The organism is Bradyrhizobium sp. 179 (genome assembly GCF_023073535.1).
Classification (GTDB): Bacteria; Pseudomonadota; Alphaproteobacteria; order Rhizobiales; family Xanthobacteraceae; genus Bradyrhizobium.
Genome location: NZ_JADPJR010000058.1, coordinates 113,650 through 169,307, shown reverse-complemented (window position 1 = coordinate 169,307; position 55,658 = coordinate 113,650). Strand labels below are relative to the sequence as shown.

The window sequence follows — 55,658 nt, the reverse complement described above, 5'->3', positions numbered from 1 at the left end:
CGCTTCGCGTGACGACGGCGCCGCGAATCCGTCGCCACATTCCGCTGTCATGCCCCGGCTTGCCGCCTTCGCGGGCTATGACAGTGAATATGTGGAGATGACACCGGATATGAGGCGAGCAGCTACCGCGCTTCGTGCACGCTCTTGCGGAAGCGCTGGATCAGGCGGAGCGTGCGGGAGGACCATCCCTCGCCGTTGCCGGTGATCAGCTCGCGGATCCGCCGCTTGACCGGGTCGACCAGCGCGGCGGCCTTGGCGCGCACCTTCAGCACCAGCTCGTAGAGCCGCTCGAACCAGTGCATCTCCAACAGTTTGGCGCGCGTCACGTCGAACACGAAAGCGGTGACGCCGAGGCCAAGCATCTTCGCGAACACGATGGTGAACACCGCGCTGGTCCAGTATTCGTGCGCGAGCAGCCACAGCCCGACCAGCTTGAGCGGAAACAGCGGGATGATCGGGACCGCAAACACGATCAGCGTCATGGCCGGCGATAGCGCATCGACGCGCTCCGTCAGCCATTGCTTGAAGCGCGCGAGCGGGATCGCCGCGACGATTTTTGCAACGATCGGCTCGAGATGGTCCCACAGCCAGGCTTCGATCAGGAAGACGATCGCAAGCAGGACCCAGACCGGTTGAAGAAGGCGGCGCAGCATGTGTTGTCCCGCCCGATTCGGTTCGGGCCTTGGACTACATATGGATGGCCCGCTTGCCGACCGCAAGCGCGGCTTCCTTGACCGCTTCCGAGCGGGTCGGGTGGGCGTGGCAGGTGCGGGCGAGATCCTCCGCACTGCCACCAAACTCCATGAGAACGCAGGCTTCATGGATCATTTCGCCGGCTTCGCGGCCGATAATGTGCACGCCGAGCACGCGATCGGTCTTCGCATCTGCGAGAATCTTCACAAAGCCGTCAGTGGTCTGGTTGACCTTGGAGCGGCCGTTGGCGGTAAAGGGAAACTTGCCGACGGTATAGGCGACGCCGGCCTGCTTCAGCTCCTCCTCGGTCTTGCCGACGGAGGATACTTCCGGCGTGGTATACACGACGCCCGGAATGACGTCGTAGTTCACGTGGCCGGCCTGGCCCGCAATGATCTCTGCGACCGCGACGCCTTCATCCTCGGCCTTGTGCGCGAGCATCGGGCCTGCCACCACGTCGCCGATGGCGTAGACGCCCCTCAGGCTGGTGGCGAAATGCGGATCGATCTGGACGCGGCCGCGTGCGTCGAGCGCGACACCGGCTTCCTTCAGGCCGAGCCCGTCGGTGTAGGGCGTGCGGCCGATGCAGACCAGAACGACATCGGCCTCGATGGTCTCGGCGGCACCGCCGCCAGCCGGTTCGATTTTCGCGAGCAATGCCTTGCTGTTGGCTTCGACGCCGGTGACCTTCGAACCCAGCTTGAATGCAAATCCCTGCTTTTCAAGGATCCGCTGGAATTGCCGGGCGACCTCGCCGTCCATGCCGGGCAGAATGCGATCGAGGAATTCGACCACCATGACTTCGGACCCAAGCCGGCGCCACACAGAGCCAAGTTCGAGCCCGATCACGCCCGCGCCAATAACCAGCAATCTGCCGGGTACCTTGTCCAGCGACAGCGCGCCGGTCGAGGACACGATGCGCTTCTCGTCGATCTCGATGCCCTTGAGACGCGCGATGTCCGAGCCGGTGGCGATCACGATGTTCTTGGTCTCGACCACTTGCGACTTGCCGTCGGCGGAGACTTCGACCTTGCCGGTGCCGAGGATCTTGCCGGCGCCTTTGAGCACGTCGATCTTGTTCTTCTTCATCAGGAACTCGACGCCCTTGACGTTGCCGTCGATGCCCTGCTGCTTGAAGTTCATCATCGCCGGCAAATCGAGCTTCGGCGCGGGAACGCTCACGCCCATTTTCGCGAAGGAATGGCCGGCTTCCTCGAACATCTCGGACGCGTGCAGCAGCGCCTTCGAGGGCATGCAGCCGACATTGAGGCAGGTGCCGCCGAGGGTAGCGTTCTTTTCGACCACGGCGACTTTCATGCCGAGCTGGGCTGCGCGCACCGCGCAGACATATCCGCCCGGTCCGGTGCCGATGACGACGAGATCGTAGGTAGCCATGAGAGAAAGTCCCGTAGGTTTAGCGTGATGAGGATGTGTCAGCGCCCGCCGGACACATCGAGAATGGCGGAGGTGACGTAGGAGGCCTCGTCCGAGATCAGCCAGACGATGGCGTTGGCGATTTCCTCGGCGGTGCCGACGCGCTTCATCGGCACCAGATGGGCCAGGCGATGGGCGCGGTCGGGCTCGCCGCCGGCAGCGTGGATTTCGGTGTCGATCAGGCCGGGGCGGATCGCGGCGACGCGGATGCCTTCGCCTGCGACCTCATAGCCGAGGCCGACGGTGAAGGAATCGACCGCGCCCTTGGACGCGGCGTAATCGACATAGGTGTTGGGTGCGCCGAGCTTGGCAGCCACCGATGACAGGTTGACGATGACGCCGCCCTTGCCGCCGTGCCTGGTCGACATCCGCTTCACCGCCTCGCGCGCGCAGAGAATGGAGCCGGTGACGTTCACGGCCATCACGCGCTGGATGCGTTCGGCCGACATCTCGTCGACGCGCACGCCGCTCTTGCCGACGATGCCGCCATTGTTGACGAGCGCGCCCAGCGCGCCGAACTTGTCGGCTTGCTTGAACAGTTCGAGGATGTCGCTTTCCTCCGCGACATCGCATTTCACGGCGATGGCACTGCCGTTACCAGCCTCGATCTGCGCGACCACCTCGTCCGCGGCAATCTTGTTGCTGGCATAGCCGACCACGACGCGAAAGCCGCGCGCGGCCGCCGCAAGCGCGGTCGCCCGCCCGATGCCGCGGCTGCCGCCGGTAATGACAACGACTTTATCCGTCACGCGCGCCTCCATGGTTCGACACGCGCCGCCGCGAATGGCGACGGCGCTCGCAGAGCAACGGCAATCAGAGATCGAGCACCAGGCGTGCCGGATCTTCCAGGCTCTCCTTGACGCGGACCAGGAAGGTCACGGCTTCCTTGCCGTCGATGACGCGGTGATCGTAGGACAGCGCCAGATACATCATCGGGCGGACCTCGATCTTGCCGCCGACGACCATCGGTCGCTCCTGGATCTTGTGCATGCCCAAGATGCCGGATTGCGGCGCGTTCAGGATCGGGGTCGACATCAGCGAGCCGTAGATGCCGCCATTGGTGATGGTGAAGGTGCCGCCCTGCATCTCGTCGATCTTGAGCTGGCCGTCGCGGGCACGGCGGCCGAAATCGGCGATGCTCTTCTCGATATCGGAGATCGACTTGTGGTCGCAGTCGCGCACCACGGGCACGACGAGACCCTTGTCGGTGCCGACGGCGACGCCGATGTGGTAGTAGTTCTTGTAGATCAGGTCGGTGCCGTCGATCTCGGCGTTGACGGCCGGAATGTCCTTCAGCGCCTGCACGACGGCTTTGGTGAAGAAGCCCATGAAGCCGAGCTTGGCACCATGCTTCTTCTCGAACGCATCCTTGTAATGGGCACGCAGCGCCATGACGTTGGTCATGTCGACCTCGTTGAAGGTCGTGAGCATGGCGGCGGTGTTCTGCACGTCCTTGAGGCGGCGCGCGATGGTCTGACGCAGGCGGGTCATCTTGACGCGCTCTTCGCGGGCGGCGTCATCGGCCGGCGACGGTGCGCGCACCTGCACGGCAGCGGCGGGCTGGTTGACCGGGGTCGGCGCGGACGCCGCACGCTCGATCGCGGCGAGCATATCGCCCTTGGTGACGCGGCCGTCCTTGCCGGAGCCCGGAACGGTCGAGGCATCGATGCCGGTCTCGGCCGACAGCTTGCGCACCGAGGGGGCGAGCGGCGCATCGGCCGGCGGCGCTTTCGCGGCCGAGGCTGCTGCAGGAGCGGCGGCAGCGGCCGCAGGAGCAGCAGCGGCGGGCTTGGCGGCAGCAGCAGCCGGCTTTGCAGCGGCTGCGCCTTCCGTGATCTGGCCGAGCAGCGCGCCGACCGCAACAGTCGCGCCATCGGCGGCAATGATCTCGCTCAGCGTGCCGGCGGACGGCGCCGGGACCTCGATGGTGACCTTGTCGGTCTCGAGCTCCACCAAGGGCTCGTCCACGGCGACGGGGTCGCCGGCCTTCTTGAACCAGCGGCCGATGGTGGCCTCGGTGACGGATTCGCCGAGCGTCGGCACACGAATTTCAGTCATGGTCTTTTCCTTAAGGAGATCGCCAATGCGGTCATAAGTGCGGATGTCATCGCCTGCGAAAAGCAAGCCATCCAGCAAACCGGGCGTACGTATGCTGCACGGACGACACGGCGTACTGGATGCCCCACCCCAGTACGCGGTCGCGCACGAGGCGGGGCATGACACAGTTCAAGAAGTTCAGCTCAGTGCTTCGTCCAGGAACGCCTTCAGCTGCGCCTGATGTTTGGACATCAGACCCGTGGCGGTCGCAGCCGAGGCGGCGCGACCGACATAACGCGGACGCCGGCTCGCGCCGTTCACCTGGTTCAGCACCCATTCCAGATAGGGCTCGATGAAGTGCCAGGCACCCATGTTGCGGGGCTCTTCCTGGCACCAGATCACTTCGGCCTTCTTGAAGCGGGACAGCTCGGCCACCAGCGCCTTCAGCGGCACCGGATAGAGCTGCTCGACGCGCATCAGATAGATGTCGTCGATGCCGCGCTTCTCGCGCTCCTCATAGAGGTCGTAATAGACCTTGCCGGAGCAGAGCACGATGCGGCGGATCTTCTCGTCAGGGACGAGCTTGATCGCCTCGTTGGGCAGCATCTGGGCGTCATCATAAAGGATACGGTGGAAGGTCGTGCCTTTCGCCAGCTCCTCGAGACGCGACACCGCCCGCTTGTGGCGCAGCAGCGATTTCGGCGTCATCATGATCAGCGGCTTGCGGATCTCGCGGTGGAGCTGGCGCCGCAGCACGTGGAAGTAGTTCGCCGGCGTGGTCGGGTAGACCACCTGCATGTTGTCTTCGGCGCACATCTGCAAATAACGCTCGAGACGTGCCGAGGAGTGCTCCGGTCCCTGGCCCTCATAGCCGTGCGGCAAGAGGCAGACGAGACCGGACATGCGCAGCCATTTGCGCTCGCCCGAGGAGATGAACTGGTCGAATACGACCTGCGCGCCGTTGGCGAAGTCGCCGAACTGGGCTTCCCACAGCGTCAGCGTGTTCGGCTCGGCGAGCGAATAGCCGTATTCGAAGCCGAGCACGGCCTCTTCAGACAGCAGCGAGTTGATGACCTCGTAATGGCCCTGCTCGCTGCCGAGATGGTTGAACGGCGTGTAGCGGCTCTCGTCTTCCTGGTCGATCAGGACGGAGTGACGCTGCGAGAACGTGCCGCGCTCGGAATCCTGTCCGGACAGGCGGACGTGATGGTTTTCCTGAAGCAGCGTGCAGAACGCCAGCGCCTCGCCGGTCGCCCAGTCGATACCGACGCCGTTCTCGATCGCCTTGGCGCGATTTTCCAGAAAACGCTGGATGGTGCGGTGGACCCGGAAGCCGTCCGGCACCTTGGTGATCTTCCGGCCGATGTCTTTGAGGATCGGCAGGTCGACGCCGGTGACGCCGCGGCGCGCATCCTCTTCCTGGTCGGCGATCTTGAAGCCTGCCCATTTGCCGTCGAGCCAGTCGGCCTTGTTCGGCTTGTAGGAGGTGCCCGCCTCGAACTCGGCATCAAGCCGGGCGCGCCAGTCGGCCTTGGCCTTGTCGACCTCGCCCTCGGTGATCACGCCTTCGCTGATCAGACGCCGCGAGTAGAGCTCCAGCGTCGAGGGATGGGCGGCAATCCTCTTGTACATCACCGGCTGGGTGAAGGCTGGCTCATCGCCCTCGTTATGGCCATGCCTGCGGTAGCAGAACATGTCGATAACGACGGGCTTGTGGAATTTCTGCCGGAACTCGGTAGCAACTTTAGCCGCGAACACGACGGCTTCGGGATCGTCGCCGTTCACGTGGAAGATCGGCGCGTCGATCATCTTCGCCACATCGGACGGATAGGGCGACGAGCGCGAGTAACGCGGATAGGTGGTGAAGCCGATCTGGTTGTTGACGATGAAGTGCACGGAGCCGCCGGTGCGGTAGCCCTTCAGGTCCGACAGACCGAAGCATTCGGCAACGACACCTTGGCCAGCGAACGCCGCGTCGCCGTGCATCAGCAGCGGCATGACGGAAATGCGCATATCCGGCGGATCGCCGTGCTGGTCCTGCTTGGCGCGGACCTTGCCGAGTACGACGGGATCGACGATCTCGAGATGCGAGGGGTTCGCTGTCAGCGACAGGTGGATACGGTTGCCGTCGAACTCGCGGTCCGAGGAGGCGCCGAGGTGATACTTGACGTCCCCGGAGCCTTCGACTGCATCGGGATTGGCCGAGCCGCCCTTGAATTCGTGGAACAGTGCCCGGTGCGGCTTGCCCATGACCTGGGTCAGCACGTTGAGGCGGCCGCGATGCGGCATGCCCAGCACGATCTCCTTCACGCCAAGATTGCCGCCACGCTTGATGATCTGCTCCAGTGCGGGAATCAGCGATTCACCGCCGTCGAGGCCGAAGCGCTTGGTGCCGGTGAACTTGGTGTCACAGAATTTCTCGAAGCCTTCGGCTTCGATCAGCTTCATCAGGATGGCGCGACGACCTTCGCGGGTGAACGAGATCTCCTTGTCCGGCCCCTCGATGCGCTCCTGGATCCAGGCCTTCTGCGCGGCATTGCTGATGTGCATGAACTCGACACCGAGGGTCTGGCAGTAGGTGCGCTCGCAGATCGCGGTGATCTCGCGCAGCGTGCCGTATTCGAGACCGAGCACGTGATCGAGGAAGATCTTGCGGTCGAAATCGGCTTCGCTGAAGCCGTAGGTGCGCGGGTCGAGCTCTTCGCGGTTGCGCGGGGCTTCGATGCCGAGCGGATCGAGCTTGGCATGGAAGTGGCCGCGCATGCGGTAGGAGCGGATCAGCATCAGGGCGCGGACGGAGTCGCGCGTGGCCTGGAGCAGGTCGGCGGAAGACAGGCCGCCCCCCTTGGCCTGCGCCTTGGCGGCGATCTTGTTGCCGACCGACTTCTCGACCTCGGCCCAGTTGCCGTCGAGAGCGGAGGTCAGCTCGTCCTGCGGGGTCAGCGGCCAGTTGGCGCGCTCCCAGGAAGGACCTTCGGCGTTCTTGCTGATGTCGCCGGGCTGGTCATTCAGGCTCTTGAAGAACTCCTGCCACTCGGGGTCGACCGAGGACGGATCCTTCTGGTAGCGGGCGTAGATTTCGTCGATGTAGGTGGCGTTGGTGCCCTGCAAAAAGGATGAGAGGGCAAAGGCTGCGTTCGCGTCCTGGCGAGACATACTGGAGTTCCTGGCGATTTCGGTTCGCGCATAACAAACGGCGCTGGCGCCGAGCTCCCGGCAGAGGCTCGGCGCGACAGGCACCCTTTACCCTATTTGCTGCGAAACTTCGCCCGGAAAAATACGAAGAAGTGAATTAGCCCTTCAACTTTTCGGCAAGCGTATGACCGAGACGTGCGGGCGAGGGAGAGACCACGATTCCGGCCGATTTCATCGCTTCGGTCTTGGAACCGGCGTCGCCCTTGCCGCCCGAGATGATCGCGCCGGCGTGACCCATCCGGCGGCCGGGAGGTGCGGTGACACCGGCAATGAAGCCGACCATCGGCTTCTTGCGCCCGCGCTTGGCCTCGTCCTTGAGGAACTGGGCGGCGTCCTCCTCGGCGGAACCGCCGATCTCGCCGATCATGATGATCGACTCGGTCTTGGGATCGGCGAGCAGCATTTCCAGCACGTCGATGAACTCGGTTCCCTTGACCGGGTCGCCGCCGATGCCGACAGCAGTGGTCTGGCCGAGGCCTTCCTGGGAGGTCTGGAACACGGCTTCATAGGTCAAGGTGCCGGAGCGGGAGACGATGCCGACGCTGCCGGTCTTGAAGATGTTGGCCGGCATGATGCCGATCTTGCACTCGCCCGCGGTCATGACGCCCGGGCAGTTCGGCCCGATCAGGCGCGACTTGGAACCGATCAGCGAGCGCTTCACCCGCACCATGTCCACGACCGGAATGCCTTCGGTGATGCAGACGATCAGCGGAATCTCGGCATCGATAGCTTCGCAGATCGCGTCGGCCGCGCCCGGCGGGGGCACGTAGATCACCGACGCGTCGGCGCCGGTCTTCTCACGCGCCTCGCGCACGGTGTCGAACACCGGCAGGCCCAGATGCGTCGCGCCGCCTTTACCCGGCGAGGTGCCGCCGACCATCTTGGTGCCATAGGCAATCGCGGCCTCGGAATGGAAGGTGCCGTTCTTGCCGGTAAAGCCCTGGCAGATGACCTTGGTGTTCTTGTCGATCATGATGGACATGAGGTCTGCTTTCGCGAACTAACGAGTGAGAGGTCAGTGGATGCGGCGGTAGACGCCGGTGAGCACGTCGGCCCAGCCTTCCGCGTCCGGCGAGAACTGGATCTTCAACGAATAGGAATTGTCGTCGATGATCTCGTAGACGTGGCGCGCATTGCCGCGGAGCGAGCCGCGTACCAGCGTCAGGGTCTTGCCGACCCAACCGCCGGAGGCGGGCGAGGGCGGCGTGTAGCCGAGCGAGTCGTACCAGAACAGTTTGTAGGTCCGATCGTCGCGGTCGTAGGTGAAGATGCCGTGAGTGGCGAAGATCTGCTTGCCGTCGCGCATCTGGACCGAGTCCTGGATCAGATAGAACCCGTTGAGCTCCAAGCGCGCGACAACGTGAGAGGTGGCCGGTCCGCCCTCCGTCCAGCGCGACGGGAAGACCATCTCTTCACCATCCCATTCGCCGGCAAACGCGGCGAGGCGCGCGTGCTCGGGGAGCGGAGATGATGCGGCGAGATGGTCCTGGGCCATGGCCTTAGCCTCCCTTGACGGCCTTCACGATCTTCTGCGCGGCGTCGTCGAGATTGTCGGCCGGCACCACGTTCAGGCCGGATTCACGGATGATCTTCTTGCCGAGCTCGACATTGGTGCCTTCGAGGCGCACCACCAGCGGCACGCTGAGACCGACCTCGCGGACGGCGGCCGTGACGCCCTCGGCGATCACGTCGCACTTCATGATGCCGCCGAAGATGTTGACCAGGATGCCCTTCACGTTGGGATCCGCAGTGATGATCTTGAAGGCGGCGGCGACCTTCTCTTTGCTGGCGCTGCCGCCGACGTCGAGGAAGTTGGCCGGCGACATGCCGTAAAGCTTGATGATGTCCATCGTCGCCATGGCGAGACCGGCGCCGTTGACCATGCAGCCGATGTTGCCGTCGAGGGTGACGTAGTTCAGGTCGTATTTCGACGCCTCGATTTCCTTGGCATCTTCCTCGGTCTCGTCGCGCAGGGCGAGCACCTCAGGATGACGGAACAGCGCGTTGTCGTCGAACGAGACCTTGGCGTCGAGCACACGGAGCTGGCCCTGCTTGGTCACGACCAGCGGGTTGATCTCCAGCATCGACATGTCCTTGGCGACGAAGGCGGCGTAGAGCTGCGCGGTGAGCTTTTCGGCCTGCTTGGCGAGATCGCCGGAGAGCTTCAGCGCCTTCGCCACCGTGCGGCCGTGATGGCCCATGACGCCGGTCGCAGGATCGACCGAGAAGGTGACGATCTTCTCAGGGCTGTTGTGCGCGACCTCCTCGATGTTGACGCCGCCCTCGGTCGAGACGACGAAGGAGACGCGCGAGGTCTCGCGATCGACCAGGATCGAGAGGTAGAATTCCTTGTCGATGTCGGAGCCGTCCTCGATGTAGAGGCGGTTGACCTGCTTGCCGGCGGGACCGGTCTGCACGGTCACCAGCGTCGCGCCCAGCATCTGCTTGGCGAATTCGGAGACCTCGGCGGCCGACTTGGCGATGCGGACGCCGCCCTTGTCGCCGGCGCTGGCTTCCTTGAATTTGCCTTTACCGCGGCCGCCGGCATGGATCTGGCTCTTCACGACCCAGACCGGACCCGGCAGCGCCTTGGCGGCGACTTCCGCGTCGGCCGGCTTGAGGACGGGCACGCCCTTGGAAATCGGCACGCCGAACTCATTCAGCAGCGCTTTGGCCTGGTACTCATGGATATTCATATGGTCGCTCCCTGAACCCGAGGGCGGTGACCTCAAGGGCCCACCTCAGTCTTGTGGCTGGCATACCATATACCACAGGAACTGCAACCCGGATTCTTTAGACTTCGAGATCTCTGGACTGCCGAACCGGAAAGCGCGGCACGATGCGCGGGCCCCGGAAATGAAACCGCCGAAGACCGGTTTTCGGACTTCGGCGGGAATTGCCGGCGCTTAGCGGCCGAGAAGATCGGGGGCGATCTTCTTGCAGGCGTCGACCAGGCCCTGCACCGCGCCGACCGACTTGTCGAAGGCCTCGCGGTCCTTGCCGGCGAGCTCGATCTCGACCACGCGCTCGACGCCCTTGGAGCCGATCACGACGGGCACGCCGACATACATGTCCTTCACACTGTACTCGCCGTTCAGGTAGGCGGCGCAGGGCAGCACACGCTTCTTGTCCTTCAGATAGCTCTCGGCCATGGCGATCGCGGACGCCGCCGGCGCGTAGAAGGCCGAACCGGTCTTGAGCAGATTGACGATCTCGGCACCGCCGTTGCGAGTGCGGTCGACGATCTCGTCGAGACGCGCCTGCGAGGTCCAGCCCATCTTGACGAGGTCGGGCAGCGGGATGCCGGCGACGGTGGAGTACTTCACCAGCGGCACCATGGTGTCGCCATGGCCGCCGAGCACGAAGGCGGTGACGTCCTCGACGGAGACGTTGAACTCGTCGGCCAGGAAGTAGCGGAAGCGCGCCGAATCCAGCACGCCGGCCATGCCGACGACCTTCTTGTGCGGCAAGCCCGAGGCCTTCTGCAGCGCCCAGACCATCGCGTCGAGCGGGTTGGTGATGCAGATGACGAAGGCGTCGGGGGCGTACTTCTTGATGCCGGCGCCGACCTGCTCCATGACCTTGAGGTTGATGGAGAGGAGGTCGTCGCGGCTCATGCCGGGCTTGCGCGGCACGCCGGCGGTGACGATGCAGACCTTTGCGTTGTCGAGCGCCTCGTAGGAGTTCGTACCGGTATAATGCGCATCAAAACCGTCGACCGGCGAGGACTGCGCGATGTCGAGCGCCTTGCCCTGCGGCACACCCTCGGCGATGTCGAACATCACGACGTCGCCCAGTTCTTTCAGGCCGATGAGGTGAGCCAGCGTTCCGCCGATCTGACCGGAGCCAATCAAAGCAATCTTGTCGCGCGCCATGTGAGCCTGTCCTTTAGACACGTAAGGAGGGAAAACTGAGACGGGTGGTTATCCCTTTCGCCTCCCCCGTTCAAGTCGGTGGATGCCCAATTGTCGGGCTTGCCGCGATTCCGGCCAGCAGCCTCTAAGCCGTCATTCCGGGGCGCCTGCGCCATTGCGCGGGCGAACCCGGAATCTCGAAATTTGTAGCGCGAGATTCCGGGTTCACGCTGGCGCGCGCCCCGGAATGACCGGAGGATAGAAATAGGACTATAAAAATAGGACTTAAGTCTCTACCAGACCCTTGGTCGAGCCGCTGGCGGTGGAATCCTTGCGGCCGTGAGGCAACGCCAGATAGGATTCCGAGCTCATCTCGATCAGGCGTGACGCGGTCCGCTTGAACTCGTTGGCCTCGTTGCCTTCGGTCGCAAGGTACAGCGCGATCGGGTTGGCATCGGCCGAGGCCATCAGCTTCACCGCATTGTCATAGAGCGTGTCGATCAGCGTGATGAAGCGCTTGGCGGCGTTGCGCTGAGAGACGTCCATCACTGGAATATGGTCGACCAGGATGGTGTGATAGTCCTGCGCCAGCCTGAGGTAGTCCGATGCCCCAAGCGGCTTCTCGCAGAGATCGGCGAACGAGAACCGCGCGACGCCATGGGCCGAGCACGGCACGTGCAGGATGCGTCCCTTGATCGAGATGTCGCGCGGCTTGCATCTGGCGCCGCCGCTCATCTTCGACCAGGCGCGGTCGAGCGCAGCATCCGCATCGGCATCTGCCGGTGTCAGCCACATCGGCACGCCCTGAAGCTTCTCCAGGCGGAAATCGGTGCGCGCGTCGAGCCGCGCAACGTCCATGTGATCGGTGATCTGCTTGATGAAGGGCAGGAACAGCGACCGGTTCAGGCCGCCCTTGTAGAGATCGTCGGGCGCGACGTTCGAGGTCGCGACCACGACGGTGCCGAGCTCGAACAATTTTGCGAACAGACGGCCGAGGATCATGGCGTCGGCGATGTCGGTGACGTGGAATTCGTCGAAGCAGAGCAGCCAGCTCTCCTCGAAGATCGCACTCGCGGTCAGCGCGATGACGTCGCCGTCGGCGATCTCGCCGCGCGCGATGCTCTGGCGATAATCGTAGATGCGCTCATGCGCCTCCGCCATGAACTCGTGGAAATGCGCGCGGCGCTTGTGCTCGACCGAGGAATGCTGAAAGAACAGATCCATCAGCATGGTCTTGCCGCGGCCGACCTCGCCATGGATGTAGAGTCCGCGCGGCGCCTCGTCCTTGTCGCTGCTGAACAGGCGGCTGAGCAGACCCTGCTTGCGCGCGGGCTTGTAAGCCGCGAGCCGTTGGTCGAGCGCTGCATAGGCTTCCGCGATTTCGGCCTGCGCGGCATCAGGCTCGATCGCGCCGGAGGCGATCTGGGCTTGATAGGCTTCGCGGAATGAGGAACTGGGGGGCGAGAGCATGGCCCTTTCCGCCAGAGAAGGACGGAAATTGCAACTGCGTATTGCCGCAACGGCTCATGCATTTCCTTCTTTGGCGCAGAGAGCAGTTGCCCGCCCCACGGTCACCGATCGACCCGTCGCAAAGCTCCAATCTTGCCTTCCGTCGAGGTAGAATGTACCTATTCAGGAACCAAGGAACCTCGACATGGCCCTCAGCATCAAGGACCCCGAAACGGAGCAATTGGCGCGGAGTCTCGCGCAATTGACCGGCGAGAACATCACGACCGCGACCAAGCGCGCGATCGAGGAGCGCCTCCGCCGGCTCGGCGGCCAAACTCGCAAGCACGCGCTGCTGGAAGACATGGCGGAGATCAGGCGGCGCTGGCGCGAGATGCGAGTCTTGGACGACCGCACACCTGAGGACATTCTCGGCTACGACGAGCATGGATTGCCACGCTGATGGTAATCGACACATCGGCGATCGTGGCAATCGCACTCGATGAACCCGATGCAGCAGAGATCGAGCAGCAGATCGCAGATGATCCGGTCCGGCTGGTCTCTACCGCAACTGTGCTCGAAACCATGATGGTGATCGAAACGCGGCTGGGTGACGCTGGCGGTCGCGAGTTCGACCTTTGGCTGCTCAAGATCGGCGCCGAGATCGTGCCTGTCGAGGCAGAACAAACCGATGCGGCGCGGCGTGCCTGGCGGCGCTACGGAAAGGGGCGTCACGCTGCAGCGCTGAACTATGGTGATTGCTTTTCCTACGCGCTCGCGGTGACCCGCAGCGAGCCGCTACTGTTCAAGGGCGAGGACTTCGCGAAGACCGACGTCGCCCGAGCGGGCGTAGTGCCGCTGCGATAGTGTAATTCCTACGCGCGAACCTCTATCCGACCTACGCACACAGCTCGTAGGCGTCCTCGACGACATACGGGCCGCCGCCGGTGGAGGCGCGGGATGAGAAGAGAACAAAACGCTCAGCCATGAACGCCTTGCTCGGGAAGTAGCCGCGCAGCGAGAGATAGTCGGCAACGTCGCGATCGGAGGCATCGTGCAGCCGGGCCAGCGTGACATGCGGGATGAACTTGCGGCCTTCAGGGTCGAGACCGATCCGCTGCATCATCCGTTCGAGCTCGGCCTGCAATTCCATCAGCGGCTTGCTCGGCGCGATCGTCGCAACGACTGCCCGCGGTTTGCGGCCGCCAAAACTCGTGAGGCCCTGCACCTTCACCTCGAACGGCTTGCGGTCGACGCGAAACAGCATCGAGGCGATCTCGTTGGCGGAGACACCGTCGATATCGCCGATGAAGCGCAAGGTGACGTGATAATTTTCGGGATCGATCCAGCGGGCGCCGGGAAGGCCGCCCCTCAAGTTGGAAAGCGACTGGCCGATCTCGGCCGGAATTTCCAGACCCGTGAACAAACGCGGCATCGTTTCGCACTCCCGATGCTTGGGTACAGCCCTCAAGGCAAGGACGGTATCCAAATTAGAGCCGGCGACGAATCACCGGTACCCTGATTCCTATCGCAGTTGTGTGACTCTGCGAAGCTTGGCCAACCTCACCCCGGTAAAACCCTGGGAATTACGGTTAGCATTGCCTGCTTTTCAACGCCGTTGCTCAGCGATCGTGCCAATGAATGCCTCCACCGTAGGCATGATCCTGTCGACGATGATGTCGACGCCGCCCGCGGTCGGATGGATGCCGTCGGCTTGGTTGAGCTTGGCGTCGGCGGCGACGGCGTCGAGAAAGAACGGATAGAGCGGCACGTCGAATTTCTTCGCCAGATCCGGATAAATCGAATTGAAGCGCGCGGTATAATCGGCGCCGTAATTAGGCGGCGCCAGCATGCCGCACAGCATCACCGCGATCTTGCGTGCCTTGAGCCGCTGGATGATGTCGCTGAGCGCGGCGCGCGTCAAATCCGGATCGATGCCCCGCAACGCGTCGTTGGCGCCGAGTTCGACGATGACGCCCTCGGTTCCTTCAGGCACCGACCAGTCCAGCCGATCGCGGCCGCCGGAGGAGGTGTCGCCGGACACCCCGGCATTGACCATGTCGACACTTATGCCTTTGGCCTGTAAGGCTTTTTGGAGTTTCGTCGGGAATGCCTCCTGGGCCGGAAGTCCGAGACCAGCGCTCAAGGAATCGCCCAGCACGACGAGCTTGATCGGCTTCTGCCCCTCGGCCGAAGCCGTCGTGACCACCGTCATCAAAGCGAGCACCAACACGGCTATGTGCATGAACAATCCGTAACGCCTCTCGACCGCGCCAGCGGAGTTGCCATATGACCGGACCATGGACACTCGCATCGAAACCTCTTCGCTCGCCGGCACCGCGCCGGACACCATCGCCATCTCCAACGTCAATCTCTCATTGGGCACGGGTGCGGCACGCGTTCACATCCTCAAGGATATCAGCCTGCGTGTGGGCCGCAGCGAAACGATCGGCCTGATCGGCCCGTCAGGCTCGGGCAAATCCACGCTGCTGATGGTGATGGCGGGGCTGGAGCGTCCTGATAGCGGAGAGGTGGTGGTCAATGGTACGCCTTTCAATGCCCTCGACGAGGACGCGCTGGCCCGCTTCCGCGGCCGCCAGGTCGGCATCGTCTTCCAATCCTTCCATCTGATCCCGACCATGACGGCGCTGGAGAACGTTGCGGTGCCGCTCGAGCTCGCCGGCAATCCGGACGCCGCCAGGCGTGCGGCGCAGGAGCTGCAATCGGTCGGGCTCGGCGATCGATTGCATCATTATCCGACGCAGCTTTCCGGCGGCGAGCAGCAGCGCGTTGCGCTCGCGCGCGCGCTGGCGCCCGATCCCGCCATTCTCGTCGCCGACGAGCCGACCGGCAATCTGGATGAGACCACCGGACAGCAGATCGTCGATCTCCTGTTCAGCAAGCATGCCGACCGCGGCATGACGCTGGTGCTGGTCACGCACGATTCCTCGCTCGCGCACCGCTGCGATCGCGTGATCCGCCTGCGCTCCGGGCGCATCGACACGCAGACTGCGCCGGCATGAGCACGGCTGCCGAACCGTTGGCGAGGCCTCATGGCATCGCGCTCTCGCTGCGCTACGCACTGCGCGAATTGCGCGGCGGCCTGCGCGGCTTCTACGTCTTCATCGCCTGCATCGCGCTCGGCGTGATGGCGATCGCCGGCGTCGGCTCGGTCTCGGCGAGCCTCTCCGACGGTCTTGCCCGCGAAGGCCGCACCCTGCTCGGCGGCGACGTTTCGTTCGTGCTGTTCCAGCGCGCGGCCAAGCCGGAAGAAGTCGCCTTCCTGCGCTCGCGCGGCACCGTGTCGACCGCCGCGACCTTGCGCGGCATGGCGCGCTCGACTGACGGCAAGCTGGCGCTGGTCGAGATGAAGGCGGTCGACGACAGCTATCCGATGCTCGGCCAGCTGAAACTTGCGCCGCCGCTGCCGATGTCCGAGCTGCTGGCGATGCGCGACGGCGCGTTCGGCGCTGCCGCCGATCCGACGCTGCTGGCGCGGCTGTCGCTCAAGACCGGCGACCGCGTCACCATCGGCTCGGCGACGTTCGAGATCCGCAGCACCGTTGAGGCGGAGCCGGACAAGCTCGCCGGCGGCATCGGCTTCGGCCCGCGCTTCCTGATCAGCGAGGCGGGCCTGCACGCCACCGGCCTGATCCAGCCGGGCAGCCTGGTTCGCTGGGTCTACCGGGTGAAGCTGCCTGACGCCGCCAACAGCGAACGCGCCACTGAGACTTTCATCACCGACGCGCGCAATGCCGCGCCGCAGGCCGGCTGGGAGATCCGCAGCCGCTCCAACGCCTCGCCGCAGCTCGAGCGCAACATCAATCGTTTCACCCAATTCCTAACGCTGGTCGGGCTCGCCGCGCTGCTGGTCGGCGGCGTCGGGGTTGCCAATGCCGTGAAGAGTCATGTCGACCGGAAACTCGAGGTGATCGCGGCCTTCAAGGCCGTCGGCGCCACGGGCCGCGACGTGTTCGGCATCTATCTCGCGCAGGTGATCCTGCTCGCTGCGATCGGCTCGGCGATCGGCCTTGCGCTCGGCGCCGCGATGCCCTTCGCCATCGTCGGCCTGTTCGGCAAGCTGTTGCCGCTGCCGGTGGTGCCGGCCGTGCATGCCGACGAGCTCGCGTTGTCCTTCGTCTATGGCCTGCTCACCGCGCTGGCCTTCGGCCTCTGGCCGCTCGGCCGCGTCCACGACGTGCCCGTGGCCGCGCTGTTCCGCGACACCATCAGCTCCGAATGGCACCGGCCGCGCCTGGGCTACCTCGTGTTCATGGGCGTCGTGATCGTCCTGCTCGTTGCCGTCGTGATCGGTCTGTCATTCGACAAGCGCATCGCCGCGGTGTTCGTGGCGTCCTCCGTCGTCGTGTTCGCCCTGCTGCGCGGCATCGCCGCCCTGCTGATGGCGATCGCTCGGCGGCTGCCGCGAACGCAGCTGCCGATGCTGCGGCTCGCGATCGCCAACATCCACCGGCCGGGCGCGCTGACGCCGTCCGTCGTGCTGTCGCTGGGGCTAGGGCTCGCCGTGCTTGTCACCATCACCCAGATCGACGGCAATCTGCGTCGGCAGTTTCTGGCCGCGCTCCCCGATCAGGCGCCATCGTTCTTCTTCATCGACATCCCGAGCGCGCAAGCCGAGCAGTTCGACGGTTATCTGCGGCAGATCGCTCCCGGCGCCAAGGTCGAGGACGTGCCGATGCTACGCGGCCGCATCGTCGGCGCGCGCGGGTTGCGCGCCGAGGAGCTCAAGCCCTCCACCGATTCCGAATGGGTGCTGCAGAGCGACCGTGGCCTGACCTACACCGGCGAGTTGCCAAAGGGTTCCAAGGTGGTCGAGGGCGAATGGTGGAGCGCCGACTATTCCGGCCCGCCGCTGGTCTCGATGGAAAAGAAGATCGCTGACGGTCTTGGCCTCAAGCTCGGCGACGAGGTCGTGGTCAACGTGCTCGGCCGCGATATCCCGGCTAAAATCGGCAATTTGCGCACCATCGACTGGCAGGGGCTCGGTATCAACTTCGTCCTTGTGTTCTCGCCCAACGCCTTCAAGGGCGCGCCGCATACCCATATCGCCACGTTGACCGAAGCCGGCGGCAATGCTGCGGGCGACGGCCAGATCATCAAGCAGGTGGCGGATGCCTATCCGATGGTGACCAGCGTGCGCGTGCGCGAGGTGATGGAGACGGTCGGCTCGGTGGTGACCAACCTGGCGCTGGCGATCCGCGGCGCCAGCGCCGTGACCCTGATCTCGGCGATCCTGGTGCTCGGCGGGGCGCTCGCCGCGGGTCATCGCCACCGGGTCTATGATGCGGTGATCCTGAAGACGCTGGGCGCGACGCGGCTGCGGCTGCTCGGCGCCTATGCACTCGAATACCTCCTGATCGGGCTCGCCACCGCCTTGTTCGGCGTGATCGCCGGCAGCATCGCGGCCTGGATGATCGTGACGCGGCTGATGACGCTGAGTTTCGTCTGGCAGGCCGGCAGTGCGGCCGGCGTGGTCGTAGCCGCGCTCGTCGTCACGGTCGGGCTCGGGCTCGCCGGCACGTTGCTGGCATTGAACAAAAAGCCCGCGACGGTGTTGCGGAATTTGTGACAAAAGGTAGCGGCTGACCGCGCGGGAGCGGAATCGCACGATTCCTGCGGTTAACCACGTCCTCCCGTCAGGATTGTGGCCGAGGGCGACATTCGGCCGCGCGTGGACGGTTGCAGTGAATGTGTTAGTTTCCCACATATCGAGTGGGTTCGGAGCCCCGATTGTGAGCCAGAATTTAGTCGGCTGGCATCGGTATCCGAGATAGAACTGACGAACCGGCGGCATGGCGACCCTCGTGCCGGACCGGACCAACCAACGGGAATTCGACCATGTCGGACCTAGACCGTAACTACGCTTCTCCTTTCGGCAGGGCCGCCGGGCGTGTTGACGCCGCGACGGTCGATGCCGGCCTGCGCGCCTATATGCTGCGCATCTACAATTACATGAGCATTGGCCTGGCCATCACGGGCCTGGCGGCGCTCGGCGTCTACATGGCCGCCGTGACGGACGTCCCGACGCCGGAAGCCGTCCGCGTCGGCAAGCTGTTCCTGACGCCGTTCGGCTACGCGATGTTCGTGAGCCCCCTGAAGTGGCTGTTCATGCTGGCGCCGCTCGCGATGGTGTTCGTGATCTCGGCGGGCATCAACCGTCTGGCACCCTCGACCGCCCAGATCCTGTTCTGGGTATTCTCGGCGCTGATGGGCATCTCGCTGTCGTCGATCTTCCTGGTGTTCACGCACACCTCGATCGTGCGGGTGTTCTTCATCACCGCGGCCACCTTCGGTGCGCTGAGCCTCTACGGCTACACCACCAAGCGTGACCTGACTGGCATGGGCTCGTTCCTGTTCATGGGCCTGATCGGCATCGTCATCGCGAGCCTGGTCAACCTGTTCCTGGCGAGTTCGATGCTGCAGTTCATTGTCTCGGTGGTCGGCGTGCTGGTGTTTGCGGGCCTCACCGCCTGGGATACCCAGCGGCTGAAGAACGACTACATCTACGGCTACGCCTCGGCCGGCGGTGACATCGCGGAGCGTGCGGCCATCACCGGCGCGCTGTCGCTGTACCTGAACTTCATCAACCTGTTCACGCTGCTGTTGCAGCTCCTCGGCCAGCGCGATTAAGCGATAGGCTGAGAGAACGACATCAGCCCCGGCCGAAAGGCCGGGGTTTTTGTTTGGGGCATGATGTCGCCACATACCCGGTGTCATCGCCCGCCAATGGTCTCGCCTTCGGCGAGCCCGATGACGGGCTCCGGCGGGCGATCCAGCATTCCAAAGGGTTCGTGAGAAGCCGAGGGGCCGCGGCGTACTGGATGCCCCGCCCCCGTGCGCAATTGGCACTAGGCGGGGCATGACAGCACGGAGAAGATGGAGACTGCTGCGCCTGCATGACGGCTGGGAAGCAGCCCTGCCCTCTTCCAGCGGCCGCGGGAAGGCTCTAATCTTGCCGCCATGTCCGCACCCGAAATCAGGCCCACGCTCGAGGCCGATCTTCCCGCCATCACCGCCATTTACCAGCAGGCCGTCCGCGAGGGCACCGCGACGTTCGAGCTGGAGCCGCCCGATCTTGCCGAGATGACGCGCCGCTATCGCGCGCTGATCGACGGCGGCTATCCCTATTTCGTCGCGATCCTTGATCGTCGCGTCGCCGGCTATGCCTATGCCGGTGCCTACCGGCCGCGGCCGGCCTACCGCTTCACGGTGGAGAATTCGATCTATCTCGATCCCTCCTTCCAGCGCCGCGGTGTCGGCTCTCTGCTGCTGGAGCGGTTGATCATCGAATGCGAGGCGCGCGGCTTCCGGCAGATGATCGCGGTGATCGGCGATTCCGCCAATGCCGGCTCGATTGGCGTTCACGCCAAGAGCGGCTTCGAGATGATCGGCACGCATCCCAATGTCGGGCTGAAATTCGGCCGCTGGCTCGATACGGTGATGATGCAGCGCGCCCTCGGCGAGGGCGCAAGCACGGTGCCGGGAAAGTAGGCGCGTTGCGCCTTTGTCGTCCACCCGACGCCGCCTACACCACCGCCAGCTTGCGATCGATCACCAGCAGCACACGCTCGAGCTCGTGACCGCGGCGCAGGATCAGGCCGGTCGCCGAGATCACGCTGTACATGCCCTGCTTGCGCGCGAGCCGCGGGTCCTTCTCGATGCGATAGATCGGCACTTCCGAGGCGCGGCGATAGACCGAGAACACGGCGCGGTCCTTCAGGAAGTCGATGGCGTAGTCGCGCCACTCGCCGTCGGCGACCATGCGGCCATAGAGATTGAGGATCCGGTGCAGTTCGAGGCGGTTGAACGTCACCCGGTTCGGCTGCGTCGTCACAGCGGCGGGGCGCGCCGCCGCGCGCTGCTCGCTCGGATCGGCATCCTCCGACATCAGACTCATGGGAAGCGCCTCCTGATCGCGCGACATGACCCCGCGTCCCCGAAGACCGTCCCGGGAACTGCGCTCATGACAATTGCATGATCGCGCCAACCGTACCGGGCCGCAAGAGGCTCCCTAGCTCAACCAATGGAATCGATTGCGAATCCGAACACACGCAGCGGTGGAACTCCGTCGCGGCAAACCGTCACGGGATCGTTAGCAGGAATCATAGTATCGCCGCTTTTCCGCCTAGCGACTGCCGCCCTGCATTGCGAAAACACTTACGTGCGTTGACCCGGTCCTTCGGTTCCGGATTCCTCAGCCCCCAGCCCCCCGGGGTCGACAGGATCGGGTCTGTACGCACGGCAAGGAGGGCCAACGCAAGTTGGTCCTTTTTTGTTTGTGTCGGGATGTTTCCGATCCTGCGAACTTGTCTCTGATCCGCACTATGATCCGCACAAAGGCTGTCTCTCCTCATCCTGAGGGCCGCGCTCTTGCGCGGCGTCTTGAAGGATGGAGGCCCCATTGCATCAGCGGGGGGCCTTTCATGGTTCGAGATGCCGCGCAAGGGCGCGCTCCTCACCATGAGGATTGAAAGCAGAGTACGACGCCAAAGAATCAGTGCAGCGACGTGTACGCCGCGCCCAGCATCGGGCCCGGCTTCTCTCGGCTGCCATCCTGGACATAGACCACCGCGCCGTCGACGCCATCGCGCGTGAGATTCTCGATCGGCACCGTCCAGCTTTCCGGACGGCCGGTCCAGTCGCCGACCTTCAGCAGGTTGCGCACGACGTTGTGATAGGTGACCTGCTGTCCGCGATTTTCGCCGCGGGTGATCGTGATGGGCACCGACTTGGCGATCGAGCAGATCCAGACCTCGCCATGCGAGACCGTGGGCTCGTTGCTCCCGGCCACCGAGACGTTGATCTGCTTGCCCGCAAGCGACATCGTCACCGGCACGCTCATCACCCCCGTGCCCCTGTCGGTCTTGCCGATCGCATTCTCGATGCCGGTGCGATCGCTGCCGATGACATGGGTCGAGCCATTGACGACGACCTGCGGCGTGTAGACCTCACGGTCGCCGCGCACGCGCGAGTAAGCACGCTGCCGTGCAGAGAAGCGTGAATCCGCCAGCGTGTCCTTCCAGCCGAGATAATCCCAATAGTCGATCGGCATGCTCAACGCGATGACCGAGGGATCTTTGGAGAGATCGCCGATGATCTTGTCGGCGGGCGGACAGGACGAGCAGCCCTGCGAGGTAAACAATTCGACAACGGCGCGGGGATCAGCCTCGGCGGGGCGGATGACGGCGACGATCGCACAGATGCCGAGAGCACCCGACCAGAGGGCACTGGACCAACGTGAAATCGGATGAGAAGCCGTCATTGTTGTCATGTCTAACGCCGCACACCATTGCTTGTGAGAGGGAATCTTATCGCCTGATGGTCACCGTAGTCTTACGGGGCGCGGCACATTCGTCCTTCCAGGCAACCGTCCAGGAGGAGGTTTTCCACCGGCCGGGCCCATCCGAAACGTGCCGCAAACGCGCGAAGGCGGCCTTTTGATAGGCCGCCTTCGTTCAGGCTTCTACTCACTTCGCAGTGAGCCATCGTTCACAAATCCGCGCTTACGCCGCAAGCTTGCGCAGCACGTAGTGCAGAATGCCGCCGTTGCGGTAGTAGTCGAGCTCGTCCAGCGTATCGATGCGGCAAAGCAGCGAAACGCGCTGCAATGAACCGTCGCCGGAGACGATCTCCGCGGTCAGCTTCTGGCGCGGCTTGAGGTCGCCGACGAGGCCGCGCAGCGTGACCTTCTCGTCGCCCTTGAGACCCAGCGACTGCCAGGAGGTGCCCTCCTCGAAGGTCAGCGGCAGCACGCCCATGCCGACCAGGTTCGAGCGGTGGATGCGCTCGAAGCTCTGGCAAATCACGGCGCGAACACCGAGCAGGCGCGTGCCCTTTGCGGCCCAGTCGCGGGAGGAGCCGTTGCCATATTCGGCGCCGGCGAACACTACCAGCGGCACCTTCTCTTCCTGGTACTTCATCGCGGCGTCGTAGATCGACATCTGCTCGCCGTCGGGCCAGTGCTTGGTCAGACCGCCTTCCGGAATGTTGCCGTCGGCGCCCTTCAGCATGAAGTTCTTGATGCGGATGTTGGCGAAGGTGCCGCGCATCATGACTTCGTGGTTACCGCGGCGCGTGCCGTACTGGTTGAAGTCGGCAGGGCGCACCTGGTGCTCGCTGAGATATTTGCCCGCGGGCGAGGTGAGCTTGATCGAGCCGGCCGGCGAGATGTGGTCGGTGGTGATCTTGTCGCCGAACATGGCGAGGATGCGCGCCTCGACGATGTCGGTGACCGGCTCCGGCTCCTTCTTCATGCCGTCGAAATATGGCGGGTTCTGCACATAGGTCGAACTCATGTTCCAGCGATAGGTCTCGCTCTCGACCGTCTTGATCTTGCGCCAGTTGGTGTCGCCCTTGAACACGTCGGCATACTTCTTCTTGAAGATCGACGCGGTCACGAACTTCTTCATGAAGGCGTTGATTTCTTTCGTCGTCGGCCAGATGTCCTTCAGATATACCGGCTTGCCGTCCTTGCCCTCGCCGAGCGGCTCGGTGGCGAGGTTCTTGGTCACGCTGCCCGCGAGCGCGTAGGCGACGACCAACGGCGGCGAAGCCAGATAGTTCGCCTGCACGTCCGGCGAGACGCGGCCCTCGAAATTGCGGTTGCCGGAGAGCACGGCGGCCGCGACGATGCCGTTGTCGTTGATCGACTTTGAGATCTCCTCCGGCAGCGGACCGGAATTGCCGATGCAGGTGGTGCAGCCGAAGCCGACCAGGTTGAAGCCGACCTTGTCGAGGTCAGCCTGAAGGCCGGAATTGGCGAGATATTCCGCGACCACCTGGCTGCCCGGGGCAAGCGAGGTCTTCACCCACGGCTTCGCCTTGAGGCCCTTCGCTGCCGCATTGCGCGCGAGCAGGCCGGCCCCGATTAGCACGCTCGGATTCGAGGTGTTGGTGCACGAGGTGATCGCGGCGATCACGACGTCGCCATGGCCGAGATCGAAGTTCTTGCCTTCGACGGGGAAGCGCTTCGCAGGCTCCTCGCCCTTCTTGTACTCGCTGCTGAGCGCGAGCGAAAAGCCTTCCGCGACCGTGGGCAGCGCAATGCGGCCCTCGGGGCGCTTCGGGCCGGCCAGCGACGGCACGACGTCGCCGAGGTCGAGCGTCAGCGTTTCCGTGAACACCGGGTCGGGCGACTTGGCGGTGCGGAAGAGCCCTTGCGCCTTGGCATAGGCCTGCACCAGCGCAACGCGCGCCGCGGCCCGGCCGGAGGTCTTGAGATAATCGAGCGCGGCGGCGTCGACCGGGAAGAAGCCGCAGGTCGCGCCATACTCAGGGGCCATGTTGGCGATGGTCGCCTTGTCGGCGACGGAGAGATGGTCGAGACCGGGGCCGAAGAACTCGACGAACTTGCCGACGACGCCGAGCTTGCGCAGCATCTGCGTCACGGTCAGCACGAGGTCGGTCGCGGTGACGCCCTCCTTCAGCGCGCCCTTCAGCTTGAAGCCGACGACGTTGGGCAGCAGCATCGACAGCGGCTGGCCGAGCATGCAGGCTTCCGCCTCGATGCCGCCGACGCCCCAGCCGAGCACGGCCAGGCCGTTGACCATGGTGGTGTGGGAATCGGTACCGACCAGCGAGTCGGGATAAGCGACCTCGAAGGTGCCGGACTTCTTGCCGACCGTCATCTTTTCCTTCTTGGTCCAGACCGTCTGGGCCAGATATTCGAGATTGACCTGGTGGCAGATGCCGGTGCCGGGCGGCACGACGGAGAAGTTCGAGAACGCCTTCTGGCCCCACTTCAGGAACTCATAGCGCTCCTGATTCTGCTTGTATTCCTCGGTGACGTTCTTGCCGAAAGCCTTGTTGTCGCCGAAGAAGTTCACGATCACGGAATGGTCGATGACGAGATCGACCGGGACCAGCGGATTGATCTTCTCCGGCTCGCCGCCGAGCTTTTGCATCGCGTTGCGCATCGCGGCGAGATCGACCACCGCGGGCACGCCGGTGAAGTCCTGCATCAGGACGCGCGCCGGGCGGAATGCGATCTCATGCTCCAGCGACTTCTTGCGCAGCCATTTCGAGACGGCGACGATGTCTTCTTTCTTGACCGAGCGGCCGTCCTCGTTGCGCAGCAGGTTCTCGAGCAGGACCTTCATCGAATAGGGAAGTTTCGAAATTCCCTTCAGACCATTCTTCTCGGCTGTGGGCAGGCTGTAATAGACATAGGTCTTGGCGCCGACCTTGAGGGTCTTTTTGCATTTGAAGCTGTCGAGCGAGGTCATGTAGGAATCCCAATTGCTAGTTATACCCGGCAGGGTATTTTAACACCGTCAGCGTATCAGGCTGGGCCGCTTGCAGGGGCAGGTTGAGTTGCTGCATCAAGTAGTTCCGGGCTTATAGAAGCTTTCTAACCGCGCCGCCACAGCCACAATCGTGCCGCAGCAATTCGCGAGCCAAAAATTCCCATGCGCTACCCCAAGATTTCCTGAGGCCCGGCTTTGAGCGGGTTGAAACGAAGCGAAATGCGGCTTTCCGGTAGCGGGCTCAGATGCGTGAGGGGCGGACGCGAGGTGTTCGCCAGCCTCGATTTTGCGGCCGGCTCGGGCGAAGCCCTGGCGGTCGTCGGCCGCAACGGATCGGGCAAAACTTCGCTGCTGCGGCTGATCGCCGGCCTGCTCATTCCGGCCGGCGGGACGATCGCGCTGGACGGGGGCGATGGCGAGCTGACGCTGCCGGAGCAGTGCCATTATCTCGGCCATCGCGATGCCCTGAAGCCGGCGCTGAGCGTGGCGGAAAATCTGGCATTCTGGGCTGATTTTCTCGGCGGCGAGCGCTGCGATGCCGCCGAGAGCCTCATCAAGGTCGGCCTCGATCACGCCGCCCACCTGCCGGCCGCCTTCCTCTCCGCCGGCCAGCGCCGCCGGCTGTCACTGGCCCGGCTGCTGACCGTGCGCCGCCCGGTCTGGCTGCTGGACGAGCCGACCAACGCGCTGGACCTCGCTGGCCAGGAGATGTTCGGCGGCTTGATGCGCGAGCACCTGTCGCGCGGCGGCTTGATCATCGCAGCCACCCACGCCCCGCTGGGGATCGACTCGCGAGAGCTGCGGATCGGGGGTATGGCGTGATCGGACCTGACCCTCAGCTTTCCGAGCGGCTGGGCACGGCTCTCTCCATTCCCTCCCCCCTCTTGCCGCGGGCTCCCTCGCCTCCCCCGCTTGCGGGAGAGGCCGGCGCGCAGCGCCGGGTGAGGGTTCTCTCCTCTGGGGGAGTCTTCGTTGTCGAGACACCCTCTCCCCGACCTTCCCCCGCAAGCGGGGGAGGGAGCGCAGCGTCCCTGTGGCGCGAGATGCGAGCTCGCAGCGCCGAAAGGGCCACCCCATGACCGCCCTTGCCGCGCTCATCCGCCGGGACATCCGGATCGCGCTTCGCGTCGGGGGTGGGGCATTGATTGGCGTGCTGTTCTTCCTCACTGTGGTGGTGCTGATGCCGTTCGCGGTGGGCCCGGACCTGGCGCTGCTGTCGCGGCTCGGGCCGGCCATCCTGTGGCTCGGTGCGCTGCTGGCGAGCCTGCTCACGCTGGACCGCCTGTTCATGGCCGATCACGAGGACGGCTCGCTCGACCTGATCACGATGAGCCGGACGCCGCTGGAACTGGCCTGCGCTGCGAAAGCACTGGCGCACTGGCTGGCCGCCGGCCTGCCGCTGATTGTCGCAACCCCGGTGCTCGGCCTCTTGCTCAATCTCGACATGGTCGCAACCGGCGCGGTGGCGCTGACACTGCTGGCAGGCACCCCGGCGCTCACCTTCACCGGCATGATCGGCGCGGCGCTGGCGGTGACGCTGCACCGCGGCGGGCTTTTGATGGCCGTGCTGGTGCTGCCGCTGTCGATTCCGGTGCTGATTTTCGGGGTCGCGGCCTCGCAGGCGGTGATCGTCGGCCCCATGACGTTCGGCGCGCCGTTCTCGATCCTATGCGCACTGTCGCTGGTCAGCCTCGTCGTCGGCCCCTTCGCGGCGGCGGCGAGCCTGCGGCATGGACTCGACTGAGATGGGCTCGCCTGACCTCGACCCGGATGAACTCTCGCGACGCACTTTCGTGCTGATTGCCTGAGCGCTCCCGGATCATTATCACAATAACCATGACGCTGATCGACCTCGCCAATCCCACGCGGTTCCTCGCGCTAACAGCCCGCCTGTTGCCGTGGCTTGCGGGTGCGACCGTCATCCTGCTCGCCATCGGCCTGTACCAATCAGCGCTTGCGCCCGACGATTATCAGCAGGGCGCGACGGTAAAGATCATGTTCATCCACGTGCCCAATGCCTGGCTCTCGATGTTGGTGTGGGGTGTCATGAGCATCGCCTCGCTGGGCACGTTGGTATGGCGGCATCCGCTCGCCGATGTCGCCGCCAAAGCGGCAGCGCCGATCGGCGCCGCCTTCACCTTCCTCGCGCTGCTCACGGGCTCGCTGTGGGGACGGCCGATGTGGGGCACCTATTGGGAATGGGACGCGCGGCTGACATCGGTGCTGATCCTGTTCCTGATGTATCTCGGCCTGATGGCGCTGTGGCGCGCGGTCGACGATCCCTCGCGCGCTGCACGCGCCGCGGCGGTGCTGACGCTGGTCGGCGCCATCAACCTGCCCATCATCAAGTTTTCCGTCGACTGGTGGAACACGCTGCATCAGCCGGCCTCGGTGATGCGCATCGGCGGCTCGGCACTCGACAAATCGTTCCTGATCCCGCTGCTGGTGATGGCGATCGCCTTCACGCTGCTGTTCGTCACGTTGCACTTAGCTGCGATGCGCAACGAGATCCTGCGCCGCCGTGTCCGCTCCCTGCAGATGATGCAGGCGAGTCGCGTCGCGTTTTCGAGCGAGTTAAGCGCCGGTTCGCGTGAAGAAAACGCGTCAAAAGAAGCTGGAGCCGCGTGATGATAACGCTCGGTCCTTACGCGTCGTTCATCGTGATGTCCTATGCCGCAGCGGCCCTCGTGGTCATGCTCCTGATCGGCTGGGTGATGCTCGACTACCGCAGCCAGACCGCGCGCCTGCGCGAACTCGATCGCAGCGGCTTTACCCGCCGCTCCGGCCGCAGTGCGACGGACAGATCATGAGCGATCCATCGAGCCAGGCGACGCCGCAGCGCCGCACCTTCCTAATGGTGCTGCCGCTGATCGCCTTCATCGCGCTGGCCCTGCTGTTCTGGTTTCGGCTCGGCAGCGGCGATCCCTCGCGGATTCCGTCCGCGCTGATCGGGCGGCCTGCGCCGCAAACCCTGCTGCCGCCGCTCGAAGGATTGCAGGCTGACAATGCGCCGGTGCCGGGGCTCGATCCCGCCGCGTTCAAGGGCAAGGTCAGTCTCGTCAACGTCTGGGCGTCCTGGTGCGTGCCCTGCCATGATGAGGCGCCGCTGCTGACCGAGCTCGCCAAGGACAAGCGCTTCCAGCTCGTCGGCATCAACTACAAGGATGCGGCCGACAATGCGCGGCGCTTCCTCGGGCGCTACGGCAACCCGTTCGGCCGCGTCGGCGTGGACGCCAACGGTCGCGCCTCGATCGAATGGGGCGTCTATGGCGTGCCGGAGACCTTCGTCGTCGGCCCCGAGGGCACCATCGTCTACAAGCTGGTTGGACCGATCACGCCGGACAATCTACGCACCGTGTTATTGCCGCAGCTGGAGAAGGCGTTGAAGGCGGCGGGAAGCTAATTTAGCTCCGCTCTCGCGACACACTCAACTGTCATCGCCCGACTCGATCGGGCGATCCAGTATTCCGGAGACGTCAGTAGTATACGAAGAGGCCGCGGCGTACCGGAGTCTCCGCTTCGCGGGGAATGACAGCGATACGTGGGGCGACGTTTCGCCCTACCCCTTGCTCACATCTCCGGCCTCGGCCTCGCTCGCTTCCAGCGACGCCGGCGCAAGGTGATAGCGCTTGGTCAGCGGCAATTGGGCGACGGCGAAGATCATGGTCAGCGTCGTCACGCCGAAGACCTTGAAGTTCACCCAGAAATCCGTGCTCTGGGTGCGCCAGATGATCTCGTTCAGCACCGCCATGCCGGCAAAGAACAGCGCCCAGCGCAGCGTGAGGATGCGCCAGCCGTGCGGCGTCAGATTGAACACCTGATCGAACATCACGGCAATGAAGGAGCGGCCGAACAGCAGGCCGCCGCCGAGGATCGCGGCGAACAGGCCGTAGATGATGGTCGGCTTGACCTTGATGAAGGTCTCATCGTGTAGCACCAGGGTCAGCGTGCCGAACACCAGCACGATCACGGCCGTCACGATCGCCATGATCGGAATGTGCCGCGTCACCACATAGGAGGCGGCCATCGCCGCCACGATCGCCACCATGAAGGCGCCGGTCGCGGCGAACAGGTTGAACCTGGCATTGACGAAGAAGAACACGAGCAGCGGACCGAGCTCGGTCGCAAGCTTGAACAACGGATGTGGCTGGGTCTTGTCCATTCTCAACTTTCGATTCCGGCGATCGCGCGGGCGAAATCGCGCGCGGTGAAGGGCGCGAGATCATCGACGCCTTCGCCGACGCCGATGAAATGCACCGGCAGCTTGAATTTTTCCGCCAGCGCCACCAGGATGCCGCCGCGCGCGGTGCCGTCGAGCTTGGTCATCACGAGGCCGGTGACCCCGGCGGTGCGATGAAAGGCCTCGACCTGCGACAGCGCGTTCTGGCCGACGGTGGCATCCAGCACCAGCAGCACCGCATGCGGCGCGGTGGCATCCACCTTGCGGATGACGCGCACGACCTTCTCGAGCTCGTTCATCAGTTCGGCCTTGTTCTGAAGCCGGCCCGCGGTGTCGATCAAGAGGATGTCGGCGCTCTGCTCCCTTGCTGCCGTCAGCGCGCTGAAGGCAAGGCTCGCGGAATCCGAGCCTTGCGCGCCGGCGATGACCGGCGTCTTGGTGCGCTCGCCCCAGACCTTGAGCTGCTCGATCGCCGCCGCGCGAAAGGTGTCGCCGGCAGCCAGCATCACCTTGCGGCCTTCGGAGGCGAATTTTTGCGATAGCTTGCCGATGGTGGTGGTCTTGCCGGAGCCGTTGACGCCGACCACGAGGATGACGAACGGCTTCTTGCCCGCATCGATCTCGAGCGGCTTCGCCACCGGCGCGAGCACCTTCTCGACCTCGGTGGCGACCACGTCCTTGACCTCGTCCGCCGAGATCGCCTTGTCGTAGCGCCCCGTGCCGACGGCATCGGCGATCCGCACTGCGACTTGCGTGCCGAGATCGGCGCGCAGCAGCACGTCCTCGATGTCGTCGAGCATGGCGCGATCGAGCTTGCGCTTGGTGACGAGGTCGGCGACCGCGGTCCCGAGCGAGGACGAGGTGCGCTTCAGCCCGTCGGACAGGCGGCGCCACCAGCTCAGCTTGGGGGTCTCGGAGGTATCGTTCATGGTGGGGGTGTGTTAGCCGTTCCGACGATTAAACGAAAGTCTTGCAATTGCTCGATGTTCCCGAATTGACCGCTGATGAGATCTTGGCCCGCGTGCTCCATCGCGACGGCTTGATGCTGGTCATCGACAAGCCGGCCGGCCTGCCAGTGCATCGCGGCCCCAAGGGCGGGGCGAACCTCGAAGCCTCCTTCGACGCGCTCCGCTTCGGCCTGCCGCGGCCGCCAGTGCTGGCTCACCGGCTCGACAAGGACACCTCAGGCTGTCTCGTGCTCGGCCGCCATCGCAAAGCAACCGCTTCGCTCGGCCTGCTGTTCAAGCACGGCAAGATCGGCAAGACATACTGGACCGTGGTCGAGGGCGGCCCTGATGAAGATGAAGGCACCATCGACATGCCGCTCGGCCGCCTCAATGCCGAGCGCGGCTGGTGGCAGAAGCCGGATCCCGAAGGGCAGAAGGCGATCACCAATTGGAAGGTGATGGGCCGGGGCGCGGGCCTCGCCTGGCTCGCCATGGAACCGGTGACCGGCCGGACCCACCAATTGCGGGTGCATTCGGCCGCGACCGGCTGGCCGATCGTCGGCGATAACATTTACGGCAACGGCCCGCGCTTCGGCGAGCCGCGCCTGCACCTGCATTCCCGTGAGATCGTGGTGCCGATCTCCCGGAACAAGGAGCCGATCCGCGTCGTGGCGCCGGCCCCGCCCCACATGCACGAGCGCCTCCGCGCCTGCGGATGGAACGGGGACTAGCCCGGCAGCCAGCGCCTCATGGTGAGGAGGCGCGTCAGCGCCGTCTCGAACCATGAAAGGCCCGTGCTGTTGCAGTTGAGCCTCGATCCTTCGAGACGCCCGCTTTGCGGGCTCCTCAGGATGAAGGGCGACAAGCCCATGGTTTACGAAACGTTCAGCGCTCGCCTCTAATGATAGCGGTTGCTTAGAACAAGCTTCTGTAACCGCTCAGGACGAGCAGCGCGTGATGTCCAAGGCCGAGCTATCGATCATCGACGAGGTCGAATCCGCGATACGGATGGGCTCGCCGGAAAAAGGGCTGGAGACGGCCCGGCGCGTCACGGACCTGTTCCTGTGTTCCGCCGGCAGCTTTGACGACGAGCAGATCGCGCTGTTTGACGACGTGCTCGAGCGCCTGATCGGCACCATCGAGCTGCGCGCCGTCGCCGACATCGGCGCCCGAATTGCGCTCGCCGAGATAAGCGCGCAACTCGCGCCGATCGCGCAGGCGCCGCCATCCGTGATCCGCCGCCTCGCCAGCAATGACGAGATCCGTATCGCCGGACCCGTGCTCCAGGAATCCGCGCGCCTCGACGATGGCGAGCTGGTGAAGATCGCATCATCCAAGGGCGAGCCGCATCTGCTCGCGGTCGCCGGCCGCTGGTGGCTGAGGGAGATCGTCACCGATGCGCTGCTGGCGCGGCGCTATCCCAGCGTCAGCCGGCGGCTCGCCGCCAATCCCGGCGCCCGCGTCTCCGGCAGCGGATTTGCCATCATCGTCGGACAGGCCGAAAGCGATCCGGAGCTCGCGGTCAGCGTCGGCGTCCGCGTCGATTTGCCGTCGGAGCTGCGCCGCCGATTGCTGCGTTCGACGACGGATGCGGTGCGCACCCGCCTGTTGTCGCGTGCACCTCCGCATCTGTTCGAGGAAATCCAGAGCGCGATTGCCGCCGTCACCGTCGGCGTCGAGCGCGAGATGTCTGGCGTTCGCGATTTCGAAGGCGCCAAGCGGGCCATCGCAAATCTCAAGACGATCGGCCAGCTCAACGAAGCGACGCTGCTCGGCTTCGCCACGCAGCGGCGCTATGAGGAGACCGTCGCGGCCCTGGCGGCGCTGTCCGGATCGACCGTCGAGGTGATTCGCCCGCTGATGCAGAGCCTGCGCGACGATGGCCTGCTCGTGCCGTGCAAGGCCGCGCAGCTTAGCTGGAACACCACCGCCGCCGTGCTCGAAAGCCGTTTTGCGACGGGCGCGATGAAGCCGGCTGATCTTGCGCGCTCGCAGGGCCATTTTGCGAGAATGACGACGGAGAATGCGCGGCGCACGCTGCGGTTCTGGCAGGTGCGGGCCTTGTAGGGCACACCGTGTACCATATCGGCGGTGTCATCACCCGCGAAGGCGGTGATCCAGTATTCCAGAGACGTTTGTGAGATACGGAGAAGCGGCGGCGCACTGGGCCGCCCGGCCCCGTCTCCGCTAGGCTACGCCGGGCCCGCAGCGGTGCTCGGCCGGCGAAGCTTTAGCGAAGACGGCAAGCCGGACGACGACACCGACTATGTGATCAGCCGCTCGCCATCGCTGCCAACGATCCTGAGCGGCACGACGCTGCCCACACGTTCGCCCGCAATCGCCACCGGCAGATAATGCTCCGTGCGTCCCTGGCCTTCGCTCTCGATCAGCACCTCGCGCGCGGCGCCGATCTCGGCTTGCAGTCGCTGCCGCAATGCCGCCGCACCGGCTGCACGCAGCCGCTTCGCACGTTCCTTGATCGCGCCCCCCGCAACCTGCGGCATTCGCGCGGCCGGCGTGCCGGGGCGTGGCGAGTAGGGAAAGACGTGCAGGAACGTCAAACCACATTCCCCGACGAGATCGAGCGAGCGCAAGAACATGTCCTCGGTCTCGGTCGGAAAGCCCGCGATGATGTCGGCGCCGAAAACGACGTCCGGCCGCAGGCGGCGCACCTGGTCGCAGAACGCGATCGCATCCTGGCGCGAATGCCGCCGCTTCATGCGCTTCAAGATCAGGTCGTCGCCGGATTGCAGCGACAGGTGCAGATGCGGCATCAGTCGCGCATCGTCGGCGATAGCATCGAGCAGATCGTCATCTGCCTCGATCGAATCGATCGAGGAGATGCGCAGGCGCCTCAAGTCCGGCACGTGCCGCAAAATCTGCTTGGTCAGCATGCCGAGCTTGGGCGCGCCCGGCAGGTCAGCGCCGTAGCTGGTGAGGTCGACGCCAGTCAGCACGATCTCGCCATGACCGCGCTCCACCAGCGCCCGCACCTGATCGACCACAGCGCCCATCGGCACCGAGCGCGAGTTGCCGCGGCCGAACGGGATGATGCAGAAGGTGCAGCGATGGTCGCAGCCGTTCTGCACCTGCACGAAGACGCGCGGCAGGCCGGCGGCAAAGCCGTCGATCAGATGCGGCGCCATCGCCTTCACTGCCATGATGTCGCCAACGGCAATCTTCTGGCTGGCACCGATGTCGAATGCATCGCGCGCATCGCGCCATGCGGACGAGCGCATCTTGTCGTCATTGCCGACGACGCGATCGACCTCGGCCATGTCGGCGAACATCGCGCTTTGCGTTTGCGCGGCGCAGCCGGTGACCACGATACGCGCACCGGGCCGCTCGCGCTTCAATTTGCGGATCGACTGGCGTGCCTGCGCCACCGCCTCGTTGGTGACGGCGCAGCTGTTGATGACGATGGTGTCGAAGAGGCCGGCACCTTCAGCCTCGCGGCGGATCACCTCGGCCTCGAAGGCGTTGAGGCGGCAGCCGAAGGTGACGATGTCGACGGCCATCAGCCGACCGGCGCGAACAGCGCCGGATCGAAATTGCCTTCATATTCGAAGGTCGCGGTGCCCGTCATCAGCACATGGTCGTCGCGCTCGCGCCATTCGATGGCGAGCTTGCCGCCGGGCAATGTGATCTCGACATTGCGATTGGCGCGCTTCAGCCGCGCCGCGGCGACAGCCGTGGCGCAGGCTGCCGAACCGCAGGCCCTGGTGAGGCCGGCGCCGCGCTCCCAGGTGCGAATCGTGATGTGGTCGCGATCAACGATGTGAGCAAGCGTAATATTGGCGCGCTCGGGGAAGATCGGATGGTTTTCGAGCAGAGGACCAAACCGCTCGAGATCATAGGCGTTGACGTCCTCGACCCAGAAGATTGCGTGCGGATTGCCCATGTTCACCACCGAAGGCGAATGCAGGATCGGATTGTCGATCGGCCCGATCTGCAACTCGATGTAGCGGGTGTCGCGAAACTCTTCCGCCAGCGGAATGTCCTGCCAGCCGAACTTCGGCGCGCCCATGTCGACGGTATAGAGGTCGGGCGCCGGGCCTTGCCAGCAATTGAGCAGGCCCGCAGCCGTCTCGAACGTCGCCGTGGTCTGTCCGCTCTTCTCGAAAATGCGGCGCACGACGCAGCGCATGCCGTTGCCGCAGGCACCGGCTTCGGAGCCGTCATTGTTGTAGATGCGGATGAAGGCCTCAGTGCCGTGCAGCCGCGGCTTCTGCAGCACCATGAGCTGGTCGTAAGCCACGCCGCCATTTGCGGACGCCACCGCCCGCGCGTCGTCCGGCGTGACCTTTGCTGTGGAATCGCGCATGTCGACAACGACGATCTCGTTGCCGATGCCGTTCATCTTGGCAAATGCGTGGTTGGCCAGCGCGCTCATGAAAATTCCCGAATTTCGCCCGTCTTATATGGCGATCCTTGCCGGCTTGGCCAGCGGTTTGCTGCGGAGCGCCCAGGCCGCGGCCCGCGACGCCGCCCATGACGCATCTGTCATGGGACGAATTCGGCGCCCGCGTGTTAGAACGGCGCCATTCGCGCGAACCGGGAAGCGCGGCCGGGCGCAAAACGGGATTTAGGCCTTGGTCGGCAAGGTCTTGGAGCCCAAGGTCTTGGTGCCCAAGTTCTTGGGGAGAATAGAATGATTAGGTTTCGTCGTCTCGCTCTGGCCGCGCTGATCCCGGCGGCCATGTCGGTTGGTCTGTCTGCCGCTCGGGCACAAAGTCCGAGCCCGGCGCCCGCCGCGTCAGTAAGCCCCTCGCCGGCCCCGTCGGCTTCGCCGGCGCCTGCCGCGAGTGCTTCGCCTGCACCGGTGGCAACGCCCGCGCCGGCGGCCAGCGCCTCACCCGCCCCTGCTGCGACGCCCTCGCCCGCAGCCAGCGCCTCACCCAGCCCGGCCGCGCCCCCGCCCGCGGCGGCCGCCAGCCCCGCCCCGGTACAGACCGCCGATCCCTTTGGCCTCGAGACCGTGCTCGAGCCCAAGAAGGTCGTGATGGTCAAGGGCACTGCCAATTGGGACTCGGCCTTCGACACCCTGATCGACGCCTTCAAGGCGCTGAACACGCTCCTGGACAAGCAGGGGATCAAGCCATCAGGCAATTCGATGATCGTCTACACCTCCACCGACGACACCGGCTTCACCTTCCTCGCCGAGATCCCGGTCGAGCAGGATCCGAAGAACCTGTCCAAGGACATGAGCATTGGCAAATCGCCGGAGGGCAAGGCGCTGAAATTCGTCCATCGCGGCTCCTACGACAACATGGACAACACCTATGAGGCGATCACCAATTACCTCGACGACAAGAGGTTGGAAGCCAAGGATACCTTCATCGAGGAGTACCTCACCGATCCCCTGAAGACGGCCGAGGACAAGCTCGTGATCAACGTTTTCGTGCCGCTGAAGTGAGAATGATGAAAAAGCCTGCCGTCCTTTTTGCTCCACTCGCCGCCGTTTTCGCCACAACGCTGCTGGCGGCCCCCGCCCGCGCCGACGATTTTCCGTCAGCCATTTCGGCGAGCGGCGAAGCCACGATTTCCGCCGCCCCCGATCTCGCGCAGATCGACGCCGGGGTCGCCAACGATGCCAAAACGGCGAAGGAAGCCTCCGATGCCAACAATGCGGCGATGGGCAAGGTGCTGCTGGCGCTGAAGGGCGCCGGGATTGCCGAGAAGGATTATCAGACCTCGCGCCTGTCGCTCCAGCCGCAATACGGCCAGAACAAATCCACCGGCGCCTCGCCCGTGGTCGGCTTCCGCGCCTCCAACCGTGTCACCGTGAAAATTCGCGACGTGACCAAGGTCGCAGGCATCATCGACACGCTGGTCAGCGCCGGCGCCAACGACATCGGCAATATCTCCTTCGAGGTGACGCAGGCCTCAAAACTGCTGGATGATGCGCGCGAGCAGGCAGTCGCTGATGCCCGCCGCAAGGCGGAGATTTACGCCAAAGCCACCGGCGTCACGCTAGGGGCGCCGCTCAGCGTCACCGAGGGCGGCGGCCCGGTGCCGCTGTTCAAAGGCCGCGTCGCTGCGGCTCCGATGGCTGCACCCGCCGCCGTCGCGCCCGGCGAGGAGACGCTGTCGGTGACGGTGAATGTGAGCTGGGCGATCAAGCCGAAAGAGCAATGACTGGTGTCCCGGATGCACTGCGTCCGGGGCACGAGCAGTTTGCCAGCACGCTAAATCTCCACCACCTGTCCCGGCAGCATTGCCACGAACCGCTCTTGCGGAATCTTCGCGGCATCCAGCGCTGCGACCAGCGCCTTTGCCGGCGCATCGATTGCCTCATCCGTCAGCTGGAACGTGCCGTGATGATGCCCGAGCGCTTCCTGCGCGCCGCAATCCGCGAGCGCCTTCACGGCATCTTCCGGATTCATGTGCTGGTCACGCATGAACCAGCGCGGCTCGTAGGCACCGATGGGAAGGATCGCGAGCCGCAGCGGCCCGTGCTTCTCCGCGACGCAGCGGAAATGCCTGCCGTCACCATAACCGGAATCGCAGACGACGTAGATCTTGCCGGCCGGCGTCTCCAGCACGAAGCTCGCCCATAGCGCCTTGTTGCGATCGAACACACCGCGCGCGGTCCAGTGCCGGGTCGGAACCAGATGCACGGCGATGCCGCCACCGAGCTCGACGCGGTCGTGCCAGTCGAACGCCTCCACCTTGATCGTGGGATCCCAGCTTCGAATCGTCACGTCATTGCCGAGCGGAGTGACGACGCGCGGCGCAAAATTCTTGGCGAGCCGCGATAACGTCGTGATGTCCAGGTGATCGTAGTGGCCGTGCGAGACCAGCACGACGTCGATCTTGGGCAAATGTTCGAAGGCGATGCCGGGATCATTGTGCCGCTTCGGCCCGGCCCAGGCGACCGGCGAGACCCGCATCGACCAAACGGGATCGACCAGGATGTTGAGACCGCCGGTCTGGATCAGCCAGCTGGCGTGGCCGACGAAGGAGAGCCGCACCTTGTCGCCGTCGACCCGCACCGGCGGGGTGTCGGCATGGGGGCTGGGGACCCAATCCGGCCATTGCGCGCGCTGCCGCTTGCCGCCGAATTGCCAGCGCAGCACCTCTCGCAGCGATTTCGGCGGCGCGCCGTCGGGATCGAAGAAGTGCAGACCGTTGAAATGGTCGGAGGCCGGACCATCATAGGTTTTCATGCGAGACATCCAAAGGGACGGAATAGCGACGAGCGCGCCGGCCCCGGCAAGCAGTCCGAACAGGCGACGGCGGGTGATCGGCACGGCGGGCTCAGGGATGATAGCGGAGGTCAGTCATCGCCTTCTATATGGGCGAAGCCCTAGGAAATGGAACCGCCCGGCAAAAGGGCACTAAATTTCAGGACCTTGTCCTGGCAAAGGCGCCGCGGCACCCTAACTTTCCTTGACTTTTGGGCGTGAGCGGCGTTTAACCCCGCCACTTTCTCGGAAAGGCTTTCTTTTCGACCCGCCGACTGGCCCTGGAGGCCGGAGGTCAACGCCCGACAGCGCTGTGCGCCCTCGGGCGCAATGGTGTTTGGAACTACGTCTTGGGGCAATGCGCCAAGGCACATTCAGGGTCATCCCCCGCGAAGGCGGGGGATCCAGTATTCCAGAGACGTCTCGGCTAAGGCCGAGAAGCCGCGGCGTACTGGATGCCCCGCCTGCGCGGGGCATGACAGCGGAGAGTAACGGCGCGCCCCTCATCGGGGGACAGCAACAGGATAACGGCATTGTTCGACAATCTGTCGGAACGGCTTGGCGGCATCCTCGATCGTCTGACGGGGCGCGGGGCGCTGACCGAAAAGGACGTCGACGCCGCGATGCGCGAGGTGCGCCGCGCGCTGCTGGAGGCCGATGTCGCGTTGGAGGTGGTGCGCAGCTTCACCGAACGCGTCCGTGAGCAGGCGATCGGCGCTACCGTCGTCAAGTCGGTCACACCAGGCCAGATGGTGGTCAAGATCGTCCATGACGAGCTGATCAACACGCTCGGCGCCGAAAGCCAGACCATCGACGTCAATTCCGTGCCGCCGGTGCCGATCATGATGGTCGGCCTGCAAGGCTCCGGTAAGACCACCACCACCGCCAAGCTCGCCCGCCGCCTGGTCCAGCGCGACAAGCGCAAGGTGCTGATGGCCTCGCTCGACGTCTATCGCCCGGCGGCGATGGAGCAACTGGCCGTGCTCGGCCGCGATCTCGACATTCCAACGCTCCCCATCGTCGCAGGCCAGCAGCCGCCGCAGATCGCCAAGCGCGCGCTGGAGGCCGGCAAGCTCGGCGGCTACGACATCGTGCTGCTCGATACCGCCGGCCGCACCACACTCGACGAAGAGATGATGGCGGAGGCGGCCGCGATCAAAGCCGCGGCCAATCCGCATGAGGTGCTGCTGGTCGCCGACAGCCTCACCGGCCAGGACGCCGTGAATCTCGCGCGCTCGTTCGATCAGCGCGTCGGCCTCACCGGCATCGTGCTGACCCGCGTCGACGGCGACGGCCGCGGCGGCGCCGCGCTGTCGATGCGCGCGGTCACCGGCAAGCCGATCAAGCTGATCGGCACCGGCGAAAAGACCGATGCGCTGGAGGATTTCCATCCTGATCGTATCGCCGGCCGCATCCTCGGTATGGGCGACGTCGTCTCGCTGGTCGAGCGCGCCGCCGCCAACATCGACGCCGAGAAGGCCGCGCGCACCGCCGAACGCATGCGCAAGGGTCAGTTCGACCTCAATGACATGCGCGAGCAGCTGTTGCAGATGTCCAACATGGGCGGCATCAGCGGGCTGATGGGCATGATGCCCGGCATCTCCAAGATGAAGAACCAGATCGCGGCCGCCGGCATCGACGACAAGATCCTGAAGCGCCAGGTCGCGATCATCGATTCCATGACGCGCGAGGAGCGCCGTCACCCCGACTTGCTGAAAGCGAGCCGCAAGAAGCGCATCGCCGCAGGGAGTGGCCAGAGCGTCGAGCACGTCAACAAGCTCCTGAAGATGCACCGGAACATGGCCGACGTGATGAAGGCCATGGGCTCGGGCAAGCGCGGCCCGCTGGCCGGCATCGCGCAGGCCATGGGCTTTGGCGGCGGCATGAAGATGCCGTCTCCGGAAGAGATGAAGGCTCTTCAGGAGAAGATGCAGAGCGGCAGCGGACAGGGCCTGCCGAGCCTGCCGAAGGATTTGCCGGCTGGTCTTCGCACCGGCCTGCCCAACGTTCCCGGACTGACTGGGCTCAGCGGCAAGCCGATGCTGCCGGGCCTCGGCGGTTTCCCGGGCAAGAAGAAATGAGGAATTCGTCGCACGGGATCGCAAGCGTCCCGCGCAACGCGGAATACCAATCAACCCAACAGACTGTACTTTGAAGGAGAACTTGATGTCCGTCGTTATCCGCCTCGCCCGTGCAGGCACCAAGAAGCGTCCCGTCTATCACGTCGTCGTCGCCGATTCGCGCTTTCCACGCGATGGCCGCTTCATCGAGCGTCTCGGTTATTTCAACCCGCTGCTGCCGAAGGACAACGAGGCGCGCCTCAAGCTCGACATGGAGAAGGTGAAGGCCTGGGTCGCCAAGGGCGCGCAGCCGTCGGACCGCGTGTCTCGCTTCCTCGACGCCGCCGGCGTCAAGAAGCGCGAAGCGCGCAACAACCCGCAGAAGGCCGTGCCGCGCAAGGAGCGCAAGGCGCAGGCCGAAGCCGCCGCGAAGGGTTAAGGCCAGACCATGCCGGCGCTGGTCTGCGTCGCGCGGATCGGCGCCGCGCATGGGGTGCGCGGTGCGGTCAAATTGTGGACCTTCACCGAAGATCCCTTTGCCATCAGGCGCTACGGTCCGCTGCTGTCCAAGGACGGCAAGCGCCAGTTCGAGGTCGCAACGGCGCGCGAGGCCAAAGATCATCTGGTCGCGACCTTCACGGGGGTCACGACCCGCGATGAGGCCGAACGGCTCAACGGCATCGAGCTCTACGTCGCGCGCGACAAGCTGCCCGCGACCGACGCGGACGAATATTACCACACTGACCTGATCGGGCTCGCCGCCGTCACCACGGACGGCGACGCTCTCGGCCGCGTGCTCGCGATCCATAATTTCGGCGCCAGCGACATCATCGAGATCGCCCCGCTCAAGGGCACGACGCTGCTGTTGCCGTTCTCCAACGCGGTGGTGCCTGAGGTCGATATCGCCGGCGGGCGTGTGGTCATCGCGCTGCCGCAGGAGATTGAGGTCGAGGACCCTACCGCTAGTCGTCCCGTGGAAGGCAATTGAGATGCAATGACCAACCCCTCACCCTGGCGCGCGACGGTGCTGACGCTGTTTCCGGACATGTTTCCCGGGCCGCTCGGCGTGAGCCTGGCCGGCCGGGCGCTGGCGGGCGGGCTTTGGCAACTCGAGGCGCGGGACATCCGGGCCTCCGCTACCGACCGCCACCGCAGCGTCGACGACACTCCGGCCGGCGGCGGGCCGGGCATGGTGCTGCGCGCGGACGTTCTGGCCGCGGCCATCGATGCCGCTGAAATCAGCCCGGATCGGCCCCGTCTGCTGATGAGCCCGCGCGGTCGGCCATTGACCCAGGCCCGCGTTGTGGAACTGGCCAAGGGTCCCGGCCCCCTCATCGTCTGCGGACGGTTCGAGGGGGTGGACCAGCGGGTGATCGACGGGAGAGGTCTGGAGGAGGTCTCGATCGGCGATTACGTGCTGTCCGGGGGCGAAATCGCCGCGCTAGCCGTGATTGACGCCTGCGTCCGGCTGCTGCCGGGGGTGATGGGCAAGGAGACATCGGGAACCGAGGAAAGTTTTGCGGACGGCCTGCTCGAATACCCGCAATACACCCGCCCGCAGCTGTTCGAGGGGGCTCCGATCCCGGAGATCCTGACCTCCGGCGACCACGCCAAGGTCGCGGCCTGGCGGCGGGCGCAATCCGAGGCCCTGACGGCGGCCCGGCGGCCGGATTTGTGGGCCCAGATCCCGAGCAAGGCCCCGAATCGGGCCGGGCGCCAAAAAACGCCAAAAAACAAGACAGACGGGTGACAAACGCTCCGGCTTGCCTTATAGGAGCGGCCACATCCGCAATGGCTGGATAGACGAATTTCGCGCAGCCCCCATTGAAAAGGCTGGGCGCGCCGATGGAGATTTACCCATGAACCTGATCAAGCAGCTCGAACAAGAGCAATTCGACAAGCTGTCCGCCGGCAAGGACATCCCGGAATTCGGCCCCGGCGACACCGTGATCGTCAACGTGAAGGTCGTCGAAGGCGACCGCACCCGCGTGCAGGCCTATGAAGGCGTCTGCATCGGCCGTTCCGGCGGTGGCCTCAACGAGAGCTTCACCGTGCGCAAGATCTCCTATGGCGAGGGCGTGGAGCGTGTGTTCCCGGTGATGTCGCCGATGATCGACTCGATCAAGGTGGTGCGCCGCGGCAAGGTGCGCCGCGCCAAGCTCTATTACCTCCGCAACCTTCGCGGCAAGTCGGCCCGCATCGTCGAGAAGCAGGACCGCGCGGCTGCCGTGGGCGAGTAAGCTTCGCCACCAGGCAAGTTTCGAAAAGCGCGGGGCTCGGCTCCGCGCTTTTTTGTTTCCCCGCGCTGTCATTGCGAGGAGCCCTTGCGACGAAGAATCCAGACTGTCTCCGCGGACGCATTTCTGGATTTGCTTCGCTGCGCTCGCAATGACGGCGCCGCTAAGCTCTCGCGCTTTAACTTCCGCGTGCTATATATCTCTAGAATGTTTCCAGATCTGACCAGCCTCGCCCCGGTCAAGCGCATCGTCATTGACGATCGCTCGCGGCTGCCTGGCCGGTTCTTCGGACGCTTCGCGACCTCGGCAACGTCAGAGCTTACGCGCGCAGCTTAAACGCTGCGCCGCCGATTTTGTTGCCCGCGCCAAGTGCGCCTATCCGCTTACACAGCATTCCTTCGGAGCTGACGCTCATGTCCAAGCCGACCACATTGTACGACAAGATCTGGAACGACCATCTGGTGCACGAAGCCGAGGACGGCACCTGCCTGCTCTACATCGATCGCCACCTGGTCCACGAGGTGACCTCGCCGCAGGCGTTCGAAGGCCTGCGTGCCACGGGCCGCAAGGTGCACGCGCCCGAGAAGACGCTCGCCGTCGTCGACCACAACGTGCCGACCACCGACCGCACCAAGCCGAACCCGGACCCGGAAAGCATCGAGCAGATCAAGGCGCTGGCCGAGAACGCCAAGGAATTCGGCATCGAATATTACAACGAGTTCGATAGGCGCCAGGGCATCGTTCATGTCATCGGCCCCGAGCAGGGCTTTACGCTGCCCGGCACCACCATCGTCTGCGGTGACAGCCACACCTCGACGCACGGCGCGTTCGGCGCGCTCGCGCATGGCATCGGCACGAGCGAGGTCGAGCACGTGCTGGCGACGCAGACGCTGATCCAGAAAAAAGCGAAGAACATGCGCGTCACCGTCGATGGCAAATTGCCTGACGGCGTCACGGGCAAGGACATCATCCTGGCCATCATCGGCGAGATCGGCACCGCCGGCGGCACCGGCTACGTGCTGGAATATGCGGGCGAAGCGATCCGCGCGCTCACCATGGAAGGCCGCATGACGGTCTGCAACATGTCGATTGAAGGCGGCGCCCGCGCCGGTCTCGTCGCACCCGACCAGAAGGCCTACGACTTCCTGCGCGACCGGCCGAAGGCGCCGAAGGGCGCGGCCTGGGACGCGGCGATGCGCTATTGGGAGACACTGCGTTCCGACGAAGGCGCGCATTTCGACCACGAGCTGCGGCTCGACGCCGCAAAGCTGCCGCCGATCGTGACCTGGGGCACGAGCCCCGAGGACGTCATCTCGGTGACCGGCATCGTGCCCGACCCCGACAAGATCGAGGACGAGGCCAAGCGTATCTCCAAGCATCGCGCGCTCAAGTATATGGGCCTGACGGCGGGAACGAAGATCACCGACATCAAGCTCGACCGCGTCTTCATCGGCTCCTGCACCAATGGCCGCATCGAGGATTTGCGCGCCGCCGCCAAGATCGCGGAAGGCAAGCAGGTGTCGACCAACGTCAACGCCATGGTGGTGCCGGGCTCGGGCATCGTGAAGGAGCAGGCCGAAGCTGAAGGACTCGACAAGATCTTCATCAAGGCCGGCTTCGAGTGGCGCGAGCCGGGCTGCTCGATGTGCCTCGCCATGAACCCGGACAAGCTGAAGCCGGAAGAGCGCTGCGCCTCGACCTCGAACCGCAACTTCGAAGGCCGTCAGGGCTTCAAGGGCCGCACCCATCTGGTGTCGCCGGCGATGGCGGCAGCCGCGGCGATCGCGGGTCACTTCGTCGACGTCAGGGACTGGCGCTGAGCCCATTCCGGCAATTGTAGCGATCGCGGCAAAGCGTCGTTAATTGGCGGCGCCGACAGTGTCCTCGCGACGGTTTCGCGAGGACACGCGCCATGGCCAACAAGCCGGAATATGTCGATCTCATCAGCGAGGCGACGCGCCAGCATCGGCGGCGCGCAGCGCCATTGCGCCTCGTCGCCAAGCCGGAGGTCGAGGAGACCTCCAGGCTCAGCCGCTGGCCGCCGGCGATGTTTCGGCAATGGAAGCTCGAGAACCTGATGCGGTGGAAGGCTTCGTCATGGAAGCTGAAGGATTGGCTGTAGGCCACGCTGTCATTCCGGGGTGGTGCGGAAGCGCCAGACCCGGAATCTCGAGATTCCGGGTTCGATGCTTCGCATCGCCCCGGAATGACGGTGCTAACTCACCTCACCAATAGCGGTACGGATAGTGCCAGCGCGGCCAGCGGCAGACGCGGCGCGGGCCGTAATAGGTCCAGATGATCCGGCAGCGGCGCGGATAGTGATAGTAGGGATAATAGCCGCCGTAATAATAGCGCCGGTGGAAGTGACGGTAGCCGTAATAGGGGCGGTGATAGCCCCAGTGACGGTGATAGCCGCCATAGCCGCCGAAGCGAACGCCGCCATAGCGGAAGCCGCCGACATGGCCGCCACGAAATCCACCGCCGCGGAAGCCGCCGATATGTCCTCCGCCGCCATGGAAGCCGCGGAAACCTCCGCCGTGAAAGCCGCCACCATGTCCGCCGTGCCCGCCGCCGTGGCGAACCTGCGTGACGAGATCGTCGGCTGCAGCCTTCGTCGCGGGCGACGTGGCCGGATTGATCAATGTGAGCGCTTCAGCGCGACGCGCGGTGCCGGCCGACAGCATCAGCGCCGTGGCGGCCGCGATCCCGAGCAAGCGCATCGGGCTTGCCTTGAGACCTGATGTCCTCAGCATGGAATCCTCCCTGAATCTGGACAGCGCAGTTGCGGCGCGACGTCTTGGCTGCGCCAAAGGCTGTTCAATTGCGGTCGCTCCCTGGATTAAACTGAGGAGACCGATGTGAACGCCCCATGAATGAACGACGCTGGGCTTCGCGATGCGACGCAGTGCCGCGACGGAAGGAGTTTTTTGGAAATGACTGTCTACGCGATTGCGCAATTGAAGATGACAGACCGCGCGGCCTATGACCGCTATCAGGCGCGCTTCTTCGACGTGTTCAAGAAGTATGGCGGAAGGCTGCTCGCCGCGGACGAACATCCGCGCGTGCTCGAAGGCGCATGGCCGCATGACAAGATTGTCATGATGTCATTCCCGGATGAGGCTGCGTTCCTCGCCTTCTCGAACGCACCCGACTACGCGGAAATCTCGCGCGACCGCAAAGCGGGTGCGCAAGCGACGGTACTTCTGGTCAAGGGATTTGCGCCAGGCCGCTAACGCGTCACCACCACGGCCCGTAGCCGAACACGAAGGGAGCAGGCACCGCGTAGGGATAGGGACGGTAGTACACCGGCCGCGCGTAATAGCGTGGATCATGGCGCGTAGCTGGCCGCACCATGTCATGGGTGCGCGCGGGTCGTCGCACATCGAAAACCGCGATCCCGGCCGAGGCCTGCGGCATCGTCACTCTTTGCGCAGCCGAAGCGCGCGTCACACCGGCGGCAAGCGCGACGGCAACGGCCAATGCAATCCATCTCGCCATGACGACCCCCACGAGGCCACCGCGCCGCTCGCTGGCGCGGGCAGTGAACCCGGCATCAGCCCCGGCGCCAGTAACAGCTCACACGCGGCACGATCACCGTGCCGCTCGGGCGGTACTCCTGCGCATAGGTGGCGTTGCACACGCGGACTGCGTCGGGACCCGGATTGTAGCGCGGATAGACGCCGTCCGGGCTGTAATAGGGCGTAACGCGCAGGCGCGCCGGGGCCCGCTTGCGCGGCGGGGGAACGTCGTCGGACGAGGCGGCCTGGGCGAGACGGATCTCGGGGCCGGCGGTCTGCGCCTCGGCGCCAACGCAAAACTGCGAAAACAACCCCATGCACAGTAGCGTCAGCGCTGTTTTCGCTCGCATTTTTCCGCCCACCTGAAACGTCCCGTTCGAGGTCCCACGCTCCCCGTTTTGGCGGCGCTCGTCAACCTCGCCGGGCTTATAAAGCCAGATGCATCGCCGCGGAACCCGCGGTAAGAGAAACCCATGTGGACGGAATTGAAAGCGCCCTCGCTGGCCGAGATGGAAGCGACGGCGCACGACATCTTCGAGCGCCTGCCGGCGGAGTTTCGCAAGCTCTGCGAGGGCGTCATCATCCGCGTCGACGACTTCCCGACCGATGAGGTGCTGGACGAGATGCAGTGCGAGAGCGAGTTCGACCTGCTCGGCCTGTTCCAGGGCATCGGCCTGCCGCAGCAGAGTTTTGGCGACGTGGCGCGGCTGCCCAACATGGTCTGGCTCTACCGTCGGCCGATCCTGGATTATTGGGCCGAGCACGACGAGACCCTCGGCCACATCGTCCGCCACGTCCTGATCCACGAGATTGGCCACCATTTCGGTCTGTCGGACGACGATATGGCCGCGATTGAGGCGAAGGCGGATTGAGGGCCGCACAAAGACGGTGCGCTCCCTCGCCCGCTTGCGGGGAGGGCTGGGGGCGAGGGTGTCGCGGCAATGGGACTCCCCCAGTGGAGAGAACCCTCACCCGGCGCGCGGGACGATGCTTCGCATCGCCCGGGCGCGCCGACCTCTCCCGCAGGCGGGAGAGGTAAGGCAGATCTGCCGAATTCGGCCTAGGATTTCCACCCCGATCGCGATAAACACCTGTTCCCCTAGACCCATCCCGGAAGCGCAACCATGGACAAGTTCACCACGCTGGAAGGCGTCGCGGCGCCGCTGAAGATCATCAATGTCGATACCGACATGATCATTCCGAAGCAGTACCTCAAGACCATCAAGCGCACCGGCCTTGGCAAGGGGCTGTTCTCCGAGCAGCGCTACAAGGACGACGGCAGCGAGAATCCCGATTTCGTGCTGAACCAGCCGGCCTATCGCAATGCCAAGGTGCTGGTGGCCGGCGACAATTTCGGCTGCGGGTCAAGCCGCGAGCACGCGCCCTGGGCGCTGCTCGACTTCGGCATCCGCTGCGTGATCTCGACCTCGTTCGGCGACATCTTCTACAACAACTGCTTCAAGAACGGCATTCTGCCGATCCGCGTCTCGCAGGAAGACCTCGACAAGCTGTTCGACGACGCCGAGCGCGGCGCCAACGCGACGCTGACGATCGACCTGCCCAACCAGGAGATCCGCGGTCCCGACGGCGGCAAGGTCAAGTTCGAGATCGATCCGTTCCGCAAGCACTGCCTGATCAACGGCCTCGACGACATCGGCCTGACGATGGAAAAGAAGGCCTCGATCGACAGCTATGAGGAGAAGCTCAAGCGCGAACGCGCCTGGGCCTGAGATCGCGTTTCTGGTTCGAGCCCCGGTGCTGACGGCGCCGGGGCTTTTTCTTTGCTCTGACTATCCTTATAGCTCGCGCATGCTGCCCGACATCGTCACCTTCTGGCATGGTCCGATGGACGCCCTGCGCCAGACCTGTCTGCGCTCGCAGCTGGCTGCCGGCCACAAGGTCACGGTCTATAGCTTCGACACCATTCCGGGCCTGCCTGCAGGCATCGCGAATGCGGATGCCGAAGCGATCCTGCCGCACGCCTTCTCCGAACGATTGCGGCCGCCGCAGCCCGACGGCAGCTGGCGGGACTGGACCACGCTGCAGTTCAGCGACTTCTTCCGCATGAAGCTGATGGCGAAAGGCCTCGGCCTGTGGCTCGATGCCGACGTGCTGCTGCTGAAGCCCGTCGAGCTCGATCCGGCAAAACCCTATTTCGCCTGGGAGCGGCCGCGCCAACTCGGCAATTCCGTGATCTACCTGCCGGCCGGGCACGGCATCGTCGCGGCCTTCGAGGAGCTGATGGAGCAGGAGGAGCTGACGCCGAACTGGCTGTCCGTGCGCCACCGCGTCACCTTCGCGATGCGCCGCCTCCGCGGCGGCTCGAACCGTCTTTCGGACATTCGCGTCGCGATCTACGGACCGGCGGCACTAACCGCGCTCGCGCGTCGCACCGGCGAGCTCGCTTACGCGCTACCCAAACAATCGTTCTACGCCGTGCATGCCGAGCCAAAACTGTTCTTCGATCCATCGAGCTATCTCGAGCTCGTCACCAATCCCGAGATCATCGGCCTGCACATCTCGCCCAAGGGCCGTGGCGGCGAAAAGCCGATTCCGGGCAGCCTGTATGCCTGGGCGGCGGAGCGGTTCGGGTAGCGGCCGCGTAGAAAGTGCGCTCCAAAGCCGGCCTGTACTCTCCCGCAAGCAAGTCCGGGCACTGGCGATAAGGTCTGCATTGCTCTTCGTTTGAAGATCATTTAGCAGCCACGAAATAGAAGTCCTGTCGGCCGGAGATCGAGCCGTAACTGAAGGGTTTTTGCCGACGACCGGTCGCTTCCATGACATCGTCGCGAACGAAGTCGAAGAGCCTGCGGACTTCGAGGCCTGGCGTTGGAACATTCTTGACGAAGGCAGCCGCGAACGGACTATTGATCCCGTCACCGTCGAGCGCGGTCTCGCCATCCTTGGCGGCGTAGACCACCAGCGTTCCCGCCTCTGGCTCGATCGGGGCCAAACCTCGCGACACCGAACGCGACGCCACCGTCATCGTCCGCTTCATCTGGTTTGCGAATGGATTGTCGCGGCAGGCATCGAGAATGACGAGGCGCAGCTTTTTGGCGCGCTCCGCCGCATTGAGAACCTGATCAACCGGAACGGCTTCAAATCCGATTTCGCGATCCGCGGCAATCTTGGCATCCGTCGGAATGAGATAGTTGACGCCGCCGACCTCCATGCCGTGCCCGGCATAATACACGACGGCCCAATCCGCCGTCTCCGCACGTGCTGCGAATTCGCGCAGGGCATTCACCAGCGCATCCTTGCGGAGATTGGTCAGCAGAGTAACTGCTTCGAACCCGGTGAGCTTCAGCACGTCGGCGACGAGGCTTGCATCCCGCACGGGGTTCGCTAGCGCTGCGACGTTTTCATAAGCCGAATTGCCGATCACGAGAGCGATGCGGCGATCGCCGTTCGCAGCCCCGGACGCCACGACAGCCGGCGCGACACTGGCTTTCTCGACCAATATCGTTGCTGGCCGCGGCGAAGGCAGGACAGCAAGCCGCTCGCGAGCCTTGTCCTGGGCCCATCTTGTGGCGCCATGGGCCAATCCGAGCGTGGCATTGAAGTCGGCCCTTGCTTTGGCGAAATCTCCGCGCTTCTCGTAGGCCAGTCCGCGATTGACATACGCGTTCGCGTATGTGGGATCCACGCGTATCGCTTCTGTGTAATCTGCAATGGCGCGGTCCGCGTCGCCCTTGCTGCCGTATGCATTCCCGCGGTTGAAATACGCGTTCGCATTCGTCGGCTGCAGGCGAACCGCTTCGCTATAGTCGGCAATTGCGCGGTCGGTGTTGCCTTTGTTGCTGTAAGCATTGCCTCGATTGTAGTACGCGTTCGCATAGGCCGGATCGAGCCGGATTGTCGCCGTGTAGTCCGCGATCGCACGCTCCGTATCGCCTTTGATGCTGTAGGCGTTGCCGCGATTGTAGTACGCGTGCGCATGCGTCGGATCGAGACGGATCGTTGCCGTGTAGTCCGCTATGGCGCGATCATTGTTGCCATTAGCGCTGTAAGCGTTGCCCCGGTTGTAATAGGCGTTCGCATCCTTGGGATCTCGCCGGATCGCCTCCGAGGCGGCTGCAATGGCAGGGCTCGTGTCGCCCCTGACGCGATCGACAGCCGCTGCCGGGCCAGCGAGGGCAAGAATGACAAAGCAGTAAAATAATTTGCGGAGCATAAGAACCCCACTCGCCATATCGAAAGGATGGAAGCCATATTTAAACGGCGCAAATTTAACGGGGGCAACCAGCCGGGTTGTGTGACCTACATCACAGGAATGTCGGCTTCGCGGCGGCTATCGCCAGTTGGAGCTGAGTATAGATGCCCGTGCACTCGAGCGCTTGCTGAGGAGCATGCCCGGTTGTGAACATGCCGGCGCACCGGCGAAAATTGCCACGGTTATTGCGCCAACGGCTCGACGCTGGAGTCGCTTGACCGTGCTAATCTCGCGCCGCGCCGAGGCAGCTTGCACCGGAGCCTATCGGTTCAGCGTCGATAAAACCGCGCGCGCAAGATCCGCGGGCCACTCTACTAGTTGATCCGCGCCGGCTGTTTCCAGCTCATCCCGAGTGCCATATCCCCAGAGCACGCCGAGGCCGCGCATCTTGACCGCGTGAGCGCCATTGATGTCGTGGCGGCGGTCGCCGACCATGAGGCTGTGCGATGCAGAGATACCGTGCTTGGATAGGATATGGGCGAGCAGCTCAGGCTTGTGATCCAGCACGCCGCCGGGAACTGAGCCGTGAATGCCATCGAAATGCGTCGCTAAGTCCAGATTCTCCAGGATCCGCCGCGCGAAGATTTCGCGCTTCGATGTCGCGAGATAGATTCGCAATCCAGCGCTTCGCATCTCCTCAAGCGCCCCGTTGATTCCGGGATAGAGCTCGCTTCCGAGCAGGCCAATGTCGCCGTAATGCTGGCGATAGGCCGCTACGGCTAACTCGATCCGGTCATCACCGTAGGCGGCGAGCAAAGCCCGTAATATGTCTTCAAGCGGCGGTCCGATGAAGCGCTTGATATCAAGGGTGTCGCCGGGCTCATGACCGAGCGCACGCAACGCAGCCAGGCAGCTCGCGGCAATGCCCGGCTGGGAATCGACCAGCGTTCCGTCGAGATCGAGGAGGACGCAGCGGGCTGCGCCCACCTCTCAGCCCTTCCCCATCGCCGCGATTGCGTCTGCGATCTCGATCGTGCGCCTTGCCATGTCGGCGTGCAGGCGCTCCACCATGGCGCCGTCGAGCCGGATCGCGCCGCGCGCGGCGTTCTCCGGCAATTCGAACGCCGCGATGATTTTTCGCGCCCGAGCGACTTCCTCCTCGGGCGGGGTGAAGATCGCGTTGCAGGCATCGATCTGCGAGGGATGGATCAGCGTCTTGCCGTCGAAGCCGAGATCGCGGCCTTGCGCGCATTCGGTGGCAAAGCCATCGGCATTGGCAATGTCGCTATAGGGGCCGTCGAGGATTTCGAGGCCGTGGGCGCGCGTCGCCAGGATGCAATGGGTGATCATCGGGATCATCGCGGCACGGCCCGGCAGCATCCTGATGCGGGTCTCGCGCGAAATGTCGTTCGGGCCGAACACGAAGCCTGCGAGGCGGCTCGACGGATCGCGGCCGGCGGCGGCCAGCTCCTCGGCATGGAGCACGGCGCGCGCGGTCTCGATCATGGCCCAGACCTTCACGGTCGACGCAGCGCCAAGCTCGGCCAGCTTCCGGCCGACCGTATTGAGGTCTTCGATGCTTGAAACTTTTGGAACCAGGATGCCGTCAGGCGAGGCCTTGGCGGCCATCGCGACGTCGTCGGCCCACCAGGGCGTGTCGAGGCCATTGGTCCGGATCAGGACCTCGCGTTTGCCAAAACCCTTGGCGGCGATTGCGGCGGCGATGCCGTCGCGCGCCACCGCCTTGGCCTCGGGGGCGACGGAATCCTCGAGGTCGAGGATGAGGCCGTCGGCGGGAAGATTGCGCGCCTTTTCCAGCGCGCGGGGGTTGGAGCCGGGCATGAACAGATGGCTGCGGCGCGGGCGGGTCATGCGAGCGTTCCTTCCTCGTCAGTCCTCTGACCGAAGCCGATAGCATCTGCCCTGCCCATTCGAAAGGCTTGTTCGCCCCTGCGGTCTATGATTAGGCATAGTCATGATGACATTCCCGAAGCATTTGCTGGAAGGCTACAAGGCCTTCGCCACCCAGCGGCTGCCAACCGAGCAGAACCGCTACCGCGAACTCTCTGTCAAAGGACAGTCGCCCGAGACGATGGTGATCGGCTGCTGCGACTCGCGGGTCTCCCCCGAGGTGATCTTCGATGCCGGGCCGGGCGAACTCTTCGTCGTCCGCAACATCGCCAACCTGGTGCCGACCTACCAGCCTGACGAGAACGCACACGGCGTCTCGGCGGCGCTGGAATTTGCCGTGACGGTGCTGAAGGTGAAGCACATCGTGGTCCTCGGCCACGCCCAATGCGGCGGCATCCGCGCCTTCATCGACAAGAGCGAGCCGCTCACGCCGGGCGACTTCATCGGCAAATGGATGCAGATGTTCATCAAGCCGGGCGAGGTGGTCGAGCAGCGCGAGCACGAGACCATGGCGCAGTTCGTCGAGCGCATCGAGAAGGCCGCGGTGTTCCGCAGCCTGGAAAACCTGATGACCTTCCCGTTCGTGCGCAAGGCGGTGGAGAGCGGCCAGATGCAGACCCACGGCGCCTATTTCGGCGTGGCCGAGGGCACGCTGTTCGTGCTGGACAAGGCCGCGAAGGAATTCAGGAGCGCGCGCGAGGTGGCGTAGCTCCGTAGGGTGGGTTAGCCGAAGGCGTAACCCACCACTTCTGTCGCCGTGGAGACCAAAGAGGTGGGTTACGCCCAGCGGATTGCGCTTCGCGCATCCGCAAGGCTAACCCGCCCTACAATTCTCACGCCGCCTTCTTCTTCGCGCTGATCAGCTTGCGGTTGATCAGGACTTCCGCGATCTGGATCGCGTTCAGCGCGGCGCCCTTGCGCAAATTGTCGGACACGCACCACAGCACGAGGCCGTTCTCCACCGTCGCGTCCTCGCGGATGCGGCTGATATAGGTGGCGTCCTCGCCGGCCGCTTCGTAAGGTGTGGCGTAGCCGCCGGGCTCCTGCTTGTCGATGACGAGGCAGCCCGGCGCCTTGCGCAGGATCTCGCGGGCTTCGTCCGCACTGATCGGGTTCTCGAACTCGATGTTGACGGCCTCGGAGTGGCCGACGAAGACCGGCACGCGCACGCAGGTCGCGGAGAGCTTGATCTTGGGATCAAGAATCTTCTTGGTCTCCGCCATCATCTTCCACTCTTCCTTGGTGTAACCGTCCTCCATGAAGACGTCGATGTGGGGGATGACGTTGAATGCGATGCGCTTGGGGAATTTCTTCGCGACCAGCTCGTCATTGGTGTAGACGGCCTTGGTCTGCGAGAACAATTCGTCCATCGCGTCCTTGCCGGCACCCGACACGGATTGATAGGTCGAGACCACGACGCGCTTGATGGTCGCCTTGTCGTGCAGCGGCTTGAGCGCGACGACGAGCTGCGCGGTCGAGCAGTTCGGGTTGGCGATGATGTTCTTCTTCTTGAAGCCTTCGGTCGCAGCCGCATTCACTTCCGGCACGATCAGCGGCACGTCCGGATCCATGCGCCAGGCCGAGGAATTGTCGATCACGACCGCGCCGGCGGCCCCGATCTGCGGCGACCATTCCTTCGACACCGAGCCGCCCGCCGACATCAGGCAGATGTCGACGTCGGAGAAGCCGTAATGCTCGAGCGCTTTGACCTTCAGGGTACGGTCGCCATAGGAGACCTCGACGCCGACGCTGCGGCGCGACGCCAGGGCGACGACCTCGTCGGCGGGGAATTTGCGCTCATCCAAGATGTTGAGCATTTCCCGTCCGACATTGCCGGTCGCGCCGACGACTGCGACTTTGTAACCCATCGTTCACTCTCCGATGAAAAAGCCCGTTCCTGAAGCTGACGCTTAAACAGGAAGAGCAGCGCTTCTATGCGAGAACCGGCCTCAAGACAACGTTGGACCATGCCTGAAGGCCGTGGATGCAGTCGCCTGAGGCCAGCACGGCCGTTAGCCCCACCCAGATCCACTTGGCGCTTGCAGCCTTCGCCGACTAGGTCGTCGGCACGCTGGCGCGCCTGATCGCCTATGTGGGGGCGCTCGCCCTGTTTGCCATCCTCGCCCTCGCGGCGCTCGGCCAGCTGCCCGACTTGCAGGGCAATGAGCCGGCGGACAGACCGGGCTGGAGCGTGGCCGACCGCTCGCACCCGGCCTTCGCCATCAGCCGGATCGATTCATCAGAGAAAACAGCCTCTTACACCATCCTTCGGCATCCCGAAGGCGGCCGCAGGGACGTGCTGCGCTGGACAAACGAGGCCGGCCAGCCCGTGGCCGGGCTCGACATCTACCGGGAAGGCGGCGAGTTCGACGTGGCTGGTCCTGCGACTGCCGATCTGGCCGTGGAAATGGGATTGAGCACGACGAGCACGCTGGAGCAGGCCGGCCTGATCGACACGAAATTCGGTCCCGTCGCCCTGTTCCGGCCGGTCGGCGCGGCGGAGGGGACGCGCGCTTGCCTCGGCTATCTCAAGCGCAGCGAGGACCCGGCGCTGCAGATTTCCGGCTTCTCCTGCCAGGGCAACACCCTGCCCGCCCGGCTCGCGGCGATTGCCTGCACGCTGAATCGGCTGACGCTGCTGACCTCCGGCAACGAGCCCAGGCTGGCCGAATTGTTCGCCCGCGCCGAGTTGAAGCGCCGCCCCTGCGATTCCCTGGGATCACCGGACTGGCTGCTGGGCGCCGCCAACGCGCAATTGCGCGGGACGCTTTAGGTTGTTGTTTGAGCATGATCTTTTCGGAAAGCCGCTGCACGCTTCTCCGGATCACGCTCCGGACCGCATCAAGCTCAAGTGGCTGGTATTGATGCAACTTTTGCCGGCACGCGCGATTATTCCGGGCTGGTGTGACCCAATTGACCTAGTTGCGTCTGCCCCGGCCGCGCTAGTATGGGGTGAAATCGACTGGCGGCCTGCCGCCTGAAGGGGACGTGATGAGCTTGAATTTCTCTGCGGCGAACAAATTGGCGACCTTGCTTGCGGCGGGCGCCGTCATTGCCATGTCCTCTGCCATCGGTTTGGCTTCGCCAGCTTCGGCCGACACCAAGACCAAGCGCTATGACGAGCGCGGCCGACACTATTACGGACCGAGCGGCCCCAACGCGGTCTACCAGCAGGGCCGCACCCGCATCTATGTGAGCAAGCGCTCCTGGCTCGACGGCGGCACCGAGGTCAATCCGGGCGACCGCAAGTTCAGCGACTACGCCTTCCCGCCGGCGGTGGGCTATCCGTCCTTCGCCCGCGAGAACCTCAACCGTCCGATCGACCGCCAGCCGCTCTCGCCGCCGCAGGATGTCGGCGGTTACCCGCAGAATTTCCCGCTGTACTGAAGCGACAGGTCTTTCCGAATCAAAATGGCCGGGCTCACGCCCGGCCATTTTGGTTTGGGCCGTCATTCCGGGGCGGCTCGAAGAGCCGAACTCCGGTGCGCAATTGCGCACCTGAGAATCTCGAGATTCCGGGTCTGGTCCTTCGGACCATCCCGGAATGACGGCATCTACGCGTGCAGCTTCTGCAATTCCTTCAAAATCGCTTCGCCCATCTGCGTGGTCGAGGCGGCTTTGGTGCCTTCCGACTTGATGTCGGCGGTGCGCAGCCCGCTGGCCAGCACGGCGGCGATCGCGGCATCGACCTTGTCGGCGAGATCGCCCATGTCGAAGGAGTAGCGCAGCGCCATGCCGAAGGACGAGATCATCGCGATCGGATTGGCGAGGCCCTTGCCGGCGATATCGGGGGCGGAGCCGTGCACCGGCTCGTACAGCGCCTTGCGCTTCTTGCTCTTGACGTCGACCTCGCCGAGCGAGGCCGAGGGCAGCATGCCGAGCGAACCCGTCAGCATCGCCGCGATGTCGGACAGCATGTCGCCAAACAGATTATCGGTGACGATGACGTCGAACTGCTTCGGCCATTTCACCAGCATCATGCCGCCGGAATCGGCGAGCTGATGCTCGAGCGTGACGTCGGGGTATTCGCGCTTGTGAACCTGTGTGACGACCTCGTTCCAGAGCACGCCCGACTTCATGACGTTGCGCTTCTCCATCGACGTCACCTTGTTCTTGCGCTTCTTGGCAAGCTCGAAGGCGACGCGGGCGATGCGCTCGATCTCATAGGTGTCGTAGACCTGGGTATCGACGGCGCGCTTCTGGCCGTTGCCGAGATCGGTGATGGTCTTGGGCTCGCCGAAATAGACCCCGCCGGTGAGCTCGCGCACGATGACGATGTCGAGGCCCTCGACCGCTTCGCGCTTCAGGCTGGATGCATCGGCCAGCGCCGGGTAGCACACGGCGGGACGGAGATTCGCGAACAGAGCGAGATCCTTGCGCAGGCGAAGCAGGCCGGCCTCCGGGCGCACCTCGTAGGGCACGGTATCCCATTTCGGGCCGCCGACCGCGCCGAAGATCACGGCGTCGGCGTCCTTGGCCTTGGCCATGTCGCCTTCCGAAATCGACACCTTGTGCGCGTCATAGGCCGCGCCGCCGACAA

The 55,658-nt window shown here is 64.5% G+C and carries 56 protein-coding genes and 1 pseudogene (1 of these 57 running past the window's edge); 29 read left to right on the top strand and 28 right to left on the bottom strand.

From position 1 onward, the window contains the following. Window positions 1-122: 122 nt before the first annotated feature. The 10 genes from IVB12_RS14720 to zapE all read right to left on the bottom strand — a co-directional run bounded on the left by IVB12_RS14720 (window position 123) and on the right by zapE (window position 12,683). Entirely contained in the window at window positions 123-653 is a 531-nt protein-coding gene (locus IVB12_RS14720; RefSeq protein WP_247300017.1) for a hypothetical protein, read from the bottom strand. Between the two features lie 34 nt (window positions 654-687). Further along, window positions 688-2,088, bottom strand: a complete 1,401-nt coding sequence (gene lpdA / locus IVB12_RS14715; RefSeq protein WP_247300015.1) for a dihydrolipoyl dehydrogenase — start codon at window positions 2,086-2,088, stop codon at window positions 688-690. A 38-nt stretch (window positions 2,089-2,126) separates the two neighbouring features. Beyond that, window positions 2,127-2,876, bottom strand: a complete 750-nt coding sequence (locus IVB12_RS14710) for an SDR family oxidoreductase (RefSeq protein ID WP_247300013.1) — start codon at window positions 2,874-2,876, stop codon at window positions 2,127-2,129. A gap of 64 nt (window positions 2,877-2,940) precedes the next feature. Further along, a complete protein-coding gene (gene odhB / locus IVB12_RS14705; protein WP_247300011.1) occupies window positions 2,941-4,185 on the bottom strand; it encodes a 2-oxoglutarate dehydrogenase complex dihydrolipoyllysine-residue succinyltransferase in 1,245 nt (414 codons plus the stop codon). Window positions 4,186-4,362: 177 nt separating this feature from the next. Continuing rightward, window positions 4,363-7,320: a 2-oxoglutarate dehydrogenase E1 component gene (locus tag IVB12_RS14700; RefSeq protein ID WP_247300009.1), complete on the bottom strand. Its 2,958-nt coding sequence runs from the start codon at window positions 7,318-7,320 to the stop codon at window positions 4,363-4,365. Between the two features lie 136 nt (window positions 7,321-7,456). Further along, window positions 7,457-8,341 carry a succinate--CoA ligase subunit alpha gene (gene sucD / locus IVB12_RS14695; protein WP_247300006.1) on the bottom strand — a complete coding sequence of 295 codons (885 nt, stop codon included), beginning with the start codon at window positions 8,339-8,341 and terminating at the stop codon, window positions 7,457-7,459. Between the two features lie 33 nt (window positions 8,342-8,374). Then, a complete protein-coding gene (locus IVB12_RS14690) occupies window positions 8,375-8,854 on the bottom strand; it encodes a DUF1579 family protein (protein WP_247300004.1) in 480 nt (159 codons plus the stop codon). Between the two features lie 4 nt (window positions 8,855-8,858). Then, window positions 8,859-10,055: an ADP-forming succinate--CoA ligase subunit beta gene (gene sucC, locus IVB12_RS14685; RefSeq protein ID WP_247300003.1), complete on the bottom strand. Its 1,197-nt coding sequence runs from the start codon at window positions 10,053-10,055 to the stop codon at window positions 8,859-8,861. Window positions 10,056-10,265: 210 nt separating this feature from the next. Continuing rightward, the gene (gene mdh / locus IVB12_RS14680) at window positions 10,266-11,234 is read right to left on the bottom strand and encodes a malate dehydrogenase (RefSeq protein ID WP_247300001.1); all 969 of its coding nucleotides are present in this window, start codon (window positions 11,232-11,234) and stop codon (window positions 10,266-10,268) included. 264 nt (window positions 11,235-11,498) lie between these two features. After that, on the bottom strand, window positions 11,499-12,683 hold the full coding sequence (gene zapE / locus IVB12_RS14675) for a cell division protein ZapE (RefSeq protein WP_247299999.1): 1,185 nt from the start codon (window positions 12,681-12,683) through the stop codon (window positions 11,499-11,501). Between the two features lie 184 nt (window positions 12,684-12,867). On the opposite strand from zapE, the gene IVB12_RS14670 reads away from it, so the two are divergent. Further along, the gene (locus tag IVB12_RS14670) at window positions 12,868-13,122 is read left to right on the top strand and encodes a type II toxin-antitoxin system VapB family antitoxin (RefSeq protein ID WP_247299997.1); all 255 of its coding nucleotides are present in this window, start codon (window positions 12,868-12,870) and stop codon (window positions 13,120-13,122) included. Next, window positions 13,122-13,526: a type II toxin-antitoxin system VapC family toxin gene (locus IVB12_RS14665; RefSeq protein ID WP_247299995.1), complete on the top strand. Its 405-nt coding sequence runs from the start codon at window positions 13,122-13,124 to the stop codon at window positions 13,524-13,526. Before IVB12_RS14670 ends, IVB12_RS14665 begins: the two co-directional genes overlap by 1 nt. Before the next feature lie 31 nt (window positions 13,527-13,557). On the opposite strand, the gene thpR is transcribed toward IVB12_RS14665, so the two are convergent. Beyond that, on the bottom strand, window positions 13,558-14,094 hold the full coding sequence (thpR, locus tag IVB12_RS14660; protein ID WP_091893084.1) for an RNA 2',3'-cyclic phosphodiesterase: 537 nt from the start codon (window positions 14,092-14,094) through the stop codon (window positions 13,558-13,560). 174 nt (window positions 14,095-14,268) lie between these two features. Continuing rightward, window positions 14,269-14,904: an arylesterase gene (locus IVB12_RS14655; protein WP_247300066.1), complete on the bottom strand. Its 636-nt coding sequence runs from the start codon at window positions 14,902-14,904 to the stop codon at window positions 14,269-14,271. A 55-nt stretch (window positions 14,905-14,959) separates the two neighbouring features. Between IVB12_RS14655 and IVB12_RS14650 the strand changes: the two genes are divergently transcribed. From IVB12_RS14650 to IVB12_RS14635, 4 genes are all read left to right on the top strand, one after another. Further along, a complete protein-coding gene (locus IVB12_RS14650) occupies window positions 14,960-15,682 on the top strand; it encodes an ABC transporter ATP-binding protein (protein WP_247299993.1) in 723 nt (240 codons plus the stop codon). After that, on the top strand, window positions 15,679-18,249 hold the full coding sequence (locus IVB12_RS14645; protein ID WP_247299991.1) for an FtsX-like permease family protein: 2,571 nt from the start codon (window positions 15,679-15,681) through the stop codon (window positions 18,247-18,249). Before IVB12_RS14650 ends, IVB12_RS14645 begins: the two co-directional genes overlap by 4 nt. Before the next feature lie 269 nt (window positions 18,250-18,518). Then, on the top strand, window positions 18,519-19,310 hold the full coding sequence (locus tag IVB12_RS14640) for a Bax inhibitor-1/YccA family protein (protein WP_247281250.1): 792 nt from the start codon (window positions 18,519-18,521) through the stop codon (window positions 19,308-19,310). 330 nt (window positions 19,311-19,640) lie between these two features. Further along, complete coding sequence (locus tag IVB12_RS14635) at window positions 19,641-20,171, top strand: GNAT family N-acetyltransferase (RefSeq protein ID WP_247299989.1); 531 nt, start codon at window positions 19,641-19,643, stop codon at window positions 20,169-20,171. Window positions 20,172-20,205: 34 nt separating this feature from the next. Here IVB12_RS14635 and IVB12_RS14630 read toward each other — a convergent pair whose 3' ends face one another. From IVB12_RS14630 to acnA, 3 genes are all read right to left on the bottom strand, one after another. After that, window positions 20,206-20,577, bottom strand: coding sequence for a DUF2794 domain-containing protein (locus IVB12_RS14630; RefSeq protein WP_247299988.1), 372 nt, complete (start codon window positions 20,575-20,577; stop codon window positions 20,206-20,208). A 597-nt stretch (window positions 20,578-21,174) separates the two neighbouring features. Further along, window positions 21,175-21,951 carry a DUF1223 domain-containing protein gene (locus IVB12_RS14625; RefSeq protein ID WP_247299986.1) on the bottom strand — a complete coding sequence of 259 codons (777 nt, stop codon included), beginning with the start codon at window positions 21,949-21,951 and terminating at the stop codon, window positions 21,175-21,177. 232 nt (window positions 21,952-22,183) lie between these two features. Further along, window positions 22,184-24,904, bottom strand: a complete 2,721-nt coding sequence (acnA, locus tag IVB12_RS14620; RefSeq protein ID WP_247299984.1) for an aconitate hydratase AcnA — start codon at window positions 24,902-24,904, stop codon at window positions 22,184-22,186. A gap of 240 nt (window positions 24,905-25,144) precedes the next feature. Between acnA and ccmA the strand changes: the two genes are divergently transcribed. The 5 genes from ccmA (at window position 25,145) to IVB12_RS14595 (ending at window position 28,328) form a co-directional block, all read left to right on the top strand. After that, entirely contained in the window at window positions 25,145-25,747 is a 603-nt protein-coding gene (gene ccmA / locus IVB12_RS14615) for a heme ABC exporter ATP-binding protein CcmA (RefSeq protein WP_247299982.1), read from the top strand. A 253-nt stretch (window positions 25,748-26,000) separates the two neighbouring features. Further along, on the top strand, window positions 26,001-26,669 hold the full coding sequence (gene ccmB, locus IVB12_RS14610) for a heme exporter protein CcmB (RefSeq protein WP_063685042.1): 669 nt from the start codon (window positions 26,001-26,003) through the stop codon (window positions 26,667-26,669). A 92-nt stretch (window positions 26,670-26,761) separates the two neighbouring features. After that, window positions 26,762-27,553 (top strand): heme ABC transporter permease, encoded by a 792-nt coding sequence (locus IVB12_RS14605; RefSeq protein WP_247299980.1) that lies wholly within the window; start codon window positions 26,762-26,764, stop codon window positions 27,551-27,553. Next, on the top strand, window positions 27,550-27,735 hold the full coding sequence (ccmD, locus tag IVB12_RS14600) for a heme exporter protein CcmD (protein WP_247299978.1): 186 nt from the start codon (window positions 27,550-27,552) through the stop codon (window positions 27,733-27,735). Before IVB12_RS14605 ends, ccmD begins: the two co-directional genes overlap by 4 nt. Further along, window positions 27,732-28,328, top strand: coding sequence for a DsbE family thiol:disulfide interchange protein (locus IVB12_RS14595; RefSeq protein WP_247299976.1), 597 nt, complete (start codon window positions 27,732-27,734; stop codon window positions 28,326-28,328). The genes ccmD and IVB12_RS14595 overlap by 4 nt, the downstream gene beginning before the upstream one ends. A 156-nt stretch (window positions 28,329-28,484) precedes the next feature. Here the strand turns inward: IVB12_RS14595 and IVB12_RS14590 are convergent, their stop codons facing one another. After that, on the bottom strand, window positions 28,485-29,087 hold the full coding sequence (locus IVB12_RS14590; RefSeq protein WP_247299974.1) for a septation protein A: 603 nt from the start codon (window positions 29,085-29,087) through the stop codon (window positions 28,485-28,487). A 2-nt stretch (window positions 29,088-29,089) separates the two neighbouring features. Then, entirely contained in the window at window positions 29,090-30,034 is a 945-nt protein-coding gene (ftsY, locus tag IVB12_RS14585; RefSeq protein WP_247299972.1) for a signal recognition particle-docking protein FtsY, read from the bottom strand. 47 nt (window positions 30,035-30,081) lie between these two features. Between ftsY and IVB12_RS14580 the strand changes: the two genes are divergently transcribed. Beyond that, window positions 30,082-30,783, top strand: coding sequence for an RNA pseudouridine synthase (locus tag IVB12_RS14580; RefSeq protein WP_247299970.1), 702 nt, complete (start codon window positions 30,082-30,084; stop codon window positions 30,781-30,783). A gap of 226 nt (window positions 30,784-31,009) precedes the next feature. Beyond that, window positions 31,010-32,119, top strand: a complete 1,110-nt coding sequence (locus IVB12_RS14575) for a DUF2336 domain-containing protein (RefSeq protein WP_247299968.1) — start codon at window positions 31,010-31,012, stop codon at window positions 32,117-32,119. 197 nt (window positions 32,120-32,316) lie between these two features. Here the strand turns inward: IVB12_RS14575 and mtaB are convergent, their stop codons facing one another. Together mtaB and dapF are read right to left on the bottom strand one after the other, a co-directional pair. After that, on the bottom strand, window positions 32,317-33,570 hold the full coding sequence (gene mtaB, locus IVB12_RS14570; protein ID WP_247299966.1) for a tRNA (N(6)-L-threonylcarbamoyladenosine(37)-C(2))-methylthiotransferase MtaB: 1,254 nt from the start codon (window positions 33,568-33,570) through the stop codon (window positions 32,317-32,319). Next, the gene (gene dapF, locus IVB12_RS14565) at window positions 33,570-34,445 is read right to left on the bottom strand and encodes a diaminopimelate epimerase (protein ID WP_247299964.1); all 876 of its coding nucleotides are present in this window, start codon (window positions 34,443-34,445) and stop codon (window positions 33,570-33,572) included. Before dapF ends, mtaB begins: the two co-directional genes overlap by 1 nt. 258 nt (window positions 34,446-34,703) lie before the next feature. Here dapF and IVB12_RS14560 point away from each other — a divergent pair, with 258 nt between their 5' ends. Both IVB12_RS14560 and IVB12_RS14555 read left to right on the top strand, forming a co-directional pair. Next, entirely contained in the window at window positions 34,704-35,468 is a 765-nt protein-coding gene (locus tag IVB12_RS14560) for a GyrI-like domain-containing protein (protein ID WP_247299962.1), read from the top strand. 5 nt (window positions 35,469-35,473) lie between these two features. Next, complete coding sequence (locus IVB12_RS14555; protein ID WP_247300064.1) at window positions 35,474-36,190, top strand: SIMPL domain-containing protein; 717 nt, start codon at window positions 35,474-35,476, stop codon at window positions 36,188-36,190. Between the two features lie 50 nt (window positions 36,191-36,240). Here the strand turns inward: IVB12_RS14555 and IVB12_RS14550 are convergent, their stop codons facing one another. After that, window positions 36,241-37,305, bottom strand: coding sequence for an MBL fold metallo-hydrolase (locus tag IVB12_RS14550; protein WP_247299961.1), 1,065 nt, complete (start codon window positions 37,303-37,305; stop codon window positions 36,241-36,243). A gap of 467 nt (window positions 37,306-37,772) precedes the next feature. Here IVB12_RS14550 and ffh point away from each other — a divergent pair, with 467 nt between their 5' ends. The 7 genes from ffh to IVB12_RS14515 all read left to right on the top strand — a co-directional run bounded on the left by ffh (window position 37,773) and on the right by IVB12_RS14515 (window position 43,658). After that, the gene (ffh, locus tag IVB12_RS14545; RefSeq protein ID WP_247299959.1) at window positions 37,773-39,320 is read left to right on the top strand and encodes a signal recognition particle protein; all 1,548 of its coding nucleotides are present in this window, start codon (window positions 37,773-37,775) and stop codon (window positions 39,318-39,320) included. Window positions 39,321-39,405: 85 nt separating this feature from the next. After that, window positions 39,406-39,738, top strand: coding sequence for a 30S ribosomal protein S16 (rpsP, locus tag IVB12_RS14540; protein WP_011083313.1), 333 nt, complete (start codon window positions 39,406-39,408; stop codon window positions 39,736-39,738). Between the two features lie 9 nt (window positions 39,739-39,747). Beyond that, on the top strand, window positions 39,748-40,287 hold the full coding sequence (gene rimM / locus IVB12_RS14535; RefSeq protein WP_247299957.1) for a ribosome maturation factor RimM: 540 nt from the start codon (window positions 39,748-39,750) through the stop codon (window positions 40,285-40,287). A 6-nt stretch (window positions 40,288-40,293) separates the two neighbouring features. Beyond that, the gene (gene trmD, locus IVB12_RS14530) at window positions 40,294-41,049 is read left to right on the top strand and encodes a tRNA (guanosine(37)-N1)-methyltransferase TrmD (protein ID WP_247299955.1); all 756 of its coding nucleotides are present in this window, start codon (window positions 40,294-40,296) and stop codon (window positions 41,047-41,049) included. 109 nt (window positions 41,050-41,158) lie between these two features. Continuing rightward, window positions 41,159-41,539 carry a 50S ribosomal protein L19 gene (gene rplS, locus IVB12_RS14525; protein ID WP_027573014.1) on the top strand — a complete coding sequence of 127 codons (381 nt, stop codon included), beginning with the start codon at window positions 41,159-41,161 and terminating at the stop codon, window positions 41,537-41,539. Window positions 41,540-41,949: 410 nt separating this feature from the next. Continuing rightward, on the top strand, window positions 41,950-43,356 hold the full coding sequence (leuC, locus tag IVB12_RS14520) for a 3-isopropylmalate dehydratase large subunit (RefSeq protein ID WP_247299953.1): 1,407 nt from the start codon (window positions 41,950-41,952) through the stop codon (window positions 43,354-43,356). Window positions 43,357-43,448: 92 nt separating this feature from the next. Then, window positions 43,449-43,658, top strand: coding sequence for a hypothetical protein (locus tag IVB12_RS14515; RefSeq protein WP_247299951.1), 210 nt, complete (start codon window positions 43,449-43,451; stop codon window positions 43,656-43,658). 103 nt (window positions 43,659-43,761) lie between these two features. Here the strand turns inward: IVB12_RS14515 and IVB12_RS14510 are convergent, their stop codons facing one another. Next, on the bottom strand, window positions 43,762-44,289 hold the full coding sequence (locus tag IVB12_RS14510) for a hypothetical protein (RefSeq protein WP_247299949.1): 528 nt from the start codon (window positions 44,287-44,289) through the stop codon (window positions 43,762-43,764). Window positions 44,290-44,469: 180 nt separating this feature from the next. Here IVB12_RS14510 and IVB12_RS14505 point away from each other — a divergent pair, with 180 nt between their 5' ends. Beyond that, entirely contained in the window at window positions 44,470-44,769 is a 300-nt protein-coding gene (locus tag IVB12_RS14505) for a DUF1330 domain-containing protein (protein ID WP_247299948.1), read from the top strand. A gap of 4 nt (window positions 44,770-44,773) precedes the next feature. On the opposite strand, the gene IVB12_RS14500 is transcribed toward IVB12_RS14505, so the two are convergent. Next, window positions 44,774-45,034 (bottom strand): hypothetical protein, encoded by a 261-nt coding sequence (locus tag IVB12_RS14500; protein ID WP_247299946.1) that lies wholly within the window; start codon window positions 45,032-45,034, stop codon window positions 44,774-44,776. Between the two features lie 55 nt (window positions 45,035-45,089). Beyond that, complete coding sequence (locus IVB12_RS14495; RefSeq protein ID WP_247300062.1) at window positions 45,090-45,371, bottom strand: hypothetical protein; 282 nt, start codon at window positions 45,369-45,371, stop codon at window positions 45,090-45,092. 156 nt (window positions 45,372-45,527) lie between these two features. On the opposite strand from IVB12_RS14495, the gene IVB12_RS14490 reads away from it, so the two are divergent. From IVB12_RS14490 to IVB12_RS14480, 3 genes are all read left to right on the top strand, one after another. Further along, window positions 45,528-45,926, top strand: a complete 399-nt coding sequence (locus IVB12_RS14490; RefSeq protein ID WP_247280345.1) for a metallopeptidase family protein — start codon at window positions 45,528-45,530, stop codon at window positions 45,924-45,926. Between the two features lie 252 nt (window positions 45,927-46,178). Continuing rightward, the gene (gene leuD, locus IVB12_RS14485) at window positions 46,179-46,784 is read left to right on the top strand and encodes a 3-isopropylmalate dehydratase small subunit (RefSeq protein ID WP_061880161.1); all 606 of its coding nucleotides are present in this window, start codon (window positions 46,179-46,181) and stop codon (window positions 46,782-46,784) included. Window positions 46,785-46,863: 79 nt separating this feature from the next. Next, window positions 46,864-47,649 (top strand): capsular polysaccharide synthesis protein, encoded by a 786-nt coding sequence (locus IVB12_RS14480; protein ID WP_247299943.1) that lies wholly within the window; start codon window positions 46,864-46,866, stop codon window positions 47,647-47,649. Between the two features lie 97 nt (window positions 47,650-47,746). Here the strand turns inward: IVB12_RS14480 and IVB12_RS14475 are convergent, their stop codons facing one another. The 3 genes from IVB12_RS14475 to IVB12_RS14465 form a co-directional block, all read right to left on the bottom strand. Continuing rightward, complete coding sequence (locus IVB12_RS14475; protein ID WP_247299941.1) at window positions 47,747-49,228, bottom strand: tetratricopeptide repeat protein; 1,482 nt, start codon at window positions 49,226-49,228, stop codon at window positions 47,747-47,749. Between the two features lie 300 nt (window positions 49,229-49,528). Continuing rightward, window positions 49,529-50,194, bottom strand: a complete 666-nt coding sequence (locus IVB12_RS14470; RefSeq protein ID WP_247299939.1) for an HAD hydrolase-like protein — start codon at window positions 50,192-50,194, stop codon at window positions 49,529-49,531. 3 nt (window positions 50,195-50,197) lie between these two features. Then, window positions 50,198-51,079 carry a CoA ester lyase gene (locus IVB12_RS14465; RefSeq protein ID WP_247299937.1) on the bottom strand — a complete coding sequence of 294 codons (882 nt, stop codon included), beginning with the start codon at window positions 51,077-51,079 and terminating at the stop codon, window positions 50,198-50,200. A 103-nt stretch (window positions 51,080-51,182) separates the two neighbouring features. Between IVB12_RS14465 and IVB12_RS14460 the strand changes: the two genes are divergently transcribed. Continuing rightward, on the top strand, window positions 51,183-51,827 hold the full coding sequence (locus IVB12_RS14460) for a carbonic anhydrase (RefSeq protein ID WP_247299935.1): 645 nt from the start codon (window positions 51,183-51,185) through the stop codon (window positions 51,825-51,827). Window positions 51,828-51,951: 124 nt separating this feature from the next. Here the strand turns inward: IVB12_RS14460 and IVB12_RS14455 are convergent, their stop codons facing one another. Continuing rightward, window positions 51,952-52,986: an aspartate-semialdehyde dehydrogenase gene (locus IVB12_RS14455; RefSeq protein ID WP_247299933.1), complete on the bottom strand. Its 1,035-nt coding sequence runs from the start codon at window positions 52,984-52,986 to the stop codon at window positions 51,952-51,954. Window positions 52,987-53,102: 116 nt separating this feature from the next. Between IVB12_RS14455 and IVB12_RS14450 the strand changes: the two are divergent. Together IVB12_RS14450 and IVB12_RS14445 are read left to right on the top strand one after the other, a co-directional pair. Then, window positions 53,103-53,891 (top strand): annotated as a pseudogene (locus IVB12_RS14450) (hypothetical protein). A gap of 218 nt (window positions 53,892-54,109) precedes the next feature. Next, the gene (locus IVB12_RS14445) at window positions 54,110-54,505 is read left to right on the top strand and encodes a hypothetical protein (protein ID WP_247299922.1); all 396 of its coding nucleotides are present in this window, start codon (window positions 54,110-54,112) and stop codon (window positions 54,503-54,505) included. Between the two features lie 167 nt (window positions 54,506-54,672). On the opposite strand, the gene leuB is transcribed toward IVB12_RS14445, so the two are convergent. Further along, window positions 54,673-55,658: the 3' portion of a 3-isopropylmalate dehydrogenase gene (gene leuB, locus IVB12_RS14440; protein ID WP_247299920.1), read on the bottom strand. 127 nt of this gene lie beyond the right edge of the window; the window shows 986 of its 1,113 coding nt (coding positions 128-1,113); its start codon lies off the right edge, out of view; the stop codon is at window positions 54,673-54,675.

Coding starts and splice junctions, on each gene's coding strand:
- IVB12_RS14720 (WP_247300017.1), bottom strand. CDS start 653: ATGCTGCGCCGCCTTCTTCAACCGGTCTGGGTCCTGCTTGCGATCGTC.
- lpdA (WP_247300015.1), bottom strand. CDS start 2,088: ATGGCTACCTACGATCTCGTCGTCATCGGCACCGGACCGGGCGGATAT.
- odhB (WP_247300011.1), bottom strand. CDS start 4,185: ATGACTGAAATTCGTGTGCCGACGCTCGGCGAATCCGTCACCGAGGCC.
- IVB12_RS14700 (WP_247300009.1), bottom strand. CDS start 7,320: ATGTCTCGCCAGGACGCGAACGCAGCCTTTGCCCTCTCATCCTTTTTG.
- sucD (WP_247300006.1), bottom strand. CDS start 8,341: ATGTCCATCATGATCGACAAGAACACCAAGGTCATCTGCCAGGGCTTT.
- IVB12_RS14690 (WP_247300004.1), bottom strand. CDS start 8,854: ATGGCCCAGGACCATCTCGCCGCATCATCTCCGCTCCCCGAGCACGCG.
- sucC (WP_247300003.1), bottom strand. CDS start 10,055: ATGAATATCCATGAGTACCAGGCCAAAGCGCTGCTGAATGAGTTCGGC.
- mdh (WP_247300001.1), bottom strand. CDS start 11,234: ATGGCGCGCGACAAGATTGCTTTGATTGGCTCCGGTCAGATCGGCGGA.
- zapE (WP_247299999.1), bottom strand. CDS start 12,683: ATGCTCTCGCCCCCCAGTTCCTCATTCCGCGAAGCCTATCAAGCCCAG.
- IVB12_RS14670 (WP_247299997.1), top strand. CDS start 12,868: ATGGCCCTCAGCATCAAGGACCCCGAAACGGAGCAATTGGCGCGGAGT.
- IVB12_RS14665 (WP_247299995.1), top strand. CDS start 13,122: ATGGTAATCGACACATCGGCGATCGTGGCAATCGCACTCGATGAACCC.
- thpR (WP_091893084.1), bottom strand. CDS start 14,094: ATGCCGCGTTTGTTCACGGGTCTGGAAATTCCGGCCGAGATCGGCCAG.
- IVB12_RS14655 (WP_247300066.1), bottom strand. CDS start 14,904: ATGCACATAGCCGTGTTGGTGCTCGCTTTGATGACGGTGGTCACGACG.
- IVB12_RS14650 (WP_247299993.1), top strand. CDS start 14,960: ATGGACACTCGCATCGAAACCTCTTCGCTCGCCGGCACCGCGCCGGAC.
- IVB12_RS14645 (WP_247299991.1), top strand. CDS start 15,679: ATGAGCACGGCTGCCGAACCGTTGGCGAGGCCTCATGGCATCGCGCTC.
- IVB12_RS14640 (WP_247281250.1), top strand. CDS start 18,519: ATGTCGGACCTAGACCGTAACTACGCTTCTCCTTTCGGCAGGGCCGCC.
- IVB12_RS14635 (WP_247299989.1), top strand. CDS start 19,641: ATGTCCGCACCCGAAATCAGGCCCACGCTCGAGGCCGATCTTCCCGCC.
- IVB12_RS14630 (WP_247299988.1), bottom strand. CDS start 20,577: ATGAGTCTGATGTCGGAGGATGCCGATCCGAGCGAGCAGCGCGCGGCG.
- IVB12_RS14625 (WP_247299986.1), bottom strand. CDS start 21,951: ATGACAACAATGACGGCTTCTCATCCGATTTCACGTTGGTCCAGTGCC.
- acnA (WP_247299984.1), bottom strand. CDS start 24,904: ATGACCTCGCTCGACAGCTTCAAATGCAAAAAGACCCTCAAGGTCGGC.
- ccmA (WP_247299982.1), top strand. CDS start 25,145: ATGCGGCTTTCCGGTAGCGGGCTCAGATGCGTGAGGGGCGGACGCGAG.
- ccmB (WP_063685042.1), top strand. CDS start 26,001: ATGACCGCCCTTGCCGCGCTCATCCGCCGGGACATCCGGATCGCGCTT.
- IVB12_RS14605 (WP_247299980.1), top strand. CDS start 26,762: ATGACGCTGATCGACCTCGCCAATCCCACGCGGTTCCTCGCGCTAACA.
- IVB12_RS14595 (WP_247299976.1), top strand. CDS start 27,732: ATGAGCGATCCATCGAGCCAGGCGACGCCGCAGCGCCGCACCTTCCTA.
- IVB12_RS14590 (WP_247299974.1), bottom strand. CDS start 29,087: ATGGACAAGACCCAGCCACATCCGTTGTTCAAGCTTGCGACCGAGCTC.
- ftsY (WP_247299972.1), bottom strand. CDS start 30,034: ATGAACGATACCTCCGAGACCCCCAAGCTGAGCTGGTGGCGCCGCCTG.
- IVB12_RS14575 (WP_247299968.1), top strand. CDS start 31,010: ATGTCCAAGGCCGAGCTATCGATCATCGACGAGGTCGAATCCGCGATA.
- mtaB (WP_247299966.1), bottom strand. CDS start 33,570: ATGGCCGTCGACATCGTCACCTTCGGCTGCCGCCTCAACGCCTTCGAG.
- dapF (WP_247299964.1), bottom strand. CDS start 34,445: ATGAGCGCGCTGGCCAACCACGCATTTGCCAAGATGAACGGCATCGGC.
- IVB12_RS14560 (WP_247299962.1), top strand. CDS start 34,704: ATGATTAGGTTTCGTCGTCTCGCTCTGGCCGCGCTGATCCCGGCGGCC.
- IVB12_RS14555 (WP_247300064.1), top strand. CDS start 35,474: ATGAAAAAGCCTGCCGTCCTTTTTGCTCCACTCGCCGCCGTTTTCGCC.
- rpsP (WP_011083313.1), top strand. CDS start 39,406: ATGTCCGTCGTTATCCGCCTCGCCCGTGCAGGCACCAAGAAGCGTCCC.
- rimM (WP_247299957.1), top strand. CDS start 39,748: ATGCCGGCGCTGGTCTGCGTCGCGCGGATCGGCGCCGCGCATGGGGTG.
- trmD (WP_247299955.1), top strand. CDS start 40,294: ATGACCAACCCCTCACCCTGGCGCGCGACGGTGCTGACGCTGTTTCCG.
- rplS (WP_027573014.1), top strand. CDS start 41,159: ATGAACCTGATCAAGCAGCTCGAACAAGAGCAATTCGACAAGCTGTCC.
- leuC (WP_247299953.1), top strand. CDS start 41,950: ATGTCCAAGCCGACCACATTGTACGACAAGATCTGGAACGACCATCTG.
- IVB12_RS14515 (WP_247299951.1), top strand. CDS start 43,449: ATGGCCAACAAGCCGGAATATGTCGATCTCATCAGCGAGGCGACGCGC.
- IVB12_RS14510 (WP_247299949.1), bottom strand. CDS start 44,289: ATGCTGAGGACATCAGGTCTCAAGGCAAGCCCGATGCGCTTGCTCGGG.
- IVB12_RS14505 (WP_247299948.1), top strand. CDS start 44,470: ATGACTGTCTACGCGATTGCGCAATTGAAGATGACAGACCGCGCGGCC.
- IVB12_RS14500 (WP_247299946.1), bottom strand. CDS start 45,034: ATGGCGAGATGGATTGCATTGGCCGTTGCCGTCGCGCTTGCCGCCGGT.
- IVB12_RS14495 (WP_247300062.1), bottom strand. CDS start 45,371: ATGGGGTTGTTTTCGCAGTTTTGCGTTGGCGCCGAGGCGCAGACCGCC.
- IVB12_RS14490 (WP_247280345.1), top strand. CDS start 45,528: ATGTGGACGGAATTGAAAGCGCCCTCGCTGGCCGAGATGGAAGCGACG.
- leuD (WP_061880161.1), top strand. CDS start 46,179: ATGGACAAGTTCACCACGCTGGAAGGCGTCGCGGCGCCGCTGAAGATC.
- IVB12_RS14480 (WP_247299943.1), top strand. CDS start 46,864: ATGCTGCCCGACATCGTCACCTTCTGGCATGGTCCGATGGACGCCCTG.
- IVB12_RS14475 (WP_247299941.1), bottom strand. CDS start 49,228: ATGCTCCGCAAATTATTTTACTGCTTTGTCATTCTTGCCCTCGCTGGC.
- IVB12_RS14465 (WP_247299937.1), bottom strand. CDS start 51,079: ATGACCCGCCCGCGCCGCAGCCATCTGTTCATGCCCGGCTCCAACCCC.
- IVB12_RS14460 (WP_247299935.1), top strand. CDS start 51,183: ATGATGACATTCCCGAAGCATTTGCTGGAAGGCTACAAGGCCTTCGCC.
- IVB12_RS14455 (WP_247299933.1), bottom strand. CDS start 52,986: ATGGGTTACAAAGTCGCAGTCGTCGGCGCGACCGGCAATGTCGGACGG.
- IVB12_RS14445 (WP_247299922.1), top strand. CDS start 54,110: ATGAGCTTGAATTTCTCTGCGGCGAACAAATTGGCGACCTTGCTTGCG.